Here is a 48,865-nt window from a genome sequence, read left to right as displayed (position 1 = left end):
GCTCAACCAACTCGGTTACCAAGTGACCCTCCAAGCAGAAGGAGCTGCCTGACCAGCGACTACGGACACGGGACGGGGGATTTTCGAATCAGGCGGGCAGACCCCACCGGGGAGCCGTCCCGTTCGGCGTGACCGGCGCGATCGTGAGGTCGGGGCGGTCGCCCTTCGCCGTGATGAGCGCCGATTCGCCCTTGCGCAGCGCGATACGAACCGTGCCGTCGTCCACCGTCTCGTACCGCAGCGGCCGCCCTCTGCCGTCCCGCACCTCGATCGCGCCCGCGATGCCGTGCCGTACGACACAGGGCGCGCCCGCCTCGCTGACGAGCCGTACCCAGCGCGTCACCCCAGCGCTGCGGACGGCGGAGAGCAGGAAGGCGCCCTGCGTACGGAAGTCGTGCACCGTCAGATCCGCCCAGGCGGCCGGCAGCGCGGGGAAGACACGGACGATCCCGCCCCAGGACTGGCAGACCATGTCGTGCAGCGACTGGGCCGCCGACAGCGGGGTCTCGATGACCGGGCCCGACTCCTTGTACATGGTGTTGGCCTGGATGAAGCGGGTCATCAGCTCGCCCAGGTACCTCAACGCGTCCTCACCCTTGCCGAGCAGCGCGGACATCGAGGCGGCGCCCGTGAACGTGTAGCCCTGCAGGGCGCCCTCGAAGCCGACCCAGTGCGCCAGCGACCTCTCGATGAGGGCGCGTTCGTCGGAGGTGCGGCCGGTCAGCTCGTACAGCGGGTAGACCGCGAGCAGGTGCGAGTAGTGGCGGTGGGACTTCGCGAACGGGATGTCCGCGCCGATCATGAAGCCGTTCGCGTCGGTGGGATAGGGCGCCCGTCGGGCCAGCACATCCCGCCAGCGCGGCGCCAACTCGTCGTCGATCCCGAGGAGTTGCATCGACTCCAGGAGCGTGCGGCAGCCCCAGGTGAGCAGCATGAGGTCGTAGTTGCAGTCGCGCGTGTCGCCGCCGTACTCCGGTGAGAACGTGGCCGGCAGGTGCAGCTTGCCGTCCGGGCCCGGCTCCAGGAAGTGCAGGTAGTAGTTGATCGCCTTGCGGAGCAGGGGGTAGAGGACGTCGCGGAGGATCGACTCGTCCATGGTGTGGCGGTAGCTGAGCCAGACGTTGTGCAGGGCCCAGGTGAGGTTGCCGACCTCGGGGGTCGGCGGGTCTTGTCCGGGGATGCCGACGCCGTAGCCGGTGAGGGTGCCCGCCGCGCCGTTCACGAGGTGCGGGTCCGTGGTGCGCGGTATGCCGAGCGAGTCGGCGCGGTACTGGGACGCCACCTCCTTGGCCAGGTTGTCCCGGAACTCGCTGAGCGCTCGTGTCACGGCGTCCAGTTCGAGGTGGTTGGAGCCGTGGACGAGCCAGTACTCCAGCTGGACGTTGAGGTTCCACCATGTGTTGGGCCACGGTGTGGACTCCAGCCATGGGCCGCTCGTCGCCATCACGGGCGCATCGCGCCGGGCCGCCGAGGCGACCTTGTAGAGCTGGATCCAGTAGAAGCGCTGCATGCGCGTGTCGGGCAGGGACAGGAAGCTCTTGCGGTAGTACGTGTGCCACCACGCGCGGTGGGTCGCCGCGAGGGCGTCGTACGGGAGCCGGGACCCGTCGCGTACCGCCTTCAACGCCCCGTCCAGGGCGGTGGTCTGCGGGTAGGAGTGCGCGACGTAGGCGTACAGCGTGCGCCGCCCGTCCCGCGCGGTCTCCCGCCAGGCCGTCGCGTGCTGTCCGCCCGACAGCAGGGGCTGTACGGAGGTGAGGACGCCGTCGTGGTCGCCGGACTCGGCGGGCGGGTTGCCCTGGTAGCCGTCGGGGAGGGGTTTGAAGGCGGCGCGCGGGCTGATCGCGTCCGCAGGGTGGAAGACCCAGCGGAAACCGCGTTCGCCCGCGCTCGGTGTTACCTCCACGGCGAGCAGCGAGCGCGAGGTGTGCACCAGGGCGCGGATCGCGAGCATGCCGCGGTCCGTGGTGAGCGTGCCGGTCAGTTCGGCGTCGTGCAGCCCGAGCCGCCAGTCCACGGCGGTGATCGTGCCCACCGGCTCCAGGGTGAAGTACCCGATCGGCAGTCGCGCGAGCCCGAACAGCGAACCGAACTCGGGGCGGTGGTCCTGGACCTCGGAGTGCTGGACGTTGAAGCGGACGGCCTCCGTCTCGCGGGCGGGCTCGGCGTAGATACCCGAACCGAGGAAGCCGTTGCCCAGGTACGGACCCTCGTACCAGGTCGTCGGCATCCGCTGCCAGACGAGGTCGGCGTCGTCGAGGACGGCGCGCCAGGGGTCGCGGGCGCGGTCGGTGCTGTCGCTGCCGTCGGCCGCCGTCGCCTCGGCGGGCAGGCCCCCGGCGAGCAGCGCACCGCCGAGGGCGGATCCGGTGGCGAGGACGGTACGTCTGGACGGACTGGGCACGGCTGCCTCCAGGCGGCTCATTGATTCATCGGAGCTATCCCGCGAAGCAACGTAGAGAAGGCATGCAAGCGCGTCAATGAGCAGGGAGAGATCCGATGTGTTGGAGAGTCGAAGAGCCGTTGTGTCAGCCCCAGATCACCGCCCCCAGCCACGCCCCCGCGATCAGCAGGCAGGTGAACAGCTCGGCGAGCACGCTGGAGCCGCCCGACCGCATCGCCGTGCGCAGCGCGGCCATCGCGTCGCCGTGGCCGCCGAGACGAAGCCGTTCGCAGAGGTAGACACCGACGATGAACCCGGGGATCGCGCCGATCACGGGGAGGAGGAAGAAGCCGAGGAGCGCCCCGGCCCCGGCGTACACGCCCATGCGGGCAGTGGCGCCGCTCGCGCGCAGCCGACGGGGCGGCAGGGCCCAGCGCACCACCTGGGACAGGAGCAGGACGGCCGAGGCCCCCATGAGGACCAGCCACGCCACCGGCTGAGGGTCCTTCAGCGCCCACCACAGGACCGCGGCCCACACCAGCCACGACCCCGGCACCCCGGGCACGAGTACTCCGCACAGGCCGAGCGTGATCACCACACCGACCAGCAGGAGCTCCCAGACTCCCATCTGCCCAGGGTGCCGGAGCGCGGCAGAGGGCGCAGGTCAGTTCCGGGCCACCCAGCCCCGCTCGTACGCGTGCCAGCCCAGCTGCAGCCGGGTCGTGACCCCGGTCAGCTCCATCAGCCGCTTCACCCGGCGCTGTACCGTCCTCAGGCCCAGGTCCAGCTGTTTGGCGACGCTCGCGTCGGTCAGCCCGGCGAGGAGCAGGGACAGGACCTCCAGATCGGTGCTGTCCGGGCCGTCGGGCCGCTGCTCGGTGACGCCGGACGCCCCGAGGCGCAGGGGCAGCGCATCCCGCCACACCGACTCGAACAGACCGGACAACAGCTCCAGCAGCCCGCTCGCGTGCACGACGAGCGCGGCCGGCTCCGCCGTGTGCGAGGTGAGCGGCACCATGGCCAGCGACCGGTCGGCGACCACCAGCTTGGTCGGCACCGCGTCGACGACCCGCACCTGTTCGTCGCGGCCGAGCGCCGCGGTCAGCTCGGTGATGCCGTCGGGCCGATCGAGTACCGCTCGCTCGACCACCACCCGGTAGCGCACCCCGCGGTCGGCAGCCTGCTCCTCAGCGTCGTTCTCCATGCCCGAGACGGCGACCGGGTTGCCGGTGACCAGGGCGCGGACCTCCTCGGTCGCCCCGAGCTGGAGCTGCAGGAAGCGCTGACTGACCCCGGCCGCGCCGATCACCACCTCGACCAGGTCGTGCACCTCGGGCTCCGCGGCCGCCGCCCGGTACTCCTCGGCGAGCAGCGCGGCCGCCAGCTCGGCCTGCTCCAGCTCATGCCGCTGCTGGGTGAGCAGCGCGCCCAGTGCCACCCCGGGCGGGGCCGCGACCCAGCGGCCGGGCCGGGCCGACGACTGGGCCGCGAGCCCGTGCCGCTCGAGCCGGCGCAGGGCGCGCTCGGTGTCCTGCTCGCCGAGCGTCAACCGCCGCGCGAGATCGGGCACGTCGGCGGCGCCCACCGACACAAGCACCCGGTACGCCGACTCGTGCGTCTCGTCCAGACCTATCGCTGCCAGCATCAGCCGGTTGTCCCTCCCCGAAGACACGACCCCGCGGTGTGGCCCGTGGCGGAAAACAGCCACGGCGCAAACCCGCCTCTGCACATCATCGCCGTACCCGCCGTCCATCTGCCAAGGTGGCGCCACCGCGGTAACAACTGCCGCCCGCATTGTCCGGATCGGACCCAATCGGTCTGCGCGGATGCGGACGGCGGGCCTGGGGAAGGAACTTGAGGGGGCTCGGCCGCCGGGCGTCGCTCACGGCGATCCGGTGGGTCACAGCGAAACGTCAGGGAAGCGGGTCACACTCGGTCGCACCTGGCCGAAGCCCACTCGGCCCGCGAGAACGTGACGGGGCGCCGGAGGCGTGCCGGCCCCTGTCACCTCGGCGCCGCCGGACGGTCCCCCTGTGGGGGGGTGGGATCGTCCGGCGGTCCGCCTCATTTCGGCTGCGTGTCGTACCACCGTTCGAGGCGTCGTCCGACGTGCGGACCGGGAGCCCGTCGCGCGGCCGGATTTTCCGGATGCCCCGTTTTCATACGCCCCGTGCGGTGGACAATTGGGGGCATGAGTCAGCAGGGGGAGCAGCCCACCGGCCACGAGGACGACTGGTGGGCGCAGTTGTACGACGACTCCACCGGGGACACGGGACCGGCGCCCGCGGCCGACACGCTCGACGACCGTTTCGCCTCGGCCTCGGGGACGGTGGGGAAGAGGAGCACCCGGAACGGGGCGGAGGAGCCGCTCTCGTCCGAGGCCCCGCCGGTCGTGCTGGAGCAGCGTGGAACGGGGCCGGAGCCCGGCGCCGTGGCGCGGGGGAGCGGGGTGGCCGCGCCGGGAGGGTCCTACGCGGACACCTCGGCATCGAGCGCGGACGCCGCCGGACCCGTCGATTCCTCCCCGCTCCCGGCATCGCAGGACAGGGGTGACCGCGACCGGTCCGGCGGCCCGGCCCGTGGGCCCGCCCCGTGGGAGCCTCCCTCCGCCCGGCCGCCCGGACCCGTGACCTTCCCGCCCGGCCCGAAGCCACCGGCCTTCGGCGACCGGCCGCCGTACGGCGACCCCCAGGCGGAGTCGTCGATCGCCGCGATCCCGGTCCTCCGCCCTCCGGCCGACCTGCCTTCCCTCCCGAACCACCCTCCGGCCGACACGCCCCCACCGCCCCTCGTCCCCCCGTTCGAGCCCGCCCTGCCAGGAGGCGCTTCCCACGCCCCGCCCCCGTCCGGTGACGCACCCCCGGACCCGGCGGCCGAGGACGTCGCGCCCCGGCTCACCTTCCCCCGCACGCCGCCCCCGGTCGGCTACGTCGGCTCCGGGCCGCCCACCTACGACGCCGAGCCCACCGCCCTTCCGCTCGCCGATCCGGACGACCTCGACGACCTGGTCGCCGACACCGTGCTGGACGGGGCGCGCTACGGCGCCTGCACGCTGCGCGCGGTCTCCGTGCGCGGGGACTCGGCGCGCTACCGGGGCGAGCCGCGCCGGGACTCCCTGCTCACCGCCCGTTTCGGCACGGGCGACCGGGCACTCGTCCTTGTCGCCATGGCGACCGGCACGCGGGCCGCTCCCGGGGCGCACCGGGCCGCCGCCGAAGTGTGTCACTGGATCGCTCGGGCCGTCGGGCGCAGCCACCTCCGCCTCGGCGAGGACATCAGGGCCGCCCGGCGCGGCGACCTCAAGTCGGGTCTGCAGCGGCTCACCGACCGCAGCCTCGGCAAGCTCCGCGCCGGCGCCGCGGAGCAGGGCTTCCACCCCGAGGAGTACACCGCCACCCTCCGCTGTCTGCTGCTGCCGGCCGACCCCGCCTGCCGTACACGTGTCTTCTTCGGGGTCGGCGCGGGCGGCCTCTTCCGGCTGCGGGACGGCGAGTGGCAGGACATCGAGCCGCGTGTCGCCGACGTGGCCGGCGAGGCCGTGGTCGGATTCGGCTCGCTGCCGTCGGAGTCCCCCGAGGGTGACCGGCTCACCATGGACCTGGGGATCACGGCACTTCCGAGTCCTTACGAACCCAGGGGTACCCCCGTCGAGCCGCCCCGCGACCCCTTCCGTTTCCGTGCCTCCATCGCCCGCCCGGGTGACACGCTGCTGCTGTGCACGGGTGGTCTCGCCGACCCGCTGCTCGGCGAACCCCGACTCGCCGAGCACCTGACGGACCGCTGGTCGACGGGCGAGCCACCTGGGCTCGCCGCCTTTCTCGCCGACACCGTGGTGAGGGTGAAGGGTTACGCGGACGACCGTACGGCGGCCGCCGTTTGGGAGGCGTGATCGCGGTCACTGTGGATTGATGGACCCAAGGCAACCGAAGGGGTGCATGGATCCATGGCCAAGCAGAACGTCGCCGACCAGTTCGTGGACATCCTCGCCCGCGCCGGAGTCAAACGCCTGTACGGAGTGGTCGGCGACAGCCTCAACCCGATCGTGGACGCCGTCCGCCGCAACGCCGCCATCGACTGGGTGCATGTGCGACACGAGGAGACCGCCGCCTTCGCGGCGGGCGCCGAGGCCCAGATAACCGGCAGGCTGACCGCGTGCGCAGGCTCCTGCGGCCCGGGCAACCTCCACCTCATCAACGGCCTGTACGACGCCCACCGCTCCATGGCCCCGGTCCTTGCGCTCGCCTCGCACATACCGTCCAGCGAGATAGGCCTCGGCTACTTCCAGGAGACCCATCCGGACCAGCTGTTCCGCGAGTGCAGCCACTACTGTGAGCTGATCTCCAACCCGAAGCAGATGCCTCGCCTGCTGCAGACGGCGATCCAGCACGCGATCGGCCGCAGCGGCGTCAGCGTCGTCTCGCTTCCCGGCGACATAGCCGACCAGCCCGCCCCGGACAAGCCCACCGAGACCGCCCTCGTCACCTCCCGCCCCAGCGTCCGCCCGGGTGACCACGAGATCGACGAACTCGTGACGATGATCGACCGAGCGGAGCGGGTCACCCTCTTCTGCGGCAGCGGCACCGCGGGCGCGCACGCCGAGGTCATGGAGCTCGCCGGCAAGATCAAGTCCCCGGTGGGGCACGCCCTGCGGGGCAAGGAGTGGATCCAGTACGACAATCCGTACGACGTCGGCATGAGCGGCCTGCTCGGCTACGGTGCCGCGTACGAGGCCACCCACGAGTGCGACCTGCTGATCCTCGTGGGCACCGACTTCCCGTACAACGCCTTCCTGCCGGACGATGTGACGATCGCCCAGATCGATGTACGCCCGGAGAACCTGGGCCGCCGCTCCAAGCTGGACCTCGCGGTGTGGGGCGATGTGAAGGAGACCCTGCGCTGTCTCATCCCGCGGGTGAGAACCAAGGAGAACCGGCGCTTCCTCGACAAGATGCTGAAGAAGCACGCGGACACGCTCGAAGGCGTGGTGAAGGCCTACACACGCAAGGTCGAGAAGCACATCCCGATCCACCCGGAGTACGTGGCGTCGGTGCTCGACGAGCTCGCGGACCCCGAGGCGGTCTTCACGGTCGACACCGGTATGTGCAACGTCTGGGCCGCCCGCTACATATCGCCCAACGGCCGTCGGCGCATCATCGGTTCGTTCTCGCACGGCTCGATGGCGAACGCGTTGCCGATGGCGATCGGAGCACAGTTCACCGATCGCGCCCGGCAGGTCGTGTCGGTGTCCGGCGACGGCGGATTCTCCATGTTGATGGGCGACTTCCTGACACTGGTGCAGTACGACCTGCCGGTGAAGGTCGTCCTGTTCAACAACTCCTCTCTGAGCATGGTGGAGCTGGAGATGATGGTGGCCGGGCTGCCCTCGTACGGCACCTCCACCAAGAACCCCGACTTCGCGGCCGTGGCCCGCGCGTGCGGGGCGTACGGCGTCCGGGTCGAGAAGCCCAAGCAGCTCGCGGGTGCCCTGAAGGACGCCTTTCGGCACAAGGGCCCGGCGCTGGTCGACATCGTCACCGACCCGAACGCCCTGTCGATCCCGCCCAGGATCAGCAGGGAGATGGTGACCGGCTTCGCGCTGTCCGCCTCGAAGATCGTGCTGGACGGCGGAGTCGGCCGCATGGTCCAAATGGCTCGTTCGAACCTGCGCAACGTGCCCCGGCCGTGAGCCGGCGGCACATCGCGCCGCAGACCGGAACCCCGGCCCGATTCCGGCGGGCCGGGGTTCTCGTTCTCTACCTTCAGAGGGACCTTTTGTCCTCAGGATCACCTGCCCCCGTTGTTGTCTCCGTAGTTTCCGTTGTCATTGCCTTCGTTCCCCTTCCCGTAGCTGTTGCCCCCGCCGCCACCGCCACCTCTGTGCTCTTCCTTCTCCTCCACGAAGCGCTCCACGTGGCGCTTGATCACTCGGAAGCTGGCGACCACGCCGTGCTTGACCTTCACACCGCCCCTGAAGTGGCGGGGGAACAGCCCGTTCGAAGAGCTGTGGGGGCCGACGGTGGCGAGGGGAGCACCGTTGTCGCAGGTGGCGCCGTTGAAGACCTCGACGACGTTCCTGCTCTCGTTGCGGACGTTGATGGTCTTGGCGCCGAGGCCACTGACCACGGTGATGCAGCCGTCGGGCACGCCGGCGAACTCGCGCTCGTTGACCGAGATCCGGCCGAACCGGCGACCATCGTCGTAGCCACGGCCGCAGCGGTCGCCGCGGTCGCCGCCGTCACCGAAGTCGTCGAAGTTGCCGAAGCCCTCGTCCTGCTCGCACCGGGTGACCTTGCGGTAGCTCTTGCCGCCGCCGCCGCCGCCACCGCCGCCGCTGTACTTGTCGTTGTCGTTGTTGTTGTTGTTGTTGCCGTTGCCGTTGCCGTTGCCGTTACTGCCGTCCGGCACTGCGGCCGGGGCTGCGGCCGGGGCTGCGGCGGCACGCTGGGCCATCGGGGCCGCCTGCGGCTCGGATGCCGCGGAGGCGTACGTGATACCCGTGGCCACCAGGGCCGCGGCGGCCGCGGCTGCGGCCGTTACAGCGGTGGAACGCGTTGCCATGTCACTTCTCCTGTCTCTGAGACGTCGGCTTCACGCCGACGAGATTGAACGTACTAACAATCCCGCTATCCGTCGTGTCGGACATGCGGACAATATTAGGAACAATCCGATTGGAGTAATCCAGGCGCTGACGGCCTGTCACCCCGGCCTACGTGCCCTGTCTACATGTCGATCCGGGCGGGAGCGACGGCAGGCGCCGTACGGCCGTATCGGCAGCCGGCAGTCGGCCGAAGGGCCCAGCGGCAGCGGTCTCGTGGCCCGCGCTGCGCCCGGCGGCGAACGGGCGCACGGCTGTGTGTTCCTGAGGAGCCGGGCGTGTCGTGCGACGGACCGGGTCCGTGCGGTGTGACCGGGAGCCGGACCGAGGGCGCTCAGGGCGCACTCGCGCCGGGCTCATATGACCCAGTGCGTACGGTAATTGACGATTCGACATGACTGGCGACCCGCCGGTGGGGCATGGATCCCCGTGGACGTGTTCGAGCGGGGGGATCCGACATCACGTACGGGCGGGGGTCATGGAGAGGCGAGCGCGAGGCGGCGGTCCCGTGGTGATCGGATCGCCGTCGTTGAAGCAGGCGGAGGAAGCGACCGACACGACGACGGACCGGTCAGGGGGCCCGCAGCTGAGGCGCCGTCTGGGACGGGCCGACTTACGGGCGGTACCCGAGGTGCGCAGGGCGCTGCGGGATCTGCTGACGCACTGGGGAAGGCCGGGAAGATCCGAGATAGCCGAGCTGCTCACCAGTGAGCTTGTCACCAACGCGCTCATCCACACCGACCGCGACGCGGTCCTGACGGCCACCGTGTCGCGGCGCGGACTCCGCGTGGAGGTAAGGGACTTCGTGGGTCGCAGGCCGAGGCCGCGGGAGCCGGAGGCCGGCGCCGACACGCACGGCCGGGGCCTGATCCTCGTCCAGTCCTTGGCGGACGCGTGGGGCGTACGGGCGCACGGTGTGGGAAAGGCCGTCTGGTTCGAGCTGGACGCGGAGGCCGCCTGACGCACTGAAGGGAGCGCGGCAGCGTGCCGCGCCCCCTTCCAGTGATGGCGTCCGGGCTCAGCCGAACTGCTGCTCGAGGTCCTTGAGCTTGCGCTCCAGGGAGTCGAGCCGGGGCAGAGCCATGGTGTCGTCCTCGGCCGTGAGGTCGACGGTGATCGGGTCAGCCGAGGGCTTCCGGACGGGCTGGAGCGAGGGGCGGGTGCGCGTGGACAGTTCTCCCGCGGGTATGGCGGGCTCCGCGGGGACTGGAGCGCTCGCCCGTTCGACGGTCGGCATCTCGACCTGACGTCCGCCGTTTCCGCCGGTCAGCGAGCGGTGACCGCGGCTGAGCGCCTTGAGCTGCACACGCTCGACGCGCTGCTGCTCGCGCCGCAGCGCCTTGTTGTGCTCCTTCTGGCGCTGGTCCTCGCGGACCTCCTCGACCGCCTCGTCCAGGGTGCGTACGCCCTCCAGAAGCATCAGCGACCAGGCCCTGTACGTCTCGCGCGGGGCCCGCAGCCAGCGGACGATGCGGATCTGCGGCAGCGGACGCGGCACCAGGCCCTGCTCCCGCAGCGCGGCGCGGCGGGTCTGCTTCAGCGCGCGGTCGAAGAGCACCGCGGCCGACAGCGACATGCCCGCGAAGAACTGCGGGGCGCCCGCGTGGTCGATGCCCCTGGGCGCGTGCACCCAGTTGAACCAGGCGGAAGCGGCCGCGAACGTCCACACGAGGATCCGGGAACCGAGCGCCGCGTCACCATGGCTGGCCTCGCGCACCGCGAGTACGGAGCAGAACATGGCCGCACCGTCCAGGCCGAACGGGACCAGGTACTCCCAGCCGTCGGTGAGGCCGAGGTTCTGCTGGCCGAAGCCGACCAGGCCGTGGAAGGAGAGCGCCGCGGCGACGGCCGCACAGCAGAAGAGCAGCACGTAGGAGGCCGTGGCGTAGATGGCCTCCTTGCGCCTGCGGCGCTCCTCGGCACGCTCCCACGAGTCGTCCGCGCTCGCGTTCTCCCCGGAGGAGCGCTTGCCGCGCGCGAGCACCGCCACCGCTGCCAGCGTGCCCAGGAGCAACACGGCGCCCGGAAGCAGCCAGTTCAGCGATATGTCGGTCAGTCTCATCTGGGTCCCTTGCATTGGGATAGGGCGTAACGCCCGCCATAGTGGCCCAATCCCACCGGCCCTCAGGGGGTTTCGGGGCAAGAGGCCGCCAAGGAAGCGCAAGGGAATGCCCACGGCGGCGTTCTGCTCGAACTGCCGCTTGAGGGGCGGGAGTTGAGTTCGAATAAGACTACCCGTACGGGTGGTTCCATGGAAAGTTCCTGCGACAGGTGAGGAAGTTGTGAAACGGCTGTAACCCGTGTGGGGTATCGTTCGCGGTGGATCTTACGACACGCCGAGCGTGACCGGTCGCCGGGGTGCCTGAAACAGCGTCAACCGGCCGCGTCGGCAATCAGCTTGGCGATGCGGTCGGCGTCGCTGGTGCGTGGGCAGGTGGCGCAGGTGTCCTCGGGGCGCAGCGTGTAGAACAGGCAGCAGCTCGCCCGGTCCCGGGTGGGCAGCGACTCGCCGTTCGGACCGGTGAGTTCGCGGAACGCGGCCGAGCCGGCGTACGGCTTGGTCGCGCCCGGCAGCAGCAGTTCCAGCTCGCGCATCGCGCGCCGTTCCTCGCCGAGCAGATGGGCCACATACCAGAGCCCCTCGACCACCTCGTCCGTCGCCATCCCCCACAGGGCACGCCCACGCCGTCGCATGCGCGGACCGAAGCCGGCCAGGACCGGACCGAGGTGCTCGGCAACGGCCGCCCGCAGCTCGGCGCGCAGCGCTTCCTCGTCCGGCACGACCCGGGCGCCGGGGAGGCCGGCCGCCGGGTCGTCCGGCAGGCAGGCGAACGCGCCGGTCCGCACCGCCATGCGCCCGGGGGTGCGCTGGAACGCGACGTGCTCCACCGGGAAGCGCGGCACCCGACGCCGCAGGAACCACGGGACGGTGAACAACAGGCAGGCAGGCCACGCGTAACGGTGCAGTCCGAAACTCGCCACGACGTCCGGGCGGGCCCGCTGCCCATAGTCGCGCAGCACCTGCGCCTCGTCCCACGCCAGGAACGCGTCCAGCGCGGCCCCGCCCTCCGCGAGCCGGGCGGCCCGGACCCAGCCGTCGCCCTCGGGAACGGCCTCGCCGGGACCCGCTTCCATGACGGTCAGCCCCGGGAACACCTCGGTGAGCCGGGCGTACGCGTCCGCGACGACGGACGGGGACGGCGCAAAGAGGGGCATGCGGGGACCACCGTTTCTCGAACGCTGCTAGGTAAGGCTTACCTTATCGAAAGTGAGCGGGGCTTGAACCGGAGCGTAAGGTGCCTAAGGTGCTTTACGAGCGGTGACGAACCCCATGAATGTTCCGCGTACCGACCAGCAGCGCCAGGACCGGAGGAGGAGCCCGTGGAGCAGGCACGTTCCCGCCGTGCGGAGGGCTCCGCCGAGACATCGGCCGCCAATGTCCGTGCGCAGGCCGCTCGGGTGCCGCCGCAGCTCCGGCCGGGGGACGCGGTCCGTGAGCGGGGCGCCGCCACGGCCTCCACGCGAGGTGAGCACACGCACAGCGAGCCGCCGATCCCACGGCCGCGTGTGGAGGATCGGCCGTGCGGCGGCGAGCGGTCCGGAGTGGGCGAGGGATCGCTCCGAGGAGCGCCGTCCGGGGCGGAGAACGGGCGCCCGGTCGTGCAGCGGGCCTCCGTGCGCCGGCAGATCCTCGACGCCCTGCGCACCGCGCTGGTCGCAGGAGAGCTGACGCCCGGCGAGGTTTACTCGGCACCCGCACTCGGCGAGCGCTTCGGAGTGTCGGCGACCCCCGTACGCGAGGCGATGCAGCAACTCGCCCTGGAGGGCGCCGTCGAGGTCGTACCCAACCGCGGGTTCCGCGTCCTGGTGCGCGGCGCCCGCGAACTCGCCGAGCTCGCCGAGATCCGGGCGCTGATCGAGATCCCGGTGATGCTGCGGCTCGCCCGCACGGTGCCCGCCGATCGCTGGGCCGAGTTGCGCCCGCTCGCCGAGGCGACCGCACGGGCCGCGTCCTCCGGGTGCCGGGCGACCTACGCGGAATCCGACCGCGCATTCCACCGCGCGGTGCTCAGCCTCGCGGGCAACGAACAGTTGGTGCGGATCGCGGAGGACCTGCACCGCCGCGCCCAGTGGTCGCTCGTCGGCGGCCCCGCCTCGCGCGGCCGCGCCGACCTGATCGCCGACGCGGCCGAGCACACGGCCCTGTTGGACGCGCTCGTCGCACAGGACCTGGCGGTGGTGCAGTCGCTCGTGCGGGAGCATTTCAACGGGGCGTCCTGACCCGTGGGGCGTGCGCGGTACCTGCGCTTCGCCGTTGCGTCGTCACCGCCGCGTCCCCGCCGCACAACGGCCGACCAAGTAGGGAACGGCTCCGGCGGTCCTCGCGTGCTGCCCGGTGAGGGACGGGTGTCCCACGGGGGGTGACCGACGATGATGCCCGATCCGGGCCGGCAGGCCCAGCGCGGCCGCGAGGACCGGCCGGGTGCCGGCCGGGCCGAGGTGTACCGGTACGAGTCCCGCGGCCGCTCAGCGGAGCCGAAGCGGCGGCCCGGCGCGGACGGCCTCGGCTCACTGCTGACGTTCCTCGTCCTCGTCGCCGCCGTGGTCCTCCTCGCCCACGACCCCGAATTCCGCAGCGCCCTGTGGGCGTTCATCCGGAGCCTGTGAGCGGCCGGGCCGTCGCTAAGAAGCCGCCGGTCCTGCCGCTGGTTTCACCGAGGCCAGTTGCCGCGCCAGCCACGTGGGTACGCCGCCCAGCAACCGGAACAGCCGGGCCGCCTCGGCCCGCAGCCGGGAGGCCTCCGGCTCGGTCTCCGTGTCCGCGAGCGACGCCAGCGCCGGCGCCGTACCGACGAGGTAGCCCAGCTCCTCGCGGATCCGCAACGACTCGGCGAAGCCGTGCCGTGCCTCCGCCACCTCGCCGTCGCGCAGGGCCAGTCCGGCCAGATGGCGCCAGGTGAACGAGAGCAGCAGCGCGTCGCCCTGCGCGGAGGCGTTCGCGTGGGCGCGCCGATAGGCGGCGTGGGCAGCCTGCGGGGAGCGGGCGAGGTTCTCGGCGAGGAGTCCTCGCCGGAAGTCCAGCAGTGCCCGGCCCGGGGCACCCGGCGGGATCAGCGCCGCCGCCCGGCCGAGCGCGGCGCGTGCCTCGTCGACCCGGTCCCGTACGCCGTGCAGCGTGGCCGCGTACGCCAGTTGGCCGCGCTCACAGGCCGCGGCGCCGCGCTCCTCGTCGGTGTGGGCCTGAGCCTCGGCCGTGCGCAGCGCGTCCTCGGCCTCCTCCCAGCCCTGCTCCGTGTACAGGCACCGCTCGACGAGCAGCGAGGCCCGCTGGAGCGAGGCCTCGGCCGTCTGCGCCTGGAGAAGCGCTGCCGCGTCGGCCCAGCAGGCGCGCGAGCGCAGCCGCCACACCGCGGTCTGGAGGGGATCGTCACCTGCGGTCGTTCCGGTACCAGACATGGCGGTATGCGCCACGTTGCCCTCCCCGAGCACGCCATTGAGCTGTTGAGTGGTGGCGGCATTCCAGCACCAATCGCGCCGCCGGGCCAAGGGGGCGGGTGAAGGATTTCACAAAGTCGTGGGACCCGGCGGCCTCCAGTGCCTCCCGTTTCGCCGCCTCCGTGACCTCAGCTCATGCGCAACGCCAGGAAGAAGTCGAGCTTGTCCTCGAGGCGCGAAAGGTCCCGACCCGTCAACTGCTCGATACGCCCGACCCGGTACCGCAACGTGTTGACGTGCAGGTGCAGCCGGGTCGCGCAACGGGTCCAGGAGCCGTCGCAGTCGAGGAACGCTTCCAGGGTCGGGATCAGCTCGGCGCGGTGCCTGCGGTCGTAGTCGCGCAGTGGGTCCAGGAGGCGGGCGGTGAAGGCGCGGCGCACGTCGTCGGGGACGAACGGCAGCAGCAGCACGTGCGAGGCCAGCTCCTGGTGGCCGGCCGCGGACACCGGGCCGGGGCGGGCGGCAGCGACCCGGCGCGCGTGCCGCGCCTCCTCCAGGGCGCCGCGCAGCCCTTCGGCCGAATGCACGGCGGCGCTGACGCCCAGCGTGACGCGTCCGTCGTCGTCGAGCCCCGCGGACAGGGGGTCCCGTACGGCCTCCAGGAGGGCGTCGGCGACGATGCCGGTCTCGGAACCGTCGTGCTCCGAGGAGACCGCGGGAAGCGGGACGAGTGCGACCGCCTCGTCCCCCGTCCGGGCCACCGCGATGCGGTCGGAGTTCTCCGGACCGGTCGACTGGGGGTACCCCTTGCTCGAAGAGCTCGGGGGAGTGTCGACGAGGATCTCCTCCAGCAGCGACTGGGCGACCGGCCCGCCCTCGACCGTGCCGCCGTCCCACTCGACCCGGGCCACGACCACCTGCCAGTGCGGGGCCGCCCCGAGGCCGGGCAGCAGCACGGGTGCGGCGACCCGCAGCCGGGCCGCGATCTCGGCGGGCGCGGCCCCCGTCTGCACCAGCTCCAGGACCTCCTGCGCGAGCCGCCGCCGCACCGTGCGTGCCGCGTCCCGCCGGTCCCGTTCGACCGCGATCAACTGGGTGACGCCCTGGAGCAGGTCGAGTCGTTCCTCGGCCCAGTCCCCGGCGTCCGCCTCGACGGCGAGGAGCCAGTCGGACAGCACCGTCTCGCGCACGTCCCGTGAGGCGCCGCCCGTACGGCCACCCCCTGCCACCGCTGGGCGGTGCCCCGAGCTGTGGATCGGGAAGAGCGAGTACGTCGTCGTACCGACGGTCACCCGGTGGGGTCCGCGGCGGCCCGTGCGCGCCGCCGCCAGGTGCTCGGTGGCCAGCTGGGCGCACACGTCCGCCGTGAGCCCCGGCGTCGGACCGGCGATCGGCCGGCCGGTGGGGGAGAGCACCCAGGCGCGCAGGTCCAGGTCGGAGCCGAGCAGGTCCAGGACGACGTCCGGGCCGCCGCCCGCCGGGCCCGAGGTCATCATCCGCCGGTGCCGGTCCACCACGGCCGCCAGGTCCCCGGCCCGCTCGCCGGAGACCTGCCGTACGACGTGCTCGGTGATCGTGGCGAACGCCACCGACTCGTGGACGGCGAACAGCGGCAGCCGGTGCCGGGCGCAGGCCACGATCAGGTCGTCCGGGATGTCGCCCAGCTCCGCCTCGCCCGCGGCGAGCGCGGCGACGCCCGCACCTGAGAGAATGCGGACGAAGGGCTCGGAGTCGGCGGCGTCGTGCCGCCACGCCAGGCCCGTGAGGACCAGTTCGCCGCCGGAGAGATAGCGGCTGGGGTCCTTGAGATCCGTGGTCATCACGCCGCGCACGGTGCGGTCCAGTTCGTCCTCGCCGCCGAGCAGCCGCAGCCCCAGCGCGTCGGTGTTCAGCAGTGCGCGCAGCCGCATGTCTCGTCGCCGCCGTTCTTGTTCAGAAATCCATGGTCGCTCGGCCTGGGCTTCGGCCTGGGGTTTCGGAAGCTGTGCTCGCGATTCCCCCTGGCTGTGCGCGGTGTTTCCAGAGGAAAGCGGAGAGGTTACTGATGGCTTCCGTTCATATGAATCTACAAGATGGGCGCCCTGGCCAGCCAACTCCTTCATGGTTTCGGTGACTGACCTCGGGCGAGGGCGGGGCGGTGTACTGACCCCACCCCGCGTGAACAGGACATGTAACGAGCCGGGCCCGCCGCACCAGATCTGGCTCGACCCCGACGCCCACGAGACGAAGAAGAGAGCCGGTCATGGACTTCCTTCGCCCCGCAACCTGGGAGGAGGCGCTCGCCGCCAAGGCAGAGCACCCCACCGCCGTGCCGATTGCGGGTGGCACCGATGTGATGGTCGAGATCAACTTCGACCACCGCAGGCCCGAGTACCTGATGGACCTGGGCCGCATCGGCGAGCTCGCCGAGTGGGAGCTCGGCGAGGACAGCGTGCGGCTCGGGGCCTCGGTCCCGTACTCGAAGATCATGGACAACCTGCGGACCGAGCTGCCGGGCCTGGCCCTCGCCTCCCACACGGTCGCCTCCCCGCAGATCCGCAACCGCGGCGGCGTCGGCGGCAACCTCGGCACCGCTTCCCCGGCCGGCGACGCCCACCCCGCTCTCCTGGCGGCCGGCGCCGAGGTCGAGGCCGCGTCGGTGCGCGGCTCCCGCCGCATCCCGATCGACGAGTTCTACACCGGCGTGAAGCGCAACGCACTGGCACCCGACGAGCTGATCCGCGCCGTCCACATCAAGAAGGCCGACGGCCCGCAGCAGTACGCCAAGGTCGGCACCCGCAACGCGATGGTCATCGCGGTGTGCGCCTTCGGTCTCGCCCTGCACCCGGAGACCCGCACGGTCCGCACCGGCATCGGCTCCGCGGCCCCGACTCCTGTCCGGGCCAGGGCCGCCGAGGAGTTTCTGAACGCGGCGCTCGAAGAGGGCGCTTTCTGGGACAACGGAAAGATCATCACTCCGTCGGTCGCCAAGCAGTTCGCGGACCTGTGTTCCGCCGCCTGCAATCCGATCGACGACGTCCGGGGTACCGCGAGCTACCGCCGCCACGCGGTCGGCGTCATGGCGCGCCGCACGCTGACCTGGACCTGGGAGTCGTACCGCGGCACCGCCCGCACCTCGGAGGGAGCTGCGTAATGCGCGTCAACTTCACTGTCAACGGACGTCCGCAGGAAGCCGACGACGTGTGGGGGGGCGAGAGCCTGCTGTACGTCCTGCGCGAGCGGCTCGGCCTGCCGGGTTCGAAGAACGCCTGCGAGCAGGGCGAGTGCGGGTCCTGCACCGTACGCCTGGACGGAGTGCCGGTGTGTGCCTGTCTGGTCGCGGCGGGCCAGGTGGAGGGCCGTGAGGTCGTCACGGTCGAGGGCCTGGCGGAGTACGCCAAGCAGCGGTCCTGCGGGACCGGCGCCTGCGGCACGTCTGTGGACGAGGCCAAGCACCGGCAGGCCAAGGGCACCGACTCGCAGACCGGCGAGGGGGGCACCTTCCCGCGTGCGACGCTCTCCCCGATCCAGCAGGCCTTCATCGACGCGGGCGCCGTCCAGTGCGGCTTCTGCACCCCGGGGCTGCTGGTCGCCGCCGACGAGATGCTCGAGCGCAACCCGAACCCGACCGACGCGGACATCCGCGAGGCGCTGTCGGGCAACCTGTGCCGCTGCACCGGCTACGAGAAGATCATGGACGCGGTCCGCCTGGCGGCCGCCCGGCAGTCCGAGGGGGTCTGAAACATGCCCAACGGTGCTCCCACCAAGATCACGCAGGGCTCACAGACCAGGGGCGGCATCGGCGAGTCCACGCTCCGCCCGGACGGCACGCTCAAGGTCACGGGCGAGTTCGCGTACTCGTCCGACATGTGGCACGAGGACATGCTCTGGGGTCAGATCCTGCGCTCGACGGTCGCGCACGCCGAGATCGTGTCCATCGACACCTCCGAGGCCCTCGCGACGCCGGGCGTCCACGCCGTCATGACGTACGACGACCTGCCGACCGAGGTGAAGAACTACGGTCTGGAGATCCAGGACACCCCGGTCCTCGCCCACGGCAAGGTCCGCCACCACGGCGAGCCGGTCGCGATCGTCGCCGCCGACCATCCGGAGACCGCGCGCCGTGCCGCCGCCAAGATCAAGGTGGACTACCGCGAACTGCCGGTCATCACGGACGAGACGTCCGCGACCGCCCCGGACGCGATCCTCGTCCACGAGAACCGCACCGACGACCACATCGGCCACGTTCCGCACCCGAACATCGTCCACCGCCAGCCGATCGTCCGCGGCGACGCCGACGAGGCCGCGAAGCGGGCCGACGTGATCGTCAGGGGCGAGTACCACTTCGGCATGCAGGACCAGGCCTTCCTCGGCCCCGAGTCCGGACTCGCGGTCCCGGCGGAGGACGGCGGTGTCGACCTGTACATCGCCACCCAGTGGCTCCACTCGGACCTGCGGCAGATCGCACCCGTCCTGGGCCTGCCGCCGGAGAAGGTGAGGATGACGCTGGCCGGCGTGGGCGGCGCGTTCGGCGGCCGCGAGGACCTGTCGATGCAGATCCACGCCTGCCTGCTGGCACTGCGCACCGGCAAACCGGTCAAGATCGTCTACAACCGCTTCGAGTCCTTCTTCGGCCATGTGCACCGCCATCCCGCGAAGCTGTACTACGAGCACGGCGCCACGCGCGAGGGGAAGCTGACCCACGTCAAGTGCCGGATCGTGCTCGACGGCGGCGCCTACGCCTCCGCATCCCCCGCGGTCGTCGGCAACGCCTCCTCGCTGGGCATCGGCCCGTACGTCGTCGACGACGTCGACATCGAGGCCATCGCCCTCTACACCAACAACCCGCCCTGCGGGGCCATGCGCGGCTTCGGCGCGGTCCAGGCGTGCTTCGCCTACGAGGCGCAGATGGACAAGGCGGCGAAGGAACTCGGCATGGACCCCGTCGAGTTCCGGCAGCTCAACGCCATGGAACAGGGCACCGTCATGCCGACCGGCCAGCCGGTCGACTCCCCGGCCCCGGTCGCCGAACTCCTGCGCCGCGTCAAGGCGATGCCGATGCCGCCGGAGCGCCAGTGGGAGAGCTCCGAGGGAGTGGACGTACGGCAGCTGCCCGGTGGCCTGTCCAACACCACGCACGGCGAAGGCGTCGTACGCGGAGTGGGATACGCGGTCGGCATCAAGAACGTGGGCTTCTCCGAGGGTTTCGACGACTACTCCACCGCCAAGGTCCGTATGGAGGTCGTCGCGGGCGAGCCCGTCGCCACCGTGCACACGGCGATGGCGGAGGTCGGCCAGGGCGGTGTCACCGTCCACGCGCAGATCGCCCGCACCGAACTGGGCGTCAACCAGGTGACCATCCATCCGGCCGACACCCAGGTGGGCTCCGCGGGTTCGACGTCCGCCTCCCGCCAGACCTACGTCACCGGTGGCGCCGTGAAGAACGTGTGCGAGCTGGTACGCGAGCAGGTCCTGGAGATCGGGCGCCGCAAGTTCGGCTCCTACCACCCCGCCTGGGCCACGGCAGAGCTGCTGCTGGAGGGCGGCAAGGTCGTCACCGACGGCGGCGAGGTGCTCGCCGACCTGGTGGACGTCCTCGGCGACGAGGCCGTCGAGATCGAGCGCGAGTGGCGGCACCGGCCGACCGAGCCCTTCGACCTGCGCACCGGACAGGGCAACGGCCACGTCCAGTACTCCTTCGCCGCGCACCGCGCCGTGGTCGAGGTCGACACCGAGCTGGGCCTGGTCAAGGTCATCGAACTGGCCTGTGCCCAGGACGTCGGCAAGGCGCTCAACCCGCTGTCCGTCCTCGGCCAGATCCAGGGCGGTACGACACAGGGGCTGGGCATCGCGGTCATGGAGGAGATCGTCGTCGACCCGAAGACGGCCAAGGTGAAGAACCCGTCCTTCACTGACTATCTGATCCCCACCATCCTCGACACGCCGACCATCCCGGTCGACGTGCTCGAACTCGCCGACGAGCACGCCCCGTACGGGCTGCGCGGCATCGGCGAGGCGCCCACCCTGTCCTCGACCCCTGCGGTGCTGGCGGCGATCCGCAACGCCACGGGCCTGGAGCTGAACAGGACGCCGGTACGGCCCGAACACCTCACGGGCACGTGACCCTCCGGGGTTGAGCAGGTGAATGTCCCTGGGGGACTCCGTCCCCCAGATCCCCGATGCATCACCACGGGTGTCGCCGCGGGTGTCGTCTCGTACGTCGCCATCAAGGCGGCCCAGGGCAAGGCGCGCGAGGTCGGCGCCTTCATGTGGGGGCTGACGGCCGTCTTCCTGTTCTACTCCGCCCTCAACCCGATCGAGAGCTGGCTGGGCGTCCACTAGACACCCCCAAGAGCCCTGCACACCAACGCCGTCAAGGAGACCGAGAGATGCTGGACATCGCCGAAGAGCTGCACCGGTGGGTCGAGCAGGGACGCGACTTCGCCGTCGCCACGGTGGTGGCGGTCGGCGGCAGCGCCCCCCGCCAGCCGGGTGCCGCCCTCGCGGTGGACGCCGACGGCGCGGCGATCGGCTCGGTCTCCGGCGGTTGCGTGGAGGGCGCGGTCTACGACCTGTGCCTGCAGGCGCTCCAGGACGGCGAAACCGTGCTGGAGCGCTTCGGGTACAGCGACGATGACGCCTTCGCCGTCGGCCTGACCTGCGGCGGCGTCATCGACATCCTCGTCACCCCGGTACGGGCGGCCGATGCCGCCCGCCCGGTGCTCGCGTCCGCGCTGGCCGTCGCGGCCTCCGGTTCGGCCGCGGCCCTCGCGCGGATCGTGAGCGGTCCGGCCGAACTGCTCGGACGGGCGCTGCTCGTCCGTCCCGACGGCGCATGCGAGGGCGGCTTCGGCGCCCACCCCGACCTCGACCGCACGATGGCCGCGGAGGCGAGCGCCTTCCTGGACGCCGGCCGTACGGGCACCCTGGAGATCGGAGAGCGGGGCTCGCGCTGCGGGGCACCGCTCACGGTTCTGGTCGAGTCCTCCGTCCCGCCGCCCCGGATGATCGTGTTCGGCGCGATCGACTTCGCCTCCGCGCTCGCCCGCATCGGCAAGTTCCTGGGCTACCGCGTCACCGTGTGCGACGCCCGCCCCGTCTTCGCCACCCGCACCCGCTTCCCGGAGGCCGACGAGATCGTCGTCGAGTGGCCGCATCGGTACCTGGAGCGCACGGAGGTCGACGGCCGCACGGTGCTGTGCGTGCTCACCCACGACGCCAAGTTCGACGTACCGCTGCTCAAGCTGGCGCTCCGCCTGCCGGTCGCCTACGTCGGCGCGATGGGCTCGCGCCGCACCCACCTGGATCGCGACGCGCGCCTGCGCGAGGTCGGCGTCAGCGAGTTGGAACTGGCGCGTCTGAGGTCACCGATCGGTCTCGATCTCGGTGCCCGTACGCCCGAGGAGACCGCCCTGTCCATCGCCTCGGAGATCGTCGCGGCCCGCCGTGGCGGCAGCGGCGTTTCCCTCACCGGTGCGCACACCCCGATCCACCGCGACGCGACGCCGGTCATGGCGGGGCGGATCGGGACCGTGGCCTGAGGGGAGTCCCGAACGCGTCGAGCCCGAGTTTCTCCAGATAGGCCGTCACCCCGGCCCGGACCGCATCCGAGATCCCCGACGAGCCCGCCTCCGCCGTCCAGCACCCGCTCCGCGAACACCGCCGACATGGCACGGTCGAAGGGCATGTTCGCCAACTGGTCCCTGTGCAGCCGGTCGTAGTCCGCGGCCACCCTGTGGTACGAGGCTCTGGTCGTCTGAGGTGCGTGGTCTCGGTCATGGAGGGGGACTCCAGACGCCGCCACCGACATCGGATCGCGGACCGCGCGCCAGCAGCCCGTCCACCGCGCGCCCGAACATCCACCGGGCCGCCAACCCGAGCGGACGGTCGAACAACGCCGGAAGCAGGCGTACGGACAGGTCCTCCCGCCACACCACACGCGATCGTCCCGCGCCGTACGGATGCACCTCGATCTCCGCCCACCCCGTGACGAATCCGCCACGCTTCGCCAGACGGCACCGCTTCGGAGGGATCCAGGCGACCACCTCCATCGGGTCGTCGAAGGCGAGCGGGCCGGCGCCGGTGCGGGCCACGAACACCGTGCCCGCCGCCGTCGGCGCCGGGGTGAGCACCGTGACCCTGGTCAGCGGCACCACATCCCCATGGCGGGGCCAGTCCGTGAGGCGGAGCCAGGCCTGGTCGACGGGGAGCGGGGTGACGCGTTCGATGCGGAAGAGGACCACCGGGGGATGGTACGCAGCGGTGTCGTGATTCCGTCATCAGGCACGCACAGATGGTTCAGGGCCGGTAGACGGTGCCCGGCTTCGCCTTCCCCGGTGCCAGCAGCTGGGGCGCCGTCACGAACACGTACCCGCGTGCCTTGAGCGCGTCGATGATCCCGGGCACCGCGGGCACCGTGCCCGGATATATGTCGTGGAGCAGGATGATCCCGTCCCGTGACGCCTGCTCCAGCACCCGCTTCCGGATCAGATCGGAGTCGTTGGTCGTGTAGTCCTTGACGGTGACGCTCCACAGCACCTCGGCGAGGCCCAGTTCACGGCTGATCCGGTGCACCGTGTCGTTCGTACGTCCCTGAGGCGGACGTATCAATGTGGGCCGGTGCCCGGTGAGTACGGTCGCGCTGGTGACCAGCCGCCAGCCGGGCCCCTGGCCTACCTTGCGTCCACGGCCACTTCCCGCCGCTGACGTGCGTCCCGGGGCGTCGGCCCGCACGCCGCGACGAGTTGCCCCCGCTGGGCGCGGGAAACGGGGAGTGATCAGTTCTGGACCGTGGGACGGACGACGATTTCGTTCACGTCGACGCCCGCCGGCCGGGCAACCGCGTATTCGATGGCCTCGGCGATCGCCGAGGCGCGCAGGCCGATCAGCTCGGTGGCACTGCGCGCGGCGCCCCGGCAGCTGGATGTGGGCTTCGCTGTCGGCGCGAGCACGGGGGTCCCGGGCCCATGGCCACGGTCAGTAGTCCAGTCGCGCGTACCAGTCTTCGCGGCCGCCCGGCGTCAGGTCGAGGAGGTGCCAGACCGGGTTGAGGAGGTCGATGCCCCGCTGGTCGACGTCGTCGGCCATGCGCGGGTGTGCGGAGTAGAAGTGGCGGACCGTGCCGTCACCGTCCCGGGTGAAGACGGAGATGGTGGAGTCCTGCTCACCGTCCTTGTCCTCGCTGCCGAGGTCGTACTTGAAGGTGCTGTCCCCGCAGCTCAGCAGGCGTAGTCGGGACCAGCCGCGGTTGCGCGCGTGCTGCCTGAGGGCGGGTGGGTCGGCGGCCGCGGCGACGGCGAAGTCGGCGTTCTGGGCGATGTGGTGGGCGACGCCGTTGAAGCCGTCGATCCAGAGGGTGCACATCGGGCACGGCTCGGTCTGCAGCTTGCCGTACATGAGGTGGTAGACGATCAGTGGCCGGTCCGGGGCGGTGAACAGCTCGCTCAGGGTGACCTCGCGGACAGGGGTGTCGCCCGCGTCGAGGTCGGCAGGGCCTTCGAGAAAGGTGTAGTCGTCGACCGGCGGCCCCTGGGGGAGGGCCCGCCGCTGAGCCGCGACTTTCTCGCGGTGGCGCATGAGGTCGATCTCGGCGAGGCGGAGCTCTTCGCGGGCGGAGAGATAGTCCGCTGACTCGCCGGGCAGCCGGGTGTGCCGCAACATGGCGTCCTCCTGGGTGGAAGCCCTCGAGGCCATTCGAGTCTATGGCGGTTGTGAGGTTGGCCGACAGTTGAGCAGAAGTCCGTCTGGTTCGAATGGCAGGACATCGCCGGCAGGTCGGGGCGCCCACCCTGGTCCGTTCGCCCTTCGCCCGAGGCGCGCCTCTTCACGGCATTCACGCAGAGCTCTGTGCGTCGTCCCGACAGTGGTCCGTGTTCCCGCGCTTGCCGGCGTCCTCGCGTCACCGGACAGCCCTCAGAGCCAGTCTCGCCGTTTGAAGATGATGTACAAACTGATGCATACGACCGCCATCAGGACGATCGCGAACGGGTAGCCGAACACCCAGTGCAACTCCGGCATGTGGGAGAAGTTCATCCCATAGATCGTGCCGACCAGCGTCGGCGCGAACAGAATGGCCGCCCACGAAGAGATCTTCTTGATTTCCTCGTTCTGCTCGAAGCCCGCCTCCGCCAGCGCCCGCATCTCCGCGTTCTGCTGCTGTGTGACCAGCGTGGCGTTCACCGTGAGGATGTCCGCCAGGGCCTGGCGGAAGCTGTCGACGCGTTCGCTGGTGTGTGTGACGTGGTCGGCCACGTCGCGCAGATAGCGCTGGAGTTCCTCGTCCGTGCCGTACTTCGCGAAGCCCGCCGTCAGGTTGTGCAGCATGCCCACCAGGGGGCGGGTGGCGCGCTGGAACTCCACCATTTCCCGGGAGAGTTCGTAGATGCGGCGGGAGACCTCCGGGTCGCCGCGGAAGACCTCGGTCTCGATCTCGTCGATGTCGTTCTGCACGCCGGCGACCACAGGGGCGTACCCGTCGACCACCGCGTCCAGGATCGCGTACAGCACCGCCTCCGGGCCCAGCTTCAGCAGATCCGGTGACTCCTCCATGCGGCGGCGCACGGCCGACAGGTCCGGGGCCGCGCCGTGGCGGACCGTGATGACGAAGTCCGGGCCGACGAACACGTGCAGTTCGCCGAAGTCGACCTCCTCGGGAGCGTCCAGATAGCGGGCGGCGCGCAGCACGACGAACAGCGTGTCGCCGTACCGTTCCAGCTTCGGCCGCTGATGCGCCTCCATCGCGTCCTCCACCGCGAGCGGGTGCAGGTCGAACTCAGCGGCCAGCGAGAGGAGTTCGGACTCGGTCGGACGGGCCAGGCCGATCCACGCCATCCCGTCCGGCTCGTCGCGCAGCTGGCGGAAGGTGTCGGCCAGGGAGGCGGGCGACGAGACGCGGACACCGTCCCGGTACAGGGCGGCCTCGACGATACTGCCCGTGTCCGCCGGCTCCGCGGGTGCCGGGTCGGGAGGGGGCGCCGAAGGTTTCGCGGGCGGTGCCGCCGCCTGGGTGAGGGCGCGGCGCCAGGCCGACCTCCTGCCGTTCCTCGGGGCCGGACGTGCACGACGCTCGGACATCGCGGCTGCCTCCCGTGTCGAACGTACGTCTATGTGATCTCGGAGCAGGATATACGGGGCAAACGGTGTGGGAGTGGGGAGCGCGGCCAGGATTCTGTGAGGGTTGCGGACAGCAGCTGTCCGCAAGCAGGGATAGCGTGCAGCGCATGACGAAGACGAGCCCCGCGACACGGCAGCCGGTCGGGACGGCGTCCGCAGCCCCCGTCCTCGGCCCCAGGGCCCTCAACCGTGCCACCCTCGACCGTCAGCTCCTGCTGCGCCGCGCGCCGCTGCCCGCGAAGACGGCCGTCGAGCATCTCCTCGGGCTCCAGGCGCAGAACGTCAAGCCCCCCTACTACGCGCTCGCCGCCCGGCTCGACGGCTTCGCGCCGGAGCGGCTCTCGCGTCTCATGGCCGACCGCGAGGTCGTCCGCATCGTCACCATGCGGTCCACCCTCCACACCCACACCGCCGACGACTGCCTCACTCTGCGCCCGCTGGTGCAGCCCGCCCGCGACCGCGAGCTCACCCTCTTCCGCAAGGGTCTCGCCGGTGTCGACCTGGACCGGCTCACCGCGCTCGCCCGCGACCTCGTCGAGGCCGAACCGCGCACCATGAAGCAGCTGCGCGAGGAACTGCTCGTCCAGTGGCCGGACGCCGACCCGCAGGCCCTCTCCATCGCCGCGCGCTGTCTGCTGCCCCTCGTCCAGGTCACCCCGCGCGGACTGTGGGGCAGGAGCGGCCAGGTCGCGCTCACCACCGCCGAGGGCTGGCTCGGCCGCCCCGCCGAAGCGACCCCCACCCCGGACGACACCGTCCTGCGCTATCTCGCCGCATTCGGGCCCGCCTCCGTGAAGGACATGCAGACCTGGGCCGGACTCACCCTCCTTCGGGAAGCCTTCGAACGCCTCCGCCCCCGGCTCGTCACCTTCCGGGACCCGAACGGGGTGGAACTCTTCGACCTCCCCGACGCTCCCCGGCCCGACCCCGACACTCCCGCCCCGCCCCGCTTCCTGCCCGAGTTCGACAACCTGCTCCTCTCCCACGCCGACCGCACCCGCGTCGTGCCCCCCGATCTCAAGGGCCGCAGCTGGGCGGGCAACCAGGCTTACCGCACGCTGCTCGTCGACGGGTTCCTGGCCGGAGTGTGGAAGCTGGAGGGGGACGCACTCGTCATCGAGCCCTTCGGCAGGCTGAGCAAGGCCCAGCGGCAGGACGTGACCGCGGAAGGGGAGCGGATGCTCACGGTCATGCATCCGGGTGGCGCGTACGACATCCGCTTCGGGACCGTCGTACGGCCGTGACGCCGACCGTCGTACGGCCGTGACGCCGACCGTCGTACGGCCGTGACGCCGACCGTCGTACGGCCGTGACGCCGACCGTCGTACGCCCTCGCGCCTCAGTCCGCCCGTCCCGTCACCGCCACCGTCACCCCCAGCCCGATCATCGTGAACCCGCCCGCGCCGCCGATCAGCGACAGCCGGCGGTCCGAGCGGGCGAACCAGGAGCGGGCCACGGACGCGGTCAGCCCCCACAGGGTGTCCGTGATCAGGCCGATCGAGATCGGGATCAGGCCCAGCAGCAGCATCTGAAGCGGCACGTGACCGGCCGAGTGGTTCACGAACTGGGGCAGTACGGCGGCGAAGAACACCACGCCCTTCGGGTTGGTCACCCCGACCAGGGCGCCGTCCAGAACCGTACGGAGATCACCGCGTGCCGGGCCCGTCGGCGTCTCCCCGATCGCCGACGCCTTCAGCTCGCCACGGTGCCGGAACGCCTGCACCCCCAGGAAGACCAGATACGCCGCGCCCGCCAGCTTGACCGCCAGGTAGACGGTCACCGAGCGTTCGACCAACGAGCCGATGCCGACCGCGACGGCCACCACCAGCAGATAGGAGCCGAAGACATTGCCGATCGCGGTCGCCACGGCGGTGCGGCGGCCGTGGGCCAGCGCCCGGCCGATCACGAACAGCACGCTCGGGCCCGGGATCACGATCACCAGCAGGGACATCGCGGCGAAAGCCAGAAAACGGTCCGTGGACACCATGCTCATCACTTCCCTCCGGCGCTCATGGAATCAGGGCGCATGGAGTCGTGGCCAGGGAACTGCGGCAGCTCGGTCACTTCGCGACGGTCGCAGAGCAGCCGCACTTCGGTCGGGCGGCGATGGGTGTGCGCCCGCTCGAACGAAGCCGAGAGCAGGGGGCTGCACATCGTGCGGGGCGGACCGCTCGCGCCTCGGCGACATGCGCCGGCTCGCGGCCTGGGAGTTGGAGAGGGGGCGTTGCGGGCCGCTCGTGGAGGCCCGCAACGCCCCCTGGTATCTACCTGAGTGGTACTCAGGAGTTCTGCTGGGACTACGAGTTGACCTGCACGGTCACCAGGCTCGAGAAGGTGGTCAGCCGGGTGTAGACACCCGGGTAACCGGCCTCGGCACAGCCGTTGCCCCAGGAAGTGATGCCTGCCAGGACGCCCCCGATGAGCAGGGGACCGCCGCTGTCGCCCTGGCAGGTGTCCACGCCGCCGGAGGAATATCCGGCGCACACCATGTCGCTCGCGACGAAGTCGGAGCCGTACGAACTCCTGCAGCTGGCGTCCGACACGATCGGCACGGTCGCGGTGCGGAGCTGGTTGGAGGAGCTGCCGCTTTCGGAGGTGGTGCCCCAGCCGAGGATGCGGGCGGTGGTGCCGGCCGCGTACACGCTCGTCTGGGAGGAGGAGACGTACGACGCCGTGGTGTACGGCATCGAGGTCGACAGGGTCAGCACGGCCACGTCGTCGCCGTTGGTCGCGTCCGTGTAGTCGGGGTTGATCCAGATCTTGCTGACCTTGCTGACCGTCCCGTTCGTGCCGTTGAGGTAGGTGCGGCCGCCGACCACGCGGACGCTGCTGGTGGTCTCGCCGACCATGCAGTGCGCGGCGGTGACGACCTTCCTGGCCGCGACCAGGGTGCCGCCGCAGAACTGGCTGCCGGAGGAGTCCGTGATCTGCATCATGAACGGGTATGCGGTGGTCGTGGTCGTCGAGCCGCCCACGATCTTCGGCTGGACCGCCGCGACGGCGCCAGGTGCGCCCAGCAGTGCGCTCGTGGCGGCGGCGGTCGCTATGGCGGCAGCGACGGTCTTTCTGGCGCGGTTCATCCCGAACATGAGTCTCCTCAAGGGGTTGCCGGTGGGGGGTCGCGCGGGTGGGGGGTGGTGCACGGGAGTTCTCGGACTCTGCACCGACCCCCGTGTGCCCGGCGAGCGGCACGGCACTTACGCTAGGAGCCGGAGGGGCCTGCTCCCAATGAGGGAACCCCCTAAGGAGAGTTGGGCAGGGAAAACCCTCGGTCTGCGCGCGTATACCTTCAACCTGCCTGCTGGAAGCAGCTGTTCAGCCCGGATGGTGCCCCGCCGCCAGCCGCACGATGTCCACCCGTGACCGGATCCCCAGCTTGCGGTAGACGCGTGTGAGCGTCGCTTCCACCGTCTTCACGCTGATGAACAGGCGCGCCGCGATCTCCCGGTTCGTCGCGCCCTCCATGACCAGCGCGGCCACCTGCCGCTCCGTCGCGGCCAGGGTGTCGAGGGCGGCCGCGGCCAGGGGCGGCTGGGCAGGGCCGGTGACGGTGGCCGTCTCCACCTGTCGCAGCCACGGCATGGCGCGGCAGCGGCGGAAGAGCCGGGCGGCCTCGTCGTACGACGTCGGTCCCGGCCGCGGGGTGCGCAGCCCCGCCCGCGCGTAGGCCGCCCGTGCCTCCTCCAGGCCGTAGCCCAGCTTGGTCAGCCGGTCCTGGGCCGACGTCAACTGCCGTTTCGCCGCCTCGGTGTCCCCGCGCCCGGCGCGGATCAGGGCCTCCGCCCGGTCCAGTACCGCGAGCACGCTCCCCCGGCCGAGCCGCAGCGCCCGGGCGCGGGTGGCGTCCACGACGTCCTGCGCCTCGGCCGGCTCCCCGATGCGCACCAGTGCCTCGGCGAGGTCGCCGTGCCAGCGCCCCCGGGCCGGATCGGTGACCCCGAGGCCCTCCTCCAACTCCCTGACCCGGCGCAGGGAATGGACCGTCCCCACCGCGTCCCCGGCCACCAGCTGGGCGTGCCCCAGCGCGGCCAGCGCCCGCGACAGATAGATCACGTCACCGTCTTCCTCGGCGCGTCCCACCGCCTCGCGGGCCAGCGTCAGCGCCCGGTCCACCTCGCCGCCCGCCGCCTCCGCGAGCGAGGTGAGCATCGCGCTCGCGGCCTCCCCGATCCCGGTGTCCCGTGCCAGCCGGAGGCTCTCCCGCGCCAGGTCCAGTGCCCGCCCGCAGTGCCCGGCCCGCAGTTCGGTCTCGGCGAGCCCGCGCAGGAAGTGCACCTCGGCCTCGACCATCCCGCGCCGCCGCGCCTCACGCAGCAGCGCGCTGACCGTCTTGCGGGCGTCGGCCAGCTGGTCGCTCATGATCAGCCAGCGGAACCGTACGGCGCCTGCGCCGTTGTGGTCGCACGCCACCCGCGGGTCCTGCGGCTCCTTCAGTGCCCGCTTGATGGTCGCGGGTGCGTCCGGATGCCCCATCAGCGTCTCGGCCTGGGCCTGGAAGGCCAGCGCCAGCAGTTCGTTGCGCCGGTCGCCGGCCCGCGCCGCCAGGTCCGCGGCGAGCGCGCCCTCCTCCCTCGCCCGCTCGAAGTCTCCCTCCACGAGCAGCGCCCGCCAGGCGAGCTGATAGTGCACCAGGGTGAGCAGCCGCGGATCGTCGCCCGCGTCGGCCAGCGCCTGTGGGAAGACCGCGTCGACCTCGGCCATCGCGTGCCCGGCGGCGTCGATCACGACCATCCACGCCCGCACCCGGTCCGCGGGCTCGGTCGCACGGGCCAGCACCTCGTGGGCGATGTCCCGCGCGAAGTCGGTCTCCCCGGCGGTCAGTGCGTCCTCGGCCGCCTGAAGCCGCCGTGCCTCCGGCCCCGGTACCGCGTCGACGGGGGTGTGCCGGGCCGCGAGCAGCCCGAGTCCCGCGGCCACCGACGGCGCCCCCCGGTCCCGGGCGGCGGCCGCGGCCTCGCCGAGGCGTGCTGCCACCTGGGGGTCCGTGCCGGTGGTAGCCAGGGCGAGATGCCGGGCCCGCTCGATCGGATCGGAGGCCGCCGTCGACAGCGCCGCGTGCGCGGCGCGCCGCTCCTGCGCGCCGGCCTGCGCGTACAGCGCGGCCGATATCAGCGGATGCGCGAAGCGTACGCCCGGCGCGTCCCGTTCCGTCGCCAGCAGCCCGAGCGCGGCGGCCTGGGCGGTCTCCGCCTCCGCGTTCTCCCGGCCCGCCGCGTGCAGCAGGGCCAGCGTGGGCCGCGCCCCCGCGCTCGCCACGAGCAGCGTGCGGCGCGCCTCAGGTGACAGAGCTTCCAGCCGGTTGAGCACAAGGGCGCGCAGCGAGGTCGGGACGGGCAGCGGCTCACCGGGGCTCGGTGGCGTCGTGCTCTCGAAGAGGGCACGGCCGAGTTCCAGCGCGAACAGCGGATTGCCGCCGCTGGTGCCGTGGATGTCCCGGACGGTGGAGCGGGGCAGGCCGGTGTAGCCGCGGTGGTGGAGGAGTTCGGCGACCTGGGTGCGGGAGAGCGGGTTGACCCTGACCGCCAGCGTGTCCGGCGGGGACGCGCTCAGGTAGCGGTCGTGGTCCTGGCCCTGCGGCTCGGTGTGCGTACGGACCGCGCACAGCAGCTGCACGGGCGTGCCGCCCAGGCGCCGCGCGGCGAAGCCGAGGAGTTCGGCGCTGGCCGGATCCAGCCACTGGAGGTCGTCGGCGACGATGAGCACGGGACCGCGGGAGGCGAGCGCGCGCAGAGTGGACAGCACCGCGAGCCGCAGCGCGAGTCCGTCCCGCTGCAGCGTGGACTCGCCGCGGCCGGTGAGCGCGGACTCCAGGGCGGTGCGCTGCGGGGCGGGCAGTTGCCAGGCGACCTCGTCCACGACGAGACCGAGCAGGTCGGCGAGGGCCAGGAAGGGCAGATGGGATTCGGACTCGGTCGCCGAGCAGCGCAACACGGTGCGCACCGCTTCACCGTATTCCGCGGCCAACGCGCGCAGGACCGTCGACTTTCCTATTCCGGCAGGGCCGTGCACCAGCACACTTCCCCCGGCGGCGAGCTGTTCGCGCGCTCCGGCGAACAGCTCCTCCCGGCCGATGACCAGGTCGGGGCGGGGTCTCGCAGGCTCCTGGAAGTCCCGTCGCACGGTCACCGCTCCCCTCCGTGTGTCGTGTCCTGGCCAATATTAGGCAACCAGTCTTTGAAATTCGGACAGACGGCGTGGGTGAGGGAAATAACAGCGGTGCGGCACAAGGAAATTCACGGGGGTGTCCAATGAACGGGACGCCGACAATCCAGGTGAGCGCAAAAAGGGCGGGTGGGTGGTAATCCGTCGTCATGCTGCGGGGTGGACCGGGCCGGCAACAGGCGCGGGGCCTACGGCAGGACGCCCGCCCGCCGTGCCGCAACCACCGCCTCCCACCTGGAGTGCGCCCCCAACTTCCGCATCGCCGAGCGCAGATAGCCCTTGACGGTCTCGGGGCGCAGCCCCAGCCGCTCCGCGGCCGCCGCGTTGGTCGAGCCCACCGCCACACACGACAGGACGTCCACCTCCCGCGGGGACAGACCCGCGGCCCGCGCCGGGGAGCCGGGGGACGCCGCGCCCGCCAGGCGCCCGCAGACCTCGAGGAGTTCGGCCCGTAGCGCCGGGTCCTCGATCCGCTGCGCCAGTGTCCGCAGTGCGCCATGGACCTCGCGCACCTGCTCCCAGGCCGCGCCGGCCGGTGCCGCAGGCTGCGGCACGGCCGTCAGCAGGGCACGCGCCTCGTCGCGCGCCACCAGCGCCTGTTCCACGTCCCGCGCCGCCTCCACCGCCGCATTCAGCATGCGGTCGCCGAGCGGCTGTGCCGTCCGCAGGGCGCCGTACAGCACACCGCGCACCCGGCGCCGTACGACGACCGGCACCGCCAGCACGGACTTGAGGCCCTCCGTCGCCACCGCCACGTCGTACTCGTGGCTTATCCGCCGGGAGGCCGAATAGTCGGTCACCGCACAGGGCCGGGCCAGCGCGACCACTTTGCCCCCCAGTCCGTTGCCGGAGACGACGGCGAGTGCGCTGAGCGCCGTGGTGGCGTTGCCGCTGAGTTCGCTGATGCGTATCTGCGCCCGCCCGGACTCCACCAGGCCGCCGAAGGCGACCGGCAGCCCTGTCGCACGCCGCAGCCGCACCAGCGCGCCCCGCACCTCCACCGCCTCGGCTGCGTCAGCTGCCACGTGCTCGCCCCTTCGTCGTGGCGCACCCCCGTTCGGGGGTGGTGAGACCTGCCTCACGGATTACACGATGTTAGGTGGCTGTCCGGCAATGAGGAGGACACATGACGGCGAACAGCGACGCGACGGACGCGTTCCGCACCGCGCGGGACTTCCTGCTGGCGCACCGCGAGGACTACGCCACGGCCTACGAGGGCTTCCGCTGGCCGCGTCCGGCGTACTTCAACTGGGCACTCGACTGGTTCGACGTCATTGCAGACCGCAACGACCGCACCGCGTTGCACATCGTGGAGGAGGACGGGGCCACCACCCGGCTGTCCTTCACCGAGATGTCGGAGCGCTCGAACCGGGTGGCGAACCGGCTGCGCGCGTGGGGGGTGGGTGCCGAGGACCGCATCCTGGTGATGCTCGGCAACCAGGCCGAGCTGTGGGAGACCGCGCTGGCCGCGATGAAGCTGCGTGCGGTCGTCATCCCGGCCACCCCGCTGCTCGGACCCGCCGACCTGCGCGACCGCGTCGACCGCGGCCGGGTCCGGCACATCGTCGTCCGCGCCGAGGACACCGCCAAGTTCGACGAGGTGCCCGGCGACTACACCCGGATCGCGGTCGGGGGCGCGCCCGAGGGCTGGCGGGCGTACGAGGACGCCTGCACCTCCGGCGCGGAATTCGAGCCGGACGGGCCCACCCGTGCCGACGACCCGCTGATGCTCTACTTCACCTCGGGCACCACCGCCCGCCCCAAGCTGGTCGAGCACACCCACGTTTCGTATCCGATCGGCCATCTGGCGACGATGTACTGGATCGGCCTGAAGCCCGGGGACGTGCACCTCAACATCTCCTCGCCGGGCTGGGCCAAGCACGCCTGGTCCAATCTCTTCGCCCCGTGGAACGCGGAGGCGACCGTCTTCCTGCACAACTACACCCGCTTCGACGCCGCCCGGCTGATGGTCGAGATGGACCGCGCGGGCGTCACCACCTTCTGCGCCCCGCCGACCGTGTGGCGCATGCTGATCCAGGCCGAGCTCACCCAGCTGCGCACACCGCCGCGCGAGGCCGTCGCCGCCGGTGAGCCGCTCAATCCCGAGGTGATCGAGCAGGTGCGGCGCGCCTGGGGCGTGACCATCCGGGACGGCTTCGGACAGACGGAGACGGCCGTGCAGGTCTCCAACAGCCCCGGCCAGCCGCTGAAGACAGGGTCCATGGGCCGGCCCAGCCCCGGCTTCCGCGTCGAACTGCTCGACCCGGTGACCGGGGCGCCGGGCGCGCAGGAGGGCGAGATCTCGCTCGACCTGTCCGTCCGGCCCGTCGGCCTGATGACGGGCTACCACGGTGACGCGGACCGCACGGCGGAAGCCATGGCGGGCGGCTACTACCGGACCGGCGACATCGGCTCGCGGGACGAAGAGGGATACATTACCTATATCGGGCGTGCCGACGACGTCTTCAAGGCGTCCGACTACAAGATCTCTCCCTTCGAACTGGAGAGCGCGCTCCTCGAACACGAGGCGGTGGCCGAGGCGGCCGTGGTGCCCGCACCGGACGAGTTGCGCCTCTCCGTCCCGAAGGCGTACATCGTGCTCGCCGCCGGCTGGGAGCCCGGCCCGGACACCGCGAAGGTCCTCTTCGAACACTCCCGCGAGGTCCTCGCCCCCTACAAGCGTCTCCGCCGCCTGGAGTTCGGTGAACTGCCGAAGACCGTCTCGGGCAAGATCCGCCGGATCGAACTGCGCGAGGCCACGGCCGCGGGCTCCGCACACGAGTACCGCGAGGAGGACTTCCGGTGACGGAACTGTCGTACACGCACGGGACCAGCGGCACACCGCTGCTCGGCGACACCATCGGAGCCGGCCTGGACCGCGCGATCGCCGCGTACCCCGACCGTGACGCCCTGGTGGACGTGCCCTCCGGACGCCGCTGGACCTACGCCGAGTTCGGGGCCGCCGTCGACGAGGTGGCGCTGGGGCTGATCGCCAAGGGCGTCGGCAAGGGCGACCGGGTCGGCATCTGGGCGGTCAACTGCCCCGAGTGGGTGCTGATCCAGTACGCCACCGCCCGCATCGGCGCGATCATGGTGAACATCAACCCCGCCTATCGGGCCCACGAGTTGGAGTACGTGCTGAGTCAGGCCGGGGTCTCGCTCCTGGTCGCCTCCCTGGCCCACAAGAGCAGCGACTACCGGGAGCTCGTCGGCCGAGTGCGCGGCCGCTGCCCCGAGTTGCGCGAGACGGTGTACATCGGCGACCCGTCCTGGGACGCGCTCACCGCGGGCGCGGCCTCGGTGCCGCACGAGCGGCTCGCCTCCATCGCCGGGGAGTTGAGCTGCGACGACCCCGTCAACATTCAGTACACCTCCGGCACAACAGGCTTCCCGAAGGGGGCGACCCTCTCCCACCACAACATCCTCAACAACGGCTACTGGGTGGGCCGTACGATCGGCTACACGGAGCAGGACCGGGTGTGTCTGCCCGTCCCGTTCTATCACTGCTTCGGCATGGTCATGGGAAATCTGGGCGCCACTTCCCACGGCGCGTGCATCGTGATCCCGGCGCCGTCCTTCGAACCGGCGGCCACGCTGCGGGCGGTGCAGCAGGAGCGGTGCACGTCCCTGTACGGCGTGCCGACGATGTTCATCGCCGAGCTGAACCTGCCCGACTTCGCGACGTACGACCTCTCGTCCCTGCGCACCGGGATCATGGCGGGCTCGCCCTGCCCGGTCGAGGTCATGAAGCGGGTGGTCGCCGAGATGCACATGGAGGAGGTGTCCATCTGCTACGGCATGACGGAGACCTCGCCGGTGTCGCTGCAGACGCGGATGGACGACGACCTCGAGCATCGCACCGCGACCGTCGGCCGGGTCCTGCCGCACATCGAGGTCAAGGTCGTCGACCCGGTGACCGGAGTGACCCTGCCGCGCGGCTCCGCGGGCGAACTGTGCACCCGCGGTTACAGCGTGATGCTCGGTTACTGGAACGAGCCCGAGAAGACCGCGGAGGCCGTCGACCCCGGCCGCTGGATGCACACCGGCGACCTGGCGACCATGCGCGAGGACGGCTACGTCGAGATCGTCGGCCGTATCAAGGACATGATCATCCGTGGCGGTGAGAACGTCTACCCGCGCGAGATCGAGGAGTTCCTGTACGCGTATCCGAAGATCGCCGACGTGCAGGTGGTCGGAGTTCCCCATGAGCGCTACGGCGAGGAGGTCCTGGCCTGTGTCATCCCGCGCGATCCGGCCGATCCGCCGACGCTGGAGGAGCTGCGGGCCTTCTGTGAGGGGCAGCTGGCGCACTACAAGATCCCGAGCAGGGTGTGGATCCTCGACTCCTTCCCGATGACGGTTTCCGGGAAGGTACGCAAGATCGAGCTGCGGGAGACCTACGCGGACCGGGCGTAGGGCGAGGGCCGGCGAGCCTCACGTCCGGCCGGCGGCCAGGTCGTCGGCCGAGGTGTTCACCGGCTGCGGAGTGCCGGTGAGATCGAGGACGAAGAGCGGGACGCCGAGGCGGTCGGCCACGGTACGGGCGTCGTCGGCGTACCCCGCGAGGGAGAAGTAGACGCAACGGGCGGACTCCGACAGGGCGGTCAGCCACAGGCACTCCACGTCCCGCAGCGAGGCCGGGCGCACGGTCGGGTCCACCTGAGCCAGGACCCCGCGCGCCGCGAGCCCGATCCCGTTCGGTGGCCGCTGGTCGGCGCGCCGGACGCCGCGGTAACCGAGCCAGCGCAGATAGAGCGCCGCGGCGGTGACGGCGTCCCGTGCGGTGCGGATGGCGACGGGCTGGAAGGTGGCACGGGCCGGCTCCGGGCCCTCGCCGCGTGCCGGGGGCCCGATGCTCTCCGCGCGCGGGGCTCCGGCGTCCGGGACCTCGTCGGGATCCACCGGGGCCGGACGGTCCAATGGCCCCGGCACCAGGTGCACCGGGATCCGCAGGATGGTCCCGCACGGGCAGCCGAGCTCCGGCCGGGGCCACTGGTCCTCCCGGCCGCACATCTCACAGCGGACCGTGACCCATTCCTCGTCCCAGGTGCGATGGGTGACGACGGAGGGGGCCGAGAGACGGTTCAGCGGCGGGGCGACGGGCGTGCCGCACACGCAGGGATAGGCCGGCGCGGTGTAGACGTGCTCGCGCCGACAGGCCGGACAGTGCACCGGCACGCTCTCGGGCATGGCCCACTCCAAGGCGTCACGTCGGGACAGCGCTCCCATGGTGCTCCTTTGCGCCCTCGCTTGTCCTCGGCTTCGTCCACCGCGCGCTCCAAGGTCGTCCTCCCTTGACGGCCCTCGCCCGCCGACCCTACATTGTTTCCAGATAGTAGAAGTTAAATTCCGTAATACGGAAGTGCTCACCGCGGGGTGCGACGGGAGCGCGAGTCCGACAGCCGAAGCAGGAGTACTCAATGGCTCGTATGACCGCTGCCCGCGCGGCAGTCGAGATCCTCAAGCGCGAGGGCGTCAGCGACGCGTTCGGGGTTCCGGGTGCGGCGATCAACCCCTTCTACGCGGCCCTGAAGGCCTCCGGTGGGATCCGCCACACCCTCGCCCGTCATGTCGAGGGCGCCTCCCACATGGCGGAGGGCTACACCCGTACGCATCCGGGAAACATCGGCGTCTGTATCGGCACTTCGGGCCCGGCCGGGACCGACATGATCACCGGGCTGTACTCCGCGACCGGGGACTCGATCCCGATCCTGTGCATCACCGGTCAGGCGCCGACCGCCGTCATCCACAAGGAGGACTTCCAGGCCGTCGACATCGCGTCGATCGCGGGGCCGGTCACGAAGATGGCCGTCACCGTCCTGGAGGCGGCCCAGGTTCCGGGCGTCTTCCAGCAGGCCTTCCATCTGATGCGTTCGGGCCGTCCCGGCCCGGTCCTGATCGACCTGCCCGTCGACGTCCAGCTCACCGAGATCGAGTTCGATCCGGAGACGTACGAGCCGCTGCCGGTCTACAAGCCCGCCGCGACCCGTGCCCAGATCGAGAAGGCGATCGAGCTCCTCAACGCCTCCGAGCGGCCCCTGATCGTCGCCGGTGGCGGTGTCATCAACGCCGACGCCGCCGGACTCCTCGTGGAATTCGCGGAACTCACGGGTACTCCGGTCGTCCCGACCCTGATGGGCTGGGGCGTCATCCCCGACGACCACGAACTGAACGCCGGAATGGTGGGCCTGCAGACCTCGCACCGGTACGGAAACGCCACCTTCCTGGAGTCCGACTTCGTGCTGGGCGTCGGCAACCGCTGGGCCAACCGGCACACCGGCAGGCTCGACGTCTACACGGCCGGCCGGAAGTTCGTGCACGTCGACATCGAGCCCACCCAGATCGGCAGGATCTTCGCCCCCGACTACGGCATCGCCTCCGACGCGAAGGCGGCCCTGGAGCTGTTCGTCGAGGTGGCACGGGAGCTGAAGACCGCGGGCGAGCTGCCCGACCGGTCCGAGTGGGCCGCCGCCGCCCAGGAGAAGCGGGCCCGCCTCCAGCGCCGTACGCACTTCGACGACATCCCGATCAAGCCGCAGCGCGTCTACGAGGAGATGAACAAGGCCTTCGGCCCTGAGACCCGGTACGTCTCCACCATCGGTCTCTCGCAGATCGCGGGCGCCCAGATGTTGCACGTCTTCAAGCCGCGTCACTGGATCAACTGCGGTCAGGCCGGGCCGCTCGGCTGGACCGTCCCGGCCGCCCTCGGCGTCGCCGTGGCCGATCCGGAGGCGTCCGTGGTCGCCCTGTCCGGCGACTACGACTTCCAGTTCATGATCGAGGAGCTGGCCGTCGGGGCGCAGCACCGGATCCCGTACGTCCACGTCCTGGTGAACAACTCCTACCTCGGCCTGATCCGCCAGGCGCAGCGGGCGTTCGAGATCGACTTCCAGGTCAACCTGGAGTTCGAGAACATCAACTCGCCCGAACTGGGCGTCTACGGCGTCGACCACGTGAAGGTCGCCGAGGGCCTCGGCTGCAAGGCGATCCGGGTGACCGACCCGAACGAGCTGGGCGCCGCCTTCGAACAGGCCAAGAAGCTCGCCGCCGAGTTCCGGGTGCCGGTCGTCGTCGAGGCGATCCTGGAGCGCGTCACCAACATCTCGATGTCGACCACCAATGACATCGGCAATGTCGTCGAGTTCGAGGAGATCGCGACCGAGCCGGGCCACGCGCCCACCTCCATCAGGACACTGAAGGTCTGACGCACTCGGCGTGCGGGGCGGCCGGTCCGTGCGGCAGGCCGCCCCGCACGCTGTTCCCAGCCGCGGCCGAAGTCCGGCATGCTCCCCACATGCGGATGACCGTCCCCACCCCACTCGGCGACCTCGCGGTCCGCGCGTACGGGGCCTCCGGGGCCCCCGCGCTGCTGCTCCTGCACGCCAACCCCGGTGACGGCCGGGACTTCGACGCGGTCCTGCCCGCCCTCGCGGACCGCCACCGCACCTTCGTACTGGACTGGCCCGGCTACGGCGAGTCGACGGCGCCGCACCCCGGGCGGGTCACCCCCCAAGGGCTGGTGCGGGCCGCGGAGACGGTGCTCGACGCGCTCGCGGCCGAGCACGGAGTGCACCGCGTCGCCCTGCTCGGCAACAGCGTCGGCGGCTATGTGGCCTGCCGCCTCGCCGAGGGCCGCCACGCCGGGTCGGTGAACGCGCTGATCCTGGTCGGCCCGGCCGGCTTCACGCCCCAGAACGCGCTGACCCGCTGGTTCTGCCGCGAGGTCATGGGCCGCCCGGACCATGCCCGCCGGCTGGTGGTTCCGCCGGCCCGCGCCTACCTGGGCGGCCTGCGCACGCCGAGCGCCCGGGCCACCTACGAACGGGCTCGCCGACTGCCGTGGCAGCGGGAGCGTTTGCTGGTCCACTGCGCGTTGTGGCGGGGCTTGGCGGCTCCGGAGTTCGGTATCGATGACCCGGGCGCCCTGGACGTCCTGATTCTGCTGCTGTGGGGAAGCCGCGACCCGGTCGTTCCGGCAGCGCTGGACGGGCGCCGCGCGCGACGGGCCCTGTCCGCCCACACGGCGGCCGTCCGGCTCCCCACGGCCCACGAGCCCTACAATGAGCGTCCGGATCTCATCCTGCGGCATACACTGCCATTCCTGAAGGACCCGGGAGTCGTCACACCGTGCCGCAGCTGAAGCCGCCTCCGCCTCCGCCCCAGGACTGCGGCAGTTCCCGCTCCGTAGTGCCGCCCCGGCCGACGAGCCCCGCCTCCTGTGCGAAGCGCGGCATGAGAGTGGTCAGCGCCCGGTTGCCGTACAGGGCGACGGCGAGCAGCCGGTCGTCGGACGACAGGCCCCGGCGGGACGTGGGCATCGGGTGCCGGTCCCGCAGCGACCTCAGGGCGCGCCGGCCGGCCCGGGTGCGGCCTGGCAGGAAGATGCGCAGCAGTCCGGCGTCCACCAGGTCGTAGCGCAGGTCGACGAGAGCGAGGGCCACGGCCTCCCTGACCAGTAACTCCCGCATGCCCGCGGGCCGGTAGAGCGACGCGTGCACCGCCTTCGGCAGGGAGGGAAGGGGAGGCAGGTCTTCGCCCCCGCCGTCGGCCGGCCCCGTGGTCCGTATCGTGCCGCCTCGCCCGGCGCCGACTGCCTTCCGTAGTTGCAGGGTGAGTACGGCCACGGTGACGGCGGCGCGGCGACCGCCCCGGAGAAACGCGATCTCGTGCGGCTCCAGCCGGATCGTCGCAGTGCTGTCCATGGGATCCCCCGAACAAGACGGGGGCCCGCCGCCCCCGTGTCGGCGGGCCCCGTGTGCCGAGAATGTGCCCGGAGGCCGGGGGAGTCGAAGCCTCTCGGGCCGTGTTCAGAGGTTGATTTGAGGGTTGCGTAGACGGTGTACGCGCGCCTGTGTAGACGCCCTCATTCGACGTCGAGCTCAGACAGGCCCGGCCAGTCGTCGGGCCCGCCGCCCTGCCACTCGATGAGGTCGCTCTCCTCGCCCTCGATCCGGTCGAGATCGGCCAGGCGCAGGATCTCGACGACGTCGTCCAGGTGGGTGGCGATCCCGAGAGTCACGTCACCCTCGGTGACGCGCCGCGATCCGTCCAGAGCCGGGGAATGCACCACGATGCGCGGATGCTCCGCTTGCCTTTCCATGTCTTCAGGCTCCTGCCCCCGGGCCGGATGCGCACCCGGGCGCACCGAGAGCGCCGGATACGGGACTTGACGCATCCGGCGCTCTTCGCGCGTACGTCGGCCGGGACCGCGGCGGGTGCGACGGTCCGAAGCGTCCTTCCCTCAGGTCGAGAGGAGGTCCCGGGCCGTTCACCACCGCACTGGCTCGCACGCCGCCGCGGTCCTCGCCCTGCCCGCCGTCGTATCGAGCGACCACCCCTCATCCGGGTCGCTCGGTGGTGACGGGCCGTGCGTCCGCTCCCCGACCTCCCGTCAGGACCCGGACGCTGTCTAGGGCTTCTCGGAGATGGTTCCGGACCGTGGCGTCGCCTGGGCGCGACAGGACAGGTGTCGGCGTCGCCGCGGTCCGGAGGATCGGAGGGGTCAGGCCTGCGCGCCGGACAGGCGTTCCACGGCCCGCAGCAGGGCCGAATGGTCCAGACCGCCGTCGCCCTGTGCGCGCAGACTGGCGACCAGCTGGGCGACCACGGCGCCGACCGGCAAAGAGGCACCGACATTGCGGGCCGCGTCCGTGACGATGCCCATGTCCTTGTGGTGCAGGTCGATACGGAAACCCGGCTTGAAGTCGCGGTTCAGGAAGTTGTCCTTCTTGCGGGTCAGCACGGTGGAGCCCGCAAGGCCGCCGTTCAGGACGTCCAGAGCCGCCCTCAGGTCCACGCCCGACTTCTCCAGGAAGACCACGGCCTCGGCACACGCCTGGATGTTCACGGCGACGATCAGCTGGTTGGCGGCCTTCACCGTCTGGCCCGAGCCGTGCGGACCGCACAGCACGATGGTCTTGCCGAGCGCCTCGAAGACCGGTTTCGCGGCCTCGAAATCGGCCTGCTCGCCGCCGACCATGATCGACAGCACGGCCTCGACGGCGCCGGCCTCGCCGCCGGACACCGGGGCGTCCAGGACGCGGATGCCCTTCTCCCTTGCGGCCCGTGCGAGATCGACGGAGGTCTGGGGGGTGATCGAGGACATGTCGATGAGCAGGGTGCCGAGCCCGGCGTTCTCGAGGATGCCGTCCGGGCCGTACGCGACCGCCTCCACCTGAGGGGACGCCGGCACCATCGTGATGATCACGTCGGCGTCCCGCACGGCCTCGGCGATCGAACCGGCCGCGGTGCCGCCGGCGGCGGCCAGGCGGTCCAGCTTCTCCTGCTCCAGGGTGAAGCCGGTGACGTCGTAACCGGCCTTGATCAGGTTCTCGGACATGGGGGAACCCATGATGCCGAGGCCTATCCAGGCGACCTTGGGGAGCGTGGTGGTCATGGGGAGCCTCTCTGCCTACTGCGATATGTCGATGGGTTGCTGCTCAGCGGGCGGCGCGTACCTGATCCGGCAGCCAGTCGAAGGCCTCGGCGCTCGGTGTGTCCCCCGGCTTGTACTCCAGACCGACCCAGCCGTCGTAACCCGCCTTGGTCAGCTGGTCCAGGAGCTCCTCGAGGGGGAGGGAACCCGTGCCCGGCGCGCCACGGCCGGGGTTGTCGGCGATCTGGACGTGGCCGGTCTTCGAGGTGTACCGCTCGATCACCGACGGCAGGTCCTCGCCGTTCATCGACAGGTGGTACAGGTCCATCAAGAACTTCGCGTTGCCGAGGCCGGTCGTGGCGTTGACCTTGTCCACGATCGCGACCGCGGCGGGGGCGCTCACCAACGGGTACAGCGGTGACTCGGGCTTGTTCAGGGCCTCGATCAGCAGGACCGCCCCGATGCGCTCCGCGGCCCGCGCCGCGAGCACCAGGTTCTCCAGGGCGAGCGCGTCCTGCTCGGCCGGGTCCACGCCTTCGACGCGGTTGCCGTACAGCGCGTTGAGCGCCTTGCAGCCGAGGGACTGCGCGAGGTCCGCGGCCACCTCGACGTTGGCGCGGAACTTCTCCGACTCCTCGCCCGGGACCGACAGGGCACCGCGGTCCGGGCCCGGGAGCTGTCCGGCGTAGAAGTTCAGGCCCGTCAGCAGCACCCCCGCGTCCTCGATCGCCTTCTTCAGTGCGTCGAGCCGGGAGCGCCCGGGGGTGGGGGCGTCGACCCACGGCCACCACAGTTCGACCGCGGTGAAGCCCGCCGCGGCGGCGGCCGCGGGACGTTCCAGGAGCGGGAGCTCCGTGAAGAGGATCGACAGGTTGACGTTGAAGCGCTGGTCTGCGAATCCCATCGGGGCTGCGCTCCTATTCCGTATTGCGGAAGTAACTTTCTGCTTGATGGAAAGCCTGCCGCCAGGGTCTGAAGGCTGTCAAGCCCGCTCACGAAAAAGTGCCCCTGCGCGAGCTGCACGGGGGCACTTCGGACGACGGTCAGAGCGCGTCGACGGCACTCACCTTCCAGCCCGCGGAGGTGCGGGTGAGCGTCATCCGCACCCGGTTCAGATCCAGGCGGGACCCCGAGACCTGGGTGCTCTGAGTGACCTGGTTGACGAACAGGAGTACGACGACCCTGTCCGGCGCTGCCGACACGACGGAGGCCGCCGGGGTCCCGCCCCCCTGGGGCGCCGCCACCGTCGCCTTCACCACCCCGTGGTACTTCGTCGCGGTCGGACCGACCACCGTCTTCGTGGTCTTGAGGTACTGGTCACGGAAGGCCCCGGTCAGGTAGGCGCGGGCCCGGTCGAAATCGCGCTCCAGATGCCGGTAGTCGTACGACAGCACGACCGGCGCCGCCTTCCGCGCGGCCGCGAGCGCCTGTCCCCGCGCCTGTTCCGTCTGCTGCCCCTCCCGGTACTGCCCGCCGAGCACGGCGACGGCGGCCAGGCCCGCCACGAGCACGACACAGAGCGCCGCGGTGAGCAGCCTTCGCCCGGATCGCCACCGGGGCGCGCTCTCCTCCGCCTCCTCCTCGGCGGACTCCGGCGACGGCTCCGGCGGGTCCTCCCAGCCGTCCCCCGGGGCCTCGACGAGCAGGGTGCGCCCGGAGCGCTGCTCCTCGGCGCGCGCCGATGCCGCGTCGGCGGAGCCCTCCGCCCGCTCGGCGCGCTTGGCCGCCGCGCGGGCGGCCGCGGTCATCGTGCGGCGGGCGGGGGAGCCGGTGCCGGGGCCTCGGGAGGTCGGGTTCGCCACGGTCTTTCTCCTCACTGGTGATGCCTGGTGGTGCGCGAGGGGCCGCGCTCAGCCCACGAACTCGACGTCGGAGGTCAGCCAGCGGCCGTGCTCGCGCACGAGGTCCAGCTGGAGCCGGTAGGTGCGCGCCTGGCCCTCGGGCGCGGCGGTGTTGGTCACCTTGCTGTCGGCGACGACCAGCACCCGTGCGGAACGGTCGTCGCACCGTACGATGCCCGCTTCGAGGACCTGGCCCTCCGACACCGACTTGTTCTGCGCGACGAGCTTCGTCAACTCCGCGGTCTGCGCGGTGAACTCCTTCTTGAAGTCGCCGGTGGCGCCCTTGAGCACGTTCCCGCTGTCCCGGCGGTAGTGCCGGTAGTCGAGCGAGGTGAAGTTCAGCGCCGACTGGCGGGCCGCCGCCAGGACGTCCCCTCTGCGCTGCTCCGCCTCGTGCTGCTGCGACAGCCGCAGGCCCAGCCAGACCGACAGCGCGCTCGTCAGCACGGTCGCGGCCACCAGCCCCGCGGTCAGCACCCTGCGGTGCCCCAGGTTCATGCCATCGGTCCCACGAGCAGCCATTGCCACGACTCCTTTCCGAAGACGGCCTGTTCACCGCCCGTCGAGCCGATCTCGACGGACGTCCCGTCCGGACCGGTGGCGGTGCCGGACTCCGGGTCGTACGGGGTGACGTACGCGGACTGGTTCACGCCGCCCGAAACGGCCGACGCACCAGGGGCGTTCTGCGCGCCGCGCACCGAGGTCTTGCTGCCGCGCGGCGCCGTGCAGCGCGCGTCGGTGTTCGCCGGGCGCGGGCCGGTGTCGGCGGGGTCGCGGCGCCGCGTTCCATAGCCCTGGGTGCACGCGGGCGGGTCGTCGGCGTTCACGACCAGGCCGAAGTGGGTGGTGCCGTCGCCCGGCACGACCGTGTAGGAGCCCGCGACCACGATCGGGAAGGTGACCAGGGCCTGCTCCACGCCGGGCAGCCGCGCCACGGTGACCTGTCCGCCGCTGATGAGGTTGGCCAGCAGGACAGGCAGATCCGGCTGGACGGACTTCAGCAGGGAGTCGACCTCCTGTGCGGCGGGCGCCGCGTTGTCGAGCAGTCGGCGCAGGTCGCCGTCGCCGGCCTTCAACTGCGCGCTGAGCGCCGCCAGATCACGGGAGAACGACTTGATCGCCGAGCCCTTGTCGGCCTGCGTCTTGAGCACCTTCCGCGAGTCCTCGATCAGCGACACCGTCTGCGGCAGCGAGTCGGACGCCGACTCGACGAGTTCGTTGCCGGAGTCCACCAGACGGCTCAGCCGCGGTCCGGTACCCGAGAAGGCCTTGCCCAGCTCGTCGACGGTGGTGCGCAGATCGTTCTTGCCGACGGAGTTGACGAGCCGGTCCAGGCTGAGGACGAGATCGGTGACGGGCAGCGGCACCCGGGTGCGGCCGCGCGGGATCGGGCTGCCGTCGATCAGATACGGGCCGCCGGACCGCCGGGGTTGCAGGTCGACGTACTGCTCGCCGACCGCCGAACGGTCGGCGACGACCGCCAGGGTGTCGGCCGGGATCCGTGGAGCCCCGTCCTCGATCCGCAGGGACACGGACACACCGGAGCCGTTCAGCCGCAGGACGCCCACGCGACCCACCGGAACGCCGCGATAGGTGACCTCGGCGCCGGGGAAGATGCCCCCGGACTCCGCGAAGTCGGCCGTCACCGTGTAGCCGTGGCCGAGGAGGTCGTCCGCAAGGCCGGTGTACTCGGCGCCCACGTACGACACCCCGACGGCGGTGACGGTGGCGAAGGCGAGCAGCTGGGCCTTGACCGTACGTGTGATCACGGCTGTATCCCCTTCAGCATGAGCTCGGCGAGGGCGAGGTCGATCCCCGGCGGGAGGCGGCGCGTGTCGTCTCCGGTGCCGTAGGCGGCGGTGCACACCGGCGGGCACAGCACATCGCCGCCGCCTGTCGGCGCCGAGGGCACGGCCGGGGTCGTCGGCACGCTCGGCAGGCTCGGGGTGGTGGGCAGCGCGGTGGGCACCGGCACGCTCGGCAGGCCCGGGAGCGACGGGGTCGGGGTCGGCCGCTTCTTGGATCCGCCGCCCTTGCCGGTGTTGTCGGTGAGGTTGCCGTAGAGGTCCGCCAGGTCGAGGTCGGCGGTGATCTTCAGGTTGACGTAGTCGCCCCTCACGGCGTCCGTCGCGTTGCGCGGGAAGGGATAGGTCGTCAGCAGCTCCAGGGAGTCGGGCAGATCGTCGCCGGCCTTGTTCAGCTGTTGCAGGATCGGCCGCAGCCGCTTCAGGTTGGCGACCGTGTCGTCCCGCGACGCGTTGACGACCTTCGTGCCGGTCGTGCCGAGCTTCGACAGGGCGGTGAGCATCTTCGTCAGGTCGTGGCGCTGGTCGGCGAGGACCTTCAGAGCGGGCGGGATCGTGTCGACGGCCTGCGCGATCGTCTTCTTCTCCGTCCCCAGCCGCTTGGCCAGCCGGTCGATGCCCTCGAGCGCGCGGACGATCTCCGAGCGCTGCTCGTCCAGGCCGCCGAGGAACGTGTCGAGCTGCTTGAGCAGGGACTTGACTCGCAGCTCGCGGCCGTCGAGGGCCTTGTTCAGCTCCATGGTGATCGTCTTGAGCTGGGCCACTCCGCCGCCGTTGAGGAGCGCGGACAGGGCGGACAGCACCTCCTCGATCTCCGGGTTTCGGCCGCTGCGGGACAGCGGGATCAGGTCGCCGTCGCCGAGCCGGCCGATGGGCGGGGCGCCGGAAGGGGCGGACAGCGCCACGTACTTCTCGCCGAGCATGCTGGTCTGCCTGAGGTCGGCGACCGCGTTGGCGGGCAGCTTCACCGAGTCGGCCACGCGCAGCCGCACCCGCGCGTGCCAGCCGTCCAGCTCCACCTTCTCGACCGCGCCCACCGTGACGTTGTCGACCTTGACCGCCGACTGCGGCACCAGATCCAGTACGTCCCGGAACTCGACCGTGACGTGGTAGGCATGGCCGTCCGCCGCCGCGCCGCCGGGGAGAGGGACGTCGTACCAGCCGTTGAACTCGCAGCCGGACAGCAGCAGCGAACCGGCCGCCGTCCATGCGACCACGCGGCCTCTGCGCAGCACGCTCATGCTCCGGCCCCCAGGATTCCGCCGAGGGTCCGGTCGACCGTGCCCGTGGTCGCGGGGGCGGTGGGAAGCTCCGGCAGTGAGTCGAAGAGCTTCCGCAGCTCCTCGCAGTCGGGATTCCTGCCGCCCTCCTCGCCGGTCGTCCTGAGCAGGGAGCACAGCAGGGACGCCGGGTCCTGCGGGTTCTGCGGGTTGTCACGGGTGTCGAGGGTGCCGGAGGACGGGTTGTAGGCGTTCTGCAGGTTCGACAGACCCGTGGGGGCGACGGTCAACAACTCCTCCAGCGCGGCGCGTTGGGTGACGAGGACCTTGGTGACCTTGCTGAGGCCCTTGACGTCCGAGGTCAGTGATTTCTTGTTGCTCTTCACGAAGTCGGACACGTCGCCGAGCGCCGTACCCAGGTGCCGCACTGCCGCCGCGAGGTCCTCGCGCTCCCCGGCGAGCTGCTGGGCGACCTGGGCGAGGTCGTCGTTGAACGACCGCACGCTCTTGTCGTCGGCCGCGAGCGCGGCTGTGAACACCTGGAGGTTGCGTACGGTGCCGAACAGGTCGCCCCGTCCGTCGGACAGCGTGGTGACCGCCTGCGAGAGGTCGTCGACCGCCTGGTTGAGGTCGGTCCCCTGGCCCTGGAGGTTGTCCGCGCTCACCCCCAGCAGCCGCGACAGGGAGCCGTCCTCGTTCGCGCCCTTCGGGCCGAGCGCCTCGGCGGTGGTGTGCAGGCTGTCGAAGATCCGGTCCAGCTCGACGGGGACTGCGGTGCGCGACTCCGGGATGACGGCGCCGTTCCGCAGCACCGGGCCCGTCCGGTACACCGGAAGCAGCTGGACGTAACGGTCGCTGACCACCGAGGAGTTGATGATCGCGGCCCGCGCGTCCGCGGGAACCCTGCGTCCCTGGTCGTACTCCAGCTCCACCCGCACCCGTCCGCCCTCCGGCGTGATCTTCTTGACCTCGCCGATGCGGACACCGAGGACGCGGACGTCGGAACCGGGGTAGATGCCGACGGTGCGCGGGAAGTACGCCGTGACGCGGACGGTGTGGGGGTGCGGCCACAGCACGACGGCGAGCGTGGTGACGAGCGCGAGCGCCGTGAGCAGCGCCAGGCTGCGCCGGACGGAAAAGCGTTTCGTCATCGCGAGCCTCCCGTCCGCGGCACCACCGGGGCGGCCACCAGGTTCTGCACATAGGAGTCGAACCACCGCCCGTTGCCGAGGGTGTTGGTGAAGACCCGGACATAGGGCGCGAGCAGCTTGACGCTGCGGTCGAGGCTCGCCTGGTTGCGTTCGAGCATCGTGACGAAGGTGTTGAGGTTCTTCAGGGCGGGCCCGATCTCGTTGCGGTTGTCCTCGACCAGGCCGGAGAGCTCGATGCCCAGCAGGGCGGAGCTCTTGAGCAGGGCGTGGATCGCAGCGCGCCGCCTGCTGATCTCCCTGAAGAGCTGGTCGCCGTCCTTCACCAGTGCGGAGAAGTCCTTCGAGTGATCGGCCAGCACCCCGGTGACCCCGTTCGCGTGGTCGAGGAGTGCGCGCAGCGCCTCGTCGCGCGAGGCGATCGTTCTGGAGATCCTCGACAGTCCCCTGATGGACGCCCGTACCTCCGAGGGAGAGTCCTGGAAGGTGGTGGAGATGGTGTCCAGCGCTTTCGCGAGCCGCTGGGTGTCGACCTTCTCCGTCGTGGTCGTCAGGTCGCTGAACGCCTGCACGACGTCGTACGCCGACACTGTCCGCTTCAGCGGGATCTCGCTGCCCGGCTTCAACCGGCCGGGCCCCTTCGGGCTCAGCGCGAGGTACTTCGCGCCGAGGATCGTCTTGACCCGGATCGAGGCGCCGGTCGCGGTGCCGAAGGCCGGGTCGCCCTTGACCTTGAAGGTCACCCTGACGTGGTCGCCCGCAAGGTCGACGCCCTCGACCTTGCCGACCTTGACCCCGGCGATCCGCAC

41 protein-coding genes and 2 pseudogenes (1 of these 43 only partly in view) are annotated in these 48,865 nt (G+C 71.3%); 15 read left to right on the top strand and 28 right to left on the bottom strand.

The genetic code is table 11. From position 1 onward, the window contains the following. Positions 1–88: 88 nt before the first annotated feature. From ACZ3TS_RS25850 to ACZ3TS_RS25840, 3 genes are all read right to left on the bottom strand, one after another. A complete protein-coding gene (locus ACZ3TS_RS25850) occupies positions 89–2,425 on the bottom strand; it encodes a glycosyl hydrolase family 95 catalytic domain-containing protein (protein ID WP_467622159.1) in 2,337 nt (778 codons plus the stop codon). A gap of 103 nt (positions 2,426–2,528) precedes the next feature. Beyond that, positions 2,529–3,011, bottom strand: coding sequence for a DUF456 domain-containing protein (locus ACZ3TS_RS25845; protein WP_467622156.1), 483 nt, complete (start codon positions 3,009–3,011; stop codon positions 2,529–2,531). 36 nt (positions 3,012–3,047) lie between these two features. Further along, positions 3,048–4,028 carry a helix-turn-helix domain-containing protein gene (locus ACZ3TS_RS25840; RefSeq protein WP_467622153.1) on the bottom strand — a complete coding sequence of 327 codons (981 nt, stop codon included), beginning with the start codon at positions 4,026–4,028 and terminating at the stop codon, positions 3,048–3,050. Positions 4,029–4,574: 546 nt separating this feature from the next. On the opposite strand from ACZ3TS_RS25840, the gene ACZ3TS_RS25835 reads away from it, so the two are divergent. Together ACZ3TS_RS25835 and ACZ3TS_RS25830 are read left to right on the top strand one after the other, a co-directional pair. After that, positions 4,575–6,272 (top strand): protein phosphatase 2C domain-containing protein, encoded by a 1,698-nt coding sequence (locus tag ACZ3TS_RS25835; RefSeq protein ID WP_467622151.1) that lies wholly within the window; start codon positions 4,575–4,577, stop codon positions 6,270–6,272. A 54-nt stretch (positions 6,273–6,326) separates the two neighbouring features. Beyond that, positions 6,327–8,069, top strand: a complete 1,743-nt coding sequence (locus ACZ3TS_RS25830) for a pyruvate dehydrogenase (RefSeq protein WP_467622148.1) — start codon at positions 6,327–6,329, stop codon at positions 8,067–8,069. A 98-nt stretch (positions 8,070–8,167) separates the two neighbouring features. Here the strand turns inward: ACZ3TS_RS25830 and ACZ3TS_RS25825 are convergent, their stop codons facing one another. After that, positions 8,168–8,941 carry a hypothetical protein gene (locus ACZ3TS_RS25825; protein WP_467622145.1) on the bottom strand — a complete coding sequence of 258 codons (774 nt, stop codon included), beginning with the start codon at positions 8,939–8,941 and terminating at the stop codon, positions 8,168–8,170. 515 nt (positions 8,942–9,456) lie between these two features. Between ACZ3TS_RS25825 and ACZ3TS_RS25820 the strand changes: the two genes are divergently transcribed. After that, complete coding sequence (locus tag ACZ3TS_RS25820; RefSeq protein WP_467622142.1) at positions 9,457–9,939, top strand: ATP-binding protein; 483 nt, start codon at positions 9,457–9,459, stop codon at positions 9,937–9,939. A 57-nt stretch (positions 9,940–9,996) separates the two neighbouring features. On the opposite strand, the gene ACZ3TS_RS25815 is transcribed toward ACZ3TS_RS25820, so the two are convergent. Together ACZ3TS_RS25815 and ACZ3TS_RS25810 are read right to left on the bottom strand one after the other, a co-directional pair. Further along, positions 9,997–11,040 (bottom strand): DUF2637 domain-containing protein, encoded by a 1,044-nt coding sequence (locus ACZ3TS_RS25815; RefSeq protein WP_467622140.1) that lies wholly within the window; start codon positions 11,038–11,040, stop codon positions 9,997–9,999. A 311-nt stretch (positions 11,041–11,351) separates the two neighbouring features. Next, entirely contained in the window at positions 11,352–12,194 is an 843-nt protein-coding gene (locus tag ACZ3TS_RS25810; RefSeq protein ID WP_467622137.1) for a (2Fe-2S)-binding protein, read from the bottom strand. A gap of 165 nt (positions 12,195–12,359) precedes the next feature. Here ACZ3TS_RS25810 and ACZ3TS_RS25805 point away from each other — a divergent pair, with 165 nt between their 5' ends. Together ACZ3TS_RS25805 and ACZ3TS_RS25800 are read left to right on the top strand one after the other, a co-directional pair. Next, a complete protein-coding gene (locus ACZ3TS_RS25805) occupies positions 12,360–13,259 on the top strand; it encodes a GntR family transcriptional regulator (protein WP_467622134.1) in 900 nt (299 codons plus the stop codon). A 150-nt stretch (positions 13,260–13,409) separates the two neighbouring features. Beyond that, entirely contained in the window at positions 13,410–13,646 is a 237-nt protein-coding gene (locus tag ACZ3TS_RS25800; RefSeq protein WP_467622132.1) for a hypothetical protein, read from the top strand. 15 nt (positions 13,647–13,661) lie between these two features. Here the strand turns inward: ACZ3TS_RS25800 and ACZ3TS_RS25795 are convergent, their stop codons facing one another. Beyond that, positions 13,662–14,450: a hypothetical protein gene (locus ACZ3TS_RS25795; RefSeq protein ID WP_467622130.1), complete on the bottom strand. Its 789-nt coding sequence runs from the start codon at positions 14,448–14,450 to the stop codon at positions 13,662–13,664. A 152-nt stretch (positions 14,451–14,602) separates the two neighbouring features. Continuing rightward, positions 14,603–16,324: a PucR family transcriptional regulator gene (locus tag ACZ3TS_RS25790; RefSeq protein ID WP_467622127.1), complete on the bottom strand. Its 1,722-nt coding sequence runs from the start codon at positions 16,322–16,324 to the stop codon at positions 14,603–14,605. A gap of 332 nt (positions 16,325–16,656) precedes the next feature. On the opposite strand from ACZ3TS_RS25790, the gene ACZ3TS_RS25785 reads away from it, so the two are divergent. From ACZ3TS_RS25785 to ACZ3TS_RS25765, 5 genes and pseudogenes are all read left to right on the top strand, one after another. After that, complete coding sequence (locus ACZ3TS_RS25785; RefSeq protein WP_467622124.1) at positions 16,657–17,547, top strand: FAD binding domain-containing protein; 891 nt, start codon at positions 16,657–16,659, stop codon at positions 17,545–17,547. Further along, positions 17,547–18,134: a (2Fe-2S)-binding protein gene (locus tag ACZ3TS_RS25780; RefSeq protein WP_467622121.1), complete on the top strand. Its 588-nt coding sequence runs from the start codon at positions 17,547–17,549 to the stop codon at positions 18,132–18,134. Before ACZ3TS_RS25785 ends, ACZ3TS_RS25780 begins: the two co-directional genes overlap by 1 nt. A 3-nt stretch (positions 18,135–18,137) precedes the next feature. After that, on the top strand, positions 18,138–20,516 hold the full coding sequence (locus ACZ3TS_RS25775) for a xanthine dehydrogenase family protein molybdopterin-binding subunit (RefSeq protein ID WP_467622118.1): 2,379 nt from the start codon (positions 18,138–18,140) through the stop codon (positions 20,514–20,516). A gap of 60 nt (positions 20,517–20,576) precedes the next feature. Beyond that, positions 20,577–20,735: pseudogene (locus tag ACZ3TS_RS25770) on the top strand (NCS2 family permease); the annotation flags it as partial. 47 nt (positions 20,736–20,782) lie between these two features. Continuing rightward, a complete protein-coding gene (locus ACZ3TS_RS25765) occupies positions 20,783–21,934 on the top strand; it encodes an XdhC family protein (RefSeq protein WP_467622115.1) in 1,152 nt (383 codons plus the stop codon). 234 nt (positions 21,935–22,168) lie between these two features. On the opposite strand, the gene ACZ3TS_RS25760 is transcribed toward ACZ3TS_RS25765, so the two are convergent. From ACZ3TS_RS25760 to ACZ3TS_RS25740, 5 genes and pseudogenes are all read right to left on the bottom strand, one after another. After that, a complete protein-coding gene (locus tag ACZ3TS_RS25760; RefSeq protein WP_467622112.1) occupies positions 22,169–22,636 on the bottom strand; it encodes an SRPBCC family protein in 468 nt (155 codons plus the stop codon). Positions 22,637–22,691: 55 nt separating this feature from the next. Further along, positions 22,692–23,024, bottom strand: a pseudogene (locus tag ACZ3TS_RS25755) (polysaccharide deacetylase family protein); the annotation flags it as partial. A 146-nt stretch (positions 23,025–23,170) separates the two neighbouring features. After that, entirely contained in the window at positions 23,171–23,344 is a 174-nt protein-coding gene (locus ACZ3TS_RS25750) for a hypothetical protein (protein WP_467622109.1), read from the bottom strand. A gap of 25 nt (positions 23,345–23,369) precedes the next feature. Further along, positions 23,370–24,053, bottom strand: coding sequence for a DUF899 family protein (locus tag ACZ3TS_RS25745; RefSeq protein ID WP_467622106.1), 684 nt, complete (start codon positions 24,051–24,053; stop codon positions 23,370–23,372). 252 nt (positions 24,054–24,305) lie between these two features. Beyond that, positions 24,306–25,466, bottom strand: a complete 1,161-nt coding sequence (locus ACZ3TS_RS25740; RefSeq protein ID WP_467622104.1) for a magnesium and cobalt transport protein CorA — start codon at positions 25,464–25,466, stop codon at positions 24,306–24,308. A 146-nt stretch (positions 25,467–25,612) separates the two neighbouring features. Between ACZ3TS_RS25740 and ACZ3TS_RS25735 the strand changes: the two genes are divergently transcribed. Then, complete coding sequence (locus tag ACZ3TS_RS25735) at positions 25,613–26,749, top strand: winged helix DNA-binding domain-containing protein (protein ID WP_467622101.1); 1,137 nt, start codon at positions 25,613–25,615, stop codon at positions 26,747–26,749. A gap of 95 nt (positions 26,750–26,844) precedes the next feature. On the opposite strand, the gene ACZ3TS_RS25730 is transcribed toward ACZ3TS_RS25735, so the two are convergent. The 4 genes from ACZ3TS_RS25730 to ACZ3TS_RS25715 form a co-directional block, all read right to left on the bottom strand. Then, a complete protein-coding gene (locus ACZ3TS_RS25730) occupies positions 26,845–27,492 on the bottom strand; it encodes a LysE family translocator (protein ID WP_467622167.1) in 648 nt (215 codons plus the stop codon). 310 nt (positions 27,493–27,802) lie between these two features. After that, positions 27,803–28,594, bottom strand: a complete 792-nt coding sequence (locus ACZ3TS_RS25725; RefSeq protein WP_467622098.1) for a S1 family peptidase — start codon at positions 28,592–28,594, stop codon at positions 27,803–27,805. Between the two features lie 226 nt (positions 28,595–28,820). Continuing rightward, the gene (locus ACZ3TS_RS25720) at positions 28,821–31,631 is read right to left on the bottom strand and encodes a helix-turn-helix transcriptional regulator (RefSeq protein ID WP_467622095.1); all 2,811 of its coding nucleotides are present in this window, start codon (positions 31,629–31,631) and stop codon (positions 28,821–28,823) included. 224 nt (positions 31,632–31,855) lie between these two features. Next, on the bottom strand, positions 31,856–32,692 hold the full coding sequence (locus ACZ3TS_RS25715) for a helix-turn-helix transcriptional regulator (RefSeq protein ID WP_467622093.1): 837 nt from the start codon (positions 32,690–32,692) through the stop codon (positions 31,856–31,858). Positions 32,693–32,793: 101 nt separating this feature from the next. Here ACZ3TS_RS25715 and ACZ3TS_RS25710 point away from each other — a divergent pair, with 101 nt between their 5' ends. Together ACZ3TS_RS25710 and ACZ3TS_RS25705 are read left to right on the top strand one after the other, a co-directional pair. Continuing rightward, positions 32,794–34,473, top strand: coding sequence for an AMP-binding protein (locus ACZ3TS_RS25710; protein ID WP_467622090.1), 1,680 nt, complete (start codon positions 32,794–32,796; stop codon positions 34,471–34,473). Further along, positions 34,470–36,083: an AMP-binding protein gene (locus tag ACZ3TS_RS25705; protein WP_467622087.1), complete on the top strand. Its 1,614-nt coding sequence runs from the start codon at positions 34,470–34,472 to the stop codon at positions 36,081–36,083. Before ACZ3TS_RS25710 ends, ACZ3TS_RS25705 begins: the two co-directional genes overlap by 4 nt. An 18-nt stretch (positions 36,084–36,101) precedes the next feature. Here ACZ3TS_RS25705 and ACZ3TS_RS25700 read toward each other — a convergent pair whose 3' ends face one another. After that, on the bottom strand, positions 36,102–36,896 hold the full coding sequence (locus ACZ3TS_RS25700) for a hypothetical protein (RefSeq protein WP_467622084.1): 795 nt from the start codon (positions 36,894–36,896) through the stop codon (positions 36,102–36,104). A gap of 191 nt (positions 36,897–37,087) precedes the next feature. On the opposite strand from ACZ3TS_RS25700, the gene gcl reads away from it, so the two are divergent. Together gcl and ACZ3TS_RS25690 are read left to right on the top strand one after the other, a co-directional pair. Next, the gene (gcl, locus tag ACZ3TS_RS25695) at positions 37,088–38,872 is read left to right on the top strand and encodes a glyoxylate carboligase (RefSeq protein WP_467622081.1); all 1,785 of its coding nucleotides are present in this window, start codon (positions 37,088–37,090) and stop codon (positions 38,870–38,872) included. A gap of 89 nt (positions 38,873–38,961) precedes the next feature. Then, positions 38,962–39,807: an alpha/beta fold hydrolase gene (locus ACZ3TS_RS25690; protein ID WP_467622078.1), complete on the top strand. Its 846-nt coding sequence runs from the start codon at positions 38,962–38,964 to the stop codon at positions 39,805–39,807. On the opposite strand, the gene ACZ3TS_RS25685 is transcribed toward ACZ3TS_RS25690, so the two are convergent. From ACZ3TS_RS25685 to ACZ3TS_RS25640, 10 genes are all read right to left on the bottom strand, one after another. Then, positions 39,788–40,369, bottom strand: coding sequence for a DUF2207 domain-containing protein (locus tag ACZ3TS_RS25685; RefSeq protein WP_467622075.1), 582 nt, complete (start codon positions 40,367–40,369; stop codon positions 39,788–39,790). The two genes, ACZ3TS_RS25690 and ACZ3TS_RS25685, sit on opposite strands and share 20 nt — an antisense overlap. A gap of 161 nt (positions 40,370–40,530) precedes the next feature. Further along, entirely contained in the window at positions 40,531–40,767 is a 237-nt protein-coding gene (locus ACZ3TS_RS25680; RefSeq protein ID WP_467622072.1) for a hypothetical protein, read from the bottom strand. 402 nt (positions 40,768–41,169) lie between these two features. Then, positions 41,170–42,063, bottom strand: coding sequence for a 2-hydroxy-3-oxopropionate reductase (locus ACZ3TS_RS25675; protein WP_467622070.1), 894 nt, complete (start codon positions 42,061–42,063; stop codon positions 41,170–41,172). A gap of 43 nt (positions 42,064–42,106) precedes the next feature. After that, the gene (locus ACZ3TS_RS25670; RefSeq protein ID WP_467622067.1) at positions 42,107–42,946 is read right to left on the bottom strand and encodes a TIM barrel protein; all 840 of its coding nucleotides are present in this window, start codon (positions 42,944–42,946) and stop codon (positions 42,107–42,109) included. A 139-nt stretch (positions 42,947–43,085) separates the two neighbouring features. Continuing rightward, positions 43,086–43,844 (bottom strand): hypothetical protein, encoded by a 759-nt coding sequence (locus tag ACZ3TS_RS25665; RefSeq protein ID WP_467622064.1) that lies wholly within the window; start codon positions 43,842–43,844, stop codon positions 43,086–43,088. A 48-nt stretch (positions 43,845–43,892) separates the two neighbouring features. Then, the gene (locus ACZ3TS_RS25660) at positions 43,893–44,405 is read right to left on the bottom strand and encodes a hypothetical protein (RefSeq protein ID WP_467622062.1); all 513 of its coding nucleotides are present in this window, start codon (positions 44,403–44,405) and stop codon (positions 43,893–43,895) included. Continuing rightward, positions 44,378–45,652 carry an MCE family protein gene (locus ACZ3TS_RS25655; protein WP_467622059.1) on the bottom strand — a complete coding sequence of 425 codons (1,275 nt, stop codon included), beginning with the start codon at positions 45,650–45,652 and terminating at the stop codon, positions 44,378–44,380. The genes ACZ3TS_RS25660 and ACZ3TS_RS25655 overlap by 28 nt, the downstream gene beginning before the upstream one ends. Continuing rightward, positions 45,649–46,929, bottom strand: coding sequence for an MCE family protein (locus ACZ3TS_RS25650; protein WP_467622056.1), 1,281 nt, complete (start codon positions 46,927–46,929; stop codon positions 45,649–45,651). Before ACZ3TS_RS25650 ends, ACZ3TS_RS25655 begins: the two co-directional genes overlap by 4 nt. Continuing rightward, on the bottom strand, positions 46,926–48,059 hold the full coding sequence (locus ACZ3TS_RS25645) for an MCE family protein (protein WP_467622053.1): 1,134 nt from the start codon (positions 48,057–48,059) through the stop codon (positions 46,926–46,928). The genes ACZ3TS_RS25650 and ACZ3TS_RS25645 overlap by 4 nt, the downstream gene beginning before the upstream one ends. Continuing rightward, a protein-coding gene (locus ACZ3TS_RS25640) for an MCE family protein (RefSeq protein WP_467622051.1) crosses the window boundary here: on the bottom strand, positions 48,056–48,865 show its 3' portion. 366 nt of this gene lie beyond the right edge of the window; the window shows 810 of its 1,176 coding nt (coding positions 367–1,176); its start codon lies beyond the right edge, outside the window — the gene reads right to left on this strand; it ends in the stop codon at positions 48,056–48,058. The genes ACZ3TS_RS25645 and ACZ3TS_RS25640 overlap by 4 nt, the downstream gene beginning before the upstream one ends.

Source organism: Streptomyces sp. NPDC022910 (assembly GCF_055561075.1).
The sequence above is the reverse complement of the archived record's forward strand: the minus strand, read 5'-3'. Positions and strand labels throughout refer to the sequence as shown.

What these genes read in the sequence shown, in the direction of transcription:
- ACZ3TS_RS25740 (WP_467622104.1), bottom strand. Translation starts at nt 25,466, where the DNA reads ATGTCCGAGCGTCGTGCACGTCCGGCCCCGAGGAACGGCAGGAGGTCG.
- ACZ3TS_RS25645 (WP_467622053.1), bottom strand. Translation starts at nt 48,059, where the DNA reads ATGACGAAACGCTTTTCCGTCCGGCGCAGCCTGGCGCTGCTCACGGCG.
- ACZ3TS_RS25685 (WP_467622075.1), bottom strand. Translation starts at nt 40,369, where the DNA reads ATGGACAGCACTGCGACGATCCGGCTGGAGCCGCACGAGATCGCGTTT.
- ACZ3TS_RS25775 (WP_467622118.1), top strand. Translation starts at nt 18,138, where the DNA reads ATGCCCAACGGTGCTCCCACCAAGATCACGCAGGGCTCACAGACCAGG.
- ACZ3TS_RS25700 (WP_467622084.1), bottom strand. Translation starts at nt 36,896, where the DNA reads ATGGGAGCGCTGTCCCGACGTGACGCCTTGGAGTGGGCCATGCCCGAG.
- ACZ3TS_RS25820 (WP_467622142.1), top strand. Translation starts at nt 9,457, where the DNA reads ATGGAGAGGCGAGCGCGAGGCGGCGGTCCCGTGGTGATCGGATCGCCG.
- ACZ3TS_RS25680 (WP_467622072.1), bottom strand. Translation starts at nt 40,767, where the DNA reads ATGGAAAGGCAAGCGGAGCATCCGCGCATCGTGGTGCATTCCCCGGCT.
- ACZ3TS_RS25650 (WP_467622056.1), bottom strand. Translation starts at nt 46,929, where the DNA reads ATGAGCGTGCTGCGCAGAGGCCGCGTGGTCGCATGGACGGCGGCCGGT.
- ACZ3TS_RS25725 (WP_467622098.1), bottom strand. Translation starts at nt 28,594, where the DNA reads ATGTTCGGGATGAACCGCGCCAGAAAGACCGTCGCTGCCGCCATAGCG.
- ACZ3TS_RS25790 (WP_467622127.1), bottom strand. Translation starts at nt 16,324, where the DNA reads ATGCGGCTGCGCGCACTGCTGAACACCGACGCGCTGGGGCTGCGGCTG.
- ACZ3TS_RS25815 (WP_467622140.1), bottom strand. Translation starts at nt 11,040, where the DNA reads ATGAGACTGACCGACATATCGCTGAACTGGCTGCTTCCGGGCGCCGTG.
- ACZ3TS_RS25670 (WP_467622067.1), bottom strand. Translation starts at nt 42,946, where the DNA reads ATGGGATTCGCAGACCAGCGCTTCAACGTCAACCTGTCGATCCTCTTC.
- ACZ3TS_RS25675 (WP_467622070.1), bottom strand. Translation starts at nt 42,063, where the DNA reads ATGACCACCACGCTCCCCAAGGTCGCCTGGATAGGCCTCGGCATCATG.
- ACZ3TS_RS25810 (WP_467622137.1), bottom strand. Translation starts at nt 12,194, where the DNA reads ATGCCCCTCTTTGCGCCGTCCCCGTCCGTCGTCGCGGACGCGTACGCC.
- ACZ3TS_RS25835 (WP_467622151.1), top strand. Translation starts at nt 4,575, where the DNA reads ATGAGTCAGCAGGGGGAGCAGCCCACCGGCCACGAGGACGACTGGTGG.
- ACZ3TS_RS25765 (WP_467622115.1), top strand. Translation starts at nt 20,783, where the DNA reads ATGCTGGACATCGCCGAAGAGCTGCACCGGTGGGTCGAGCAGGGACGC.
- ACZ3TS_RS25730 (WP_467622167.1), bottom strand. Translation starts at nt 27,492, where the DNA reads ATGGTGTCCACGGACCGTTTTCTGGCTTTCGCCGCGATGTCCCTGCTG.
- ACZ3TS_RS25840 (WP_467622153.1), bottom strand. Translation starts at nt 4,028, where the DNA reads ATGCTGGCAGCGATAGGTCTGGACGAGACGCACGAGTCGGCGTACCGG.
- ACZ3TS_RS25735 (WP_467622101.1), top strand. Translation starts at nt 25,613, where the DNA reads ATGACGAAGACGAGCCCCGCGACACGGCAGCCGGTCGGGACGGCGTCC.
- ACZ3TS_RS25845 (WP_467622156.1), bottom strand. Translation starts at nt 3,011, where the DNA reads ATGGGAGTCTGGGAGCTCCTGCTGGTCGGTGTGGTGATCACGCTCGGC.
- gcl (WP_467622081.1), top strand. Translation starts at nt 37,088, where the DNA reads ATGGCTCGTATGACCGCTGCCCGCGCGGCAGTCGAGATCCTCAAGCGC.
- ACZ3TS_RS25825 (WP_467622145.1), bottom strand. Translation starts at nt 8,941, where the DNA reads ATGGCAACGCGTTCCACCGCTGTAACGGCCGCAGCCGCGGCCGCCGCG.
- ACZ3TS_RS25785 (WP_467622124.1), top strand. Translation starts at nt 16,657, where the DNA reads ATGGACTTCCTTCGCCCCGCAACCTGGGAGGAGGCGCTCGCCGCCAAG.
- ACZ3TS_RS25745 (WP_467622106.1), bottom strand. Translation starts at nt 24,053, where the DNA reads ATGTTGCGGCACACCCGGCTGCCCGGCGAGTCAGCGGACTATCTCTCC.
- ACZ3TS_RS25690 (WP_467622078.1), top strand. Translation starts at nt 38,962, where the DNA reads ATGCGGATGACCGTCCCCACCCCACTCGGCGACCTCGCGGTCCGCGCG.
- ACZ3TS_RS25800 (WP_467622132.1), top strand. Translation starts at nt 13,410, where the DNA reads ATGATGCCCGATCCGGGCCGGCAGGCCCAGCGCGGCCGCGAGGACCGG.
- ACZ3TS_RS25710 (WP_467622090.1), top strand. Translation starts at nt 32,794, where the DNA reads ATGACGGCGAACAGCGACGCGACGGACGCGTTCCGCACCGCGCGGGAC.
- ACZ3TS_RS25780 (WP_467622121.1), top strand. Translation starts at nt 17,547, where the DNA reads ATGCGCGTCAACTTCACTGTCAACGGACGTCCGCAGGAAGCCGACGAC.
- ACZ3TS_RS25660 (WP_467622062.1), bottom strand. Translation starts at nt 44,405, where the DNA reads ATGGCTGCTCGTGGGACCGATGGCATGAACCTGGGGCACCGCAGGGTG.
- ACZ3TS_RS25850 (WP_467622159.1), bottom strand. Translation starts at nt 2,425, where the DNA reads ATGAGCCGCCTGGAGGCAGCCGTGCCCAGTCCGTCCAGACGTACCGTC.
- ACZ3TS_RS25830 (WP_467622148.1), top strand. Translation starts at nt 6,327, where the DNA reads ATGGCCAAGCAGAACGTCGCCGACCAGTTCGTGGACATCCTCGCCCGC.